The following is a 55024-nucleotide window of genomic DNA, read 5'->3' on the forward strand; positions in this document are numbered from 1 at the left end:
CGAGCCAGCCCTGCGTTGCTCCTCGGTTACGGTGCCTGCACCGCGCCCTCGTCGCGCCTTGGTCTGGCCCGAAATCCACTCGGCCATTCTACCAGCCAATTCTGCAGCTTGGTATTAGGCATACCGCGGGGCGCGCTTTGGGGTAGTAGGAGGAGTGAGGGCGTGGAGAAAGTGGCTCAATCGGCGTACGATCCTTTGGACGAGGGATCGGGTGGGGCTGCGCCCGGGGGAGTTTGTGCTGACCTTCGATGATGGGCCGAATGCTTCGGCTGAGGTGACGTCCCGACTCTTGGCGGTTTTAGGTGATCGCAAGATCCGAGGAGCATTTTGCTTGATCGGGAGTGAGGTCCGGAAGGAACCAGATTTGGCTGCGGCCATTTTCAATGCGGGGCATCTGGTGGTGAATCACAGCCAGACGCATGCTTCGCTGTTGGGCAAGTCGCTGGAGGAGGCGATTCAGGAGATTGAGGACTGCGAGTCCAGCTTGCGAGCCGCTTTGGGGGAGGGCTTTCGCTCGGGGTGGTTTCGTCCGCCGGGGGGAATGCTCTCCCAGGTGACTTCAGAGGTGCTAGCTAGGACGGGGCATGGCTTGTGTCCGTTGACCTACTTTGGCAATGATACCTGGTCAGGTCCAGCCAACTGGCACCCTGTGCTGCGGCGTCATTTACGCAATGCGAGGGCCGAAAGGGCGGGCATGTATGTGCTCCATGAGCGACGACATCGTTTGTGGCCGGAGAGAGCCGGGGTGGAGGAGCGATCTCGGAGCGGCGCGAACCGCCGCTGGGTGCCGGAGGCGGCGGCGGGGTTGATCGACTCGCTTCTGGAAGAGGGTTTTTCGTTTCCCGATCCCGAGGAAGTGCTCGGGCGGAATTCCGGGTGCGGGGAAGGCGAGAATGAGTGAGCTTGGTGGGATGTGGCGGGATCTTTTACTGCTGGGTGGGGCCGGAGGCTTGGGCGCGATGGCGCGTTTCGGCGTGAATTTGGGGGTGCAGCGCTGGCTGGGATCGAGCTGGGTCTGGGCCACGATGCTGGTGAATTTGCTAGGCTGCTTTCTCTTTGGGTTTTTGGCGGTTTGGCTGAGCGCCAAGGTGGGGGGCTCGCCGCGGGCCAAGTTAATCATTCTGACGGGATTTTTGGGGGCCTTCACGACTTTTTCAACCTATGCCTTTGAGGTGGTAGAGCAGCTCCAAGGGGGGCAGTGGGGAGGGGCACTCGGGAACATCGCAGCTCAGACCCTGGTCGGGATCGGCGCGGTTTTTTCTGGAATTTGGCTGGCGCGAACCTGCTCCTGAGTTCCTTTGCCTGATGAGATCTTTTCCGAGCTGGCTGCTGGTGGCTTTGGCTTTGGCCTCGTGTGGAAGGCAGGAACTGCCCGAATCCGAGGTTTCGATTGAGAAGCGGGTGGTCGTCTCCAATTACCCGCTAGCTTGGATGACAGGACAGATTGATTCTGACGGAATTGAAGTCTATTTTCCCGAAATTGTAGGAGATCCTGCTTTTTGGCAGCCGAGCCGTGGGCAAATCGCTGTGATGCAGGCGGCCGACTTGATTCTGCTGAATGGAGCGGGCTACGAGGGCTGGCGCTTGACGACTTCTTTGCCAGAGTCGCGGGTGGTGGAGTCTCTGGCGGGCTTGGAGGAGCGCTTTCTCGAGAGCCCGGGGAAGGTGGAGCACCGGCATGGCCCGGAAGGAGTCCATTCTCATGGAGGGCTGGCGACGACGACTTGGCTCGATTTTTCTTTGGCGGGTGAGCAGGCGGTGAGGCTGCGGGATGCCTTGGTCGAGCGGGGCTTGGTGGAGGCCACGAGCGCGGCGGAGAATTTGGCTGCCCTTCGGGCTCAGCTGGATGGACTGGATGCCCGCATGAAGGCGGTGGGGAAGGCGCTCGCAGGGGCGCCGCTGGTGGCTTCCCATCCGGTCTATCCTTTTCTGGCGGAACGGTATGAGCTGAACATGGATGCGGTTCACTGGGAACCCGGTGGATTTCCCGATGCGACGCAGTGGGCGGAGCTGGAGGCCCTTTTGGAATGGCATCCTGCCGAGGTCATGCTTTGGGAAGGGCCGCCCTCGGAGGAGGTCAGGAGGGAACTGGAGGAGAGAGGGATCGAGTCGCTCGTTTTCGATCCCTGCGGCAACCGACCCGCTGCGGGAGATTTTCTCTCGGTCATGACGGAGAATGTGGAGCGCTTGGAGGGGTTTCTCGCTGGGCGTTATACCAAGCTGCAGAATTAGCTGGTAGAATGGCCGAGTGGATTTCGGGCCAGACCAAGGCGCGACGAGGGCGCGGTGCAGGCACCGTAACCGAGGAGCAACGCAGGGCTGGCTCGAAAGACACCGGCTCTCCCTTACCCGCGCTTCAGCGCCTCTTCCCCACAACACCTCCCCTCCATTCTTCCAGTGAATTCTGGAGGTTGGTATTAGGGGCCCGATTGTTCTCTGAAAGGGGAGGCCGCCTAGCTGGGGGCGTGCTCTCGGCGGAGGCGGTCGAGGAGCCCGTGGACGAACTTGGGGCTTTCTGGGGCGCCGAAGCGCTTGGCGATTTCAATGGCCTCGTTGATGACCACGGCGGGCGGGGCCTCCTGGGAGCGGTGCAGCAGTTCGTAGAGACCGAGTCGGATGAGATTGCGGTCGACCACGCCGGTGCGCTCCAGCCGGTAGTTTTCGAGCGAGCTTTCGATCTTTTCGTCCAAGGAGGGCTGGTGCTGGAGGACGCCGGCGATGAGTTCTTCGGCCAAGGTGCGGGTGAGTCCTTTGCCCGTGCGCAGTTCCCAAAATTGGGGAAGAGCTTCTTCGGGCGGGGCGGCGCGGTCGGGATAGCGGCCGTTGGCGGTGGCGATGTCCCGCGAGACGAGGAATTGGAGCGCGGCCTCCCGGCCGTCCCGGCGATTACCCATTGGTTTTGGCGGGGTAGGTCGCGGCCAACTTGTCCATGACGTCCGCCATTTCCAGGGCGGCGCGCGCGGCTTCGGTGCCGCGGTTCATGTTGTCTCCCATGCAGCGGGCGTAGGCTTGCTTTTCATCGAGGCAGAGGAGCACGGCATCGATGACGGGGATGAGGTGGGTGGTGGCAGTCCGCTGGAGAGCATCGGTCACGGTTTGAGCGATGAGGTCGGCGTGCTTGGTTTTCCCTTCGAGAATCAGCCCCAAGGCGATGATGACCCCCGGCGAGTCGGCGCGCCGTGCCACGAACTCGACCGCTACCGGAATTTCATAAGCGCCTGGCACTTGATGCAGCTCCACTTTGGCCTCGGGCAAGTAGCCGAGGATTTCCTGGATCGTGGCCTGCACGAGGGCGTTGGTGTAGCTCTCGTTGTAGCGACTTGCGATGATGGTGAAGTGCTGTCCCCGGGTCGTGCGGCGTGGGCGGGGAGGGAGGTGGGACATGACTTGAGGGTGCTCGGTTTCGGGATTCCTTTCTCGGCGGGACGGGAAGGTGGAGAGGAATGGCCGGAGTTCAACCGACAAGCGAGAGGGGCAGGCCGCTTAGAGGAGGTGGCCCATTTTGGACTTCTTGGTCTCGAGGTATTTCTCGTTGTGGGCATTCGAGTCGAGCTGGATGGGCACTTGCTCCACCACCTCGAGATCGTGCCCTCCCAGGCCGACGATCTTTTTGGGATTGTTCGTTATGAGTCGAATCTGACGCACGCCCAGGTCATGGAGGATTTGTGCCCCGGTGCCGTAGTCCCTCAGGTCCATGGGGAAACCGAGTTTCTCGTTCGCCTCGACGGTGTCGAGACCTTGTTCCTGAAGCTTGTAGGCCTTGATTTTGTTGGCGAGTCCGATGCCGCGGCCTTCCTGGCGCATGTAGAGAATGATGCCGCGGCCTTCTTGCTCGATTTGCGACATAGCGGTTTGGAGTTGTCCCCCGCAGTCACAGCGTTGACTCTGGAAGACGTCTCCCGTCAAACACTCACTGTGGACGCGCACGAGGGTGGGGCTGTCTGCCGAGATTTTCCCTTTCACGAGCGCGAGGTGATCGTGGCCATCGAGCAAGCTGCGGTAGAGGTGGAGCCGGAAGTCTCCGTGATCGGTCGGAAGATGAATTTGCTCAACCGCTTCGACGAGGCGCTCCCGATTGCGGCGGTACTCGATGAGATCGGAGATGGTGATCATTTTCAGCCCGTGGATCCGGGCGAACTCGGTCAGCTCTGGGAGCCGCGCCATGGTGCCGTCATCGTTGAGAATTTCGCAGATGACTCCGCAGGGGCGCAGGCCTGCCAGGCGGGCCAGATCGACGGCTGCTTCGGTGTGCCCCGCCCGGCGGAGGACTCCCCCGTGACGAGCCCGAAGAGGGTTGATGTGGCCAGGCTGAACAAGGTCATCAGGTCCCGATCGAGGGTCCGCCAGGACGGCGATGGTGCGGGCTCGGTCGGCCGCGGAGATCCCGGTCGTGATGCCGCTGGCGGCGTCCACGGTGACGGTGAAGTCGGTTTTGTAGGCCTCTCGGTTGCGAGGGACCATGCCCCGAAGGTTGAGATCGGCCGCTTGCTCTTCGGTCATGGGTACGCAGACCAGGCCGCGGCCGTAGCGGACCATGAAGTTGACGGATTCGGCGGTCACTTTTTCGGCGGCGAAGACGAGGTCGCCTTCGTTTTCCCGCTCGGCGTCGTCTGTCACAATCAAGAGTTTGCCGGCGGCGATATCGGCCAAGGCATCCTCGATGGAAGTGAAGGGCATGGGAAGCAGGTAGCGGAGATTTTCAGGTTTCGAAAGTCAGAAGCCTTCAGGGCCGCTCGGCCAGGATGGCGGATGCCTGGTAGAGTTCCCGATTGGAGGCGTTGTATTCGGTTTTTCGCTGCAAGGTCAGGTGGTATAGGTCTACGATTTTCCAATCGAGGAAGGTCCATTGGCCGTCCTTTCCATCATGCCCGATTCCGATGAGGAGATGGTGGGCGTGGTGGTGGAGTTTGCCGGTGGTGTGGGAAGGTTGGTAGTAGAAGGTCCGAAAGCTGCTTTCTTCGGAACCCAGGGCGTAGAGTTTGGGATCGATGTAAGCCACTTGGCCCGATGGCTGGTGGATCAATTTCAGGTCGGGGTAGCCGCTCCGCTGTGTTTTCCCGGCGGCGTTGGCGGGAAAAACACAGCTGTAGTCTTCTAACTCATCAAGCCGTCTTTGGAGAAAGTCTTCAAAGTAGCGGCTGGCTTCATTGATTCGGGAGAGGCTTCGCAGGGGCGAGTCCTCCTGGCTGAAAAGAGAAGCGGCCTCTTCTACCAGCTGGGAAACGGTGGCAAGTATCTCACGGTCGGCCGCTCGGCTGGGTTGGAGGGGTCGGACTTCTTTTCCGGCAGACTCTTGAATGAGGGTGGGGAAGGGGAGTCGCGAGGGATCACGAAACTGAATGGAGGGGTGGGGCCGGTCGACGGGGCTTGGTTCCGCCCTGGATTCCCGTCCCAACCAGTAGCCCACCCCGAGGCCGAGCAGCAGGGAAGCGAAAAGTGAAAGAGCCCAAGGGAGGACGCGCATGCCCCAACCAAGATGGCCTCTAGACTTTGAGCAAGCGTTTCACCAGATCGGTTACGGTCACGATGCCGACGGGCACTTGGCGGGCGTTCACGACGATGCCGATTTCGTTGCCACGTCGTCGCAGCAGCAGCAGGGCGCTTTCGGCACTCTGATCCTGGCGCACGGTGACACGCTTGCGCAGAAAATCCCGCCCCGTGCGGTCGTGACTCCGCGCGCGCACGATTTCGTGCATGCTGACGGTGCCGGCGGGCTGGCCGGTGTGGTCGAGCACCGGAAAATAGCGGTGTCTGGTGCGACGAGCAATCGGGAGGAGCGAGGGAATCGGCATTTCCAAGGGGATGCTGGTGACTTTCCCGAGTGGGATGAGAAAGTCGTTCACTTTGAGCTCGGCGAACTCGAGGGCATTTTCGATCAACTCGAGCTCGGAAGAAGCGCCTTCGGTGTATTCGCGCGCCACTGCCAGAAGCCTCTCTTTCCGATGGTAGCTCGGTGGGGGAGGCGGGAGCGAGGGCTGTTTTCCTCGAAAGAGTTGTCCCAGGAAGTGGCTGACCTGAAGAAGGTGACGGAAAGCGGTCAGGAGTCGATGCGGGCGTTGGCGAGCAAAGGCTTTCCCGAAAAGTTCCACCCCCACGACATAGCCCAGGAGAATCAGGAGCAAGAGAAGGAAGGCGACCAAGGGACGCTCTTGTCCCCAATTTTCAAAGGCCGCCCAAAGCGCGAGCGCGAGGAAGATGGCTTTGAGCGGCCCCGCCACCAGCAGGGCAGACGAACGAGTTTCCAGCAGGCGCGCCAGGCGAGCGGCGTGCGGTTCGCCCTTTTTGGCATGATACCGGAAGCGGACGGGGCTGGCAGCCAGGAGGGCGGTTTCCATCAAGGCGAGGGCCCAGGCTCCCGCGAGAGCCACCAAAAAGAGGATTTCTGTCATGGGCGGCTGAGGACCGAGGGCGAGAGCTGTTCTACCAGGACTTCCACCACCCGGTCTGCGGTGGCTTTGCGCACGGTCAGGCGGAGCCCAGCCTCTTCGATGGACTGGCCCCGTTCAGGAAAGTGGCCGAGGTGGCTGGTCATCCACCCGCCGAGGCTGCGGGCTTCTGTCAGGGGTAGCTCGATCTCTGTCATGCGACGGAGGGCATCGATGGAAGCTGTTCCTTTGGCCAAGAGCCGACCGGGAGCGATTTCCTGAAGGTCCGGATCATAGTCCTCAGGCAGTTCGAGAAATTCGGAGAGAATGCCGGAGGTCAAGTCGGTCTGGGTCACGACGCCTTCAAAGCCTCCATGTTCATCCAACACGATGACCAGGGAGCGAGGCAAGGGGAGGTATTGGCACAGGAGAGGCAGGGCGCCAAGGGTTTCGGGGACGAAGACGGGAGGCATGGTGTGCTTCGCGAAATCATAGGGGGGCTTCAGTAGGAAGTTATGGACGTCAAGCACGCCCACGATTTGGTCACGTGTGTCGTGATGCACCGGGATGTAGTTGTAGGGCCGGTGTCGCACGAGTTCCCTGACCTCCTCGCTCGTCAGGTCATCGGCCAGGGTGAAGACTTCCACGCGAGGAGCCATGAAGTCGCGGGCGGTCCGTTGATTGAGTTTGAGAACTTCCAAGATGAGGTCGGTCTCTCCTTCCCGTAAGGTTCCCTGGTCTTCTTCTCGTTCGAGGTAGGCTTCGAATTCCTTCTGCTCCATGGCGACTTTTTCTTGGAGTCGTCCCAGCACCGGGAGGCGGATGGCCCATTGGCGAAGCGATTCCAAGCGCTTGCCCAGGGGTGCCAGCCTGCGGGCAATTCCCTGTGAGAAGGCGGGCCCACGGGCGAGAGCACGCTCTTGGTGGCGGTGGCCCAGGATTCGCGGGAGGGTGTCGATGAGGAGGAAGAACACTGCCAGAGAAGCGGCCCCTAGGAGCGGGAAGCGTCCGCTCGTCCCCAACAGCAAAAAGAGGGCAAAGGCCATCAAGGCGATTCCAAGAAAGGCCACCCGCTGCCAGTGGGCATGACGATGAAGGGAGATCAATGCTTGGCGGTCTTCGTCGGGCATTCCCTGGCTTTCAGAAAGTCGACTGACGGCAGCCGAGGCCAGACCAACGCAAGCCGCTGCCAACAATCCGGCGACCAGCGCGAGGAGGAGAAAGAGCCACTTCGAGAGAATCAGCATGAGGAAGCGGCCAAGTTGGCTGCCATGGGGAGGGAGGTCAGCATGGGATGGACCAAGGGAGTTGCAAGATCGAGCAAGTGACAATTCTGCATGTCTCCGACCGATTTCTCGCTTGGATCGGCCTGAAACCCATTTTAAGCATCTGGATGACCCGCTGGATTCCGGCCCCTGTCATGGCCTATCTCCGCTTCACCTTAGGGAATCTTTTTGTCTGGGCGGGGGTGCTCAAGGTCAAGGATCCTCAAGGCTTTCATGAGTCGGTCTTGGCCTTCGAGTTGATTGTCAATCCTTTGGCGGCTTGGGTGGCCATTCTGCTCCCGTGGTTGGAGATCGTTTTGGGGCTGGCCTTGATTTTCAAACTGGTCTACCGCGCGGCAGCCCTTTGCTTGGGTGGGTTGAACTTGGCCTTCATTGTAGCCCTTTCGCTGGCTTGGGGGCAGGGCAAGACGCTGGACTGTGGCTGCTTTGGATCGCAAGGGCCCACGAATCTGCCTCTTCAAATCGCACTCGACACGCTCTTCCTCCTCGTTTGTGCCCTTCTCTTTCTGGATGAACGACCTCGCTCGTCTTCCCTCACACCGTCCAGTGCTCGTGGTCTTGGCGGGGTTCTGTCTTCTTGAATCCGAGAAGCCGTGATCCCCTTCAGGGGAGGCTTGTGGGGCCTGTGCCTAGGCGCTCGACCTCTCTTCCGCATCTCTTTTCCGGGGCGGCTTCACTCCTTGGGGATATCGGAAGGGATTTCTCGGTTGGTGGGTTGGATGTAGACAACCAAGGGGCGATGATCGCTGCCCTGAAGCGAGGTCGGGTTGCGCCCGATGTGGGAGGTTTCGAAGTCGATCTCCGGATAGAGCGCTCGATTGCTGAAGGCATAGTCGAGGCGTGAGTAGACATCGGCCCACTTCCAATGATGGGTCCAGCGCTCTCCTCGGTCGTCGGCGAGAGGGATGGCCCAGAGGTAATTGGCCGAACCAAATCCCCCATGAGTGGTGCGAATGGGTTCTTCATTGCTGTAGGCATTGAAGTCGCCCGCCACCAGGAGATTGGTCTCGGGAGCCTCAGCCAAGATGGCGTCCACATGCTGGCGTACGAGGCGGGCTTCGTTCAATCGCATCAGCTCTTGGTCGGCTTCCTTGACCTCGCGCTTGGATTTGAGGTGCACTCCTAGGACGCGAAGCAGGTAGTCCGATTGCAGGCGAAGGGTGACGTCGAGAATCCCGCGGCTGAAGGGCAATTCCAAGTTGTCAATCTGGTAGGTGAGATCGCCTTGGGAATCGTGGTCGATGATTGGAAACTCGCTCAAAATCGCCAAGCGACGGTAGCGATCGGCCGAGGTATGAAAGTGGCTGTGGGGAAGTTCGACTCCGGCCTCGGCCAATCTGGTTTGAAGATCTTTGAGATCCTCAGCCGTCCCGATTTCCGAGATCGAGAGGATTTGTGGTTTGATTTCGCTGAGCAGCTGGATGAGCGGCTGGATTTCCTGCTCTGGTTTGGGAGCGTTTTTCGTGTAGACGCCCTCCACCCTTCGATTCATCTCGAGGTAGTTCCAAACATTAAACGAGACGAAGGTGACCGGATCACGGTCAGGGAGGGCAGAAGTCTGACCTTTGGCTGTCAGAGAGAGCGCCAGAAGGAGCGCTCCCAAGAGAGAAGTTCGGTTCATAAGAAGCGCGGGAAGAACGGAAGGAGCGATGAGAAAGGTTCCTTTACCCTTTTTCTTCGACCGTTTTCTTCGGGCTGTCCGCGGACGAGGTTTCGCCTTTTTTGATCTCATCTTCGAAGTCCTCGCGGGCCTTCTTGAACTCTCCCATGCTTTTCCCAATTCCACGGGCTAGCTCAGGGAGCTTCTTGGCCCCGAAGAGAAGAAGCAAAATCAGGAAAATGAGGATCATTTCCTGGGGGCCAACATTGACGAAAGCAAAGTGGTTCATAGCTACCGTAAACGTAAGGCCGACCGCCTGCTTTGCAAAGAATACCTACCAGCAAAGACCGGCCTCGGGCAGGGTGCCGTCATCCCGTAAATAAAGATAGCCTTCGACGCCCGGAGGCGCGGGGGGCCGGAGGGCAATTTGGCCGCGACGATAGTAGCCCTCAGGCAGGCCTTCGTAGCGATCGAGATGCTGCAAAAGGTGGTGGGAGACTTGATACAATTCCCCAGCGATGGCCTTGCCTCCCTGCTCGGCCTCCACCAGTCCAGGGTAGGCTCCCTGCTGGCAGACCAGCAGGCGATATTTGGGCTCGGTGGTGGCTTCCCCCAAGAACGTGGCGTCTTTCATCTCGTGGGCCGCTGAATGGCCGCGTTTGAGGGTGCCGTAGACAAAGAGAATCATTGGCGGTTTTCGATTGGCGATTTATGGACCGAGGATGCGGATCGATATTGTCAGCCTTTTTCCCGAGATCAGTCGGGCACCGCTGCAAGAGAGCATGATGAAGCGGGCCCAGGAGGCGGGCCAGGTGGAAATTCACTGTCACGATCTACGAGAGTGGGCAAGCGACAAGCACCGCAAGACCGACGATGAGCCTTTCGGGGGCGGTCAGGGCATGGTGCTGAAGCCAGAGCCGCTCTTCGCCTGCGTGCGGGCGCTTGAAAGTGAGCAAGCACACGTCGTGCTCATGACTCCCCAGGGACCTCGCTTTGACCAGAAGCGAGCGATCGCGTTGGCGAAAGAACAGACCCATCTCCTTCTCCTTTGTGGTCACTATGAAGGGGTGGATCACCGGGTGGTCGAGGCCCTCGTCGATGAAGAATTGTCCATCGGTGACTACGTTCTGACGAACGGCGCGCTCGCGGCCGCGGTGGTGACGGATGCGGTGGTGCGGCTCTTGCCGGGTGTGCTCGGCGATGAACGTTCCGCGTGGGAAGAAAGCTTTTCCGAGGGGATCCTGGAAAGCCCCCAATACACCCGCCCGGCTGACTATGAGGGCAGAAAAATTCCCGAAGTGCTTTTGAGTGGGCATCACGAGAAGATTGCCGCTTGGCGAAGGGAGCAAGCCTTGCAGCGGACGCGGGAAAACCGGCCCGATTTGTTAGGAGAGCAAGAATGAGGGCTTGGTTGACAACGTTGCTCGTGCTGGCTGCTGGGTCCTTAGGGGCGGAGGAGCGCTTGGAATTGCCCGGATGGGTGGACCCGATCGTGATCGAGCTTCCGGAGAATTATGATCCCGCGAAGAAATGGCCGCTTTTGTATTCCTGGCACGGCCCGGTGGGAGGTCCGCAGAATAAGGTGGTGAAGGAGGCCAGCCGCCATCGGGATTGGATCTTGGTGGCCTTGGCCTACACGAAGAAGGAGCTTCTGGGGGTCCATGATGTCAGCGAAATCCAGCAGGAAATCGCCGTCTGGCAGGAGAATCGGCCAGAAATTGAGAAGCGTTTTTCCGTGGATCCGGGAAGGATTTTTGTAAGCGGTTACTACACGGGCAGTTGGGTCGCGGCCATGGCCATGAGTGAGGTCCCGGAATTGGCAGGTTGCCTCATGATTGGGGCTGGGTTCTTGGATCGACATGCTTTGCCCAAGGCGTCCCTGGTGCGGGGAAAGCCGATTTACATAGGAGTGGGCTCGACCTATGAGAACCACCTGCCGTCTTTCCGAGCCAAGGAGCGGTTCCAAGCGGCTGGCGCCCAGGTCATTTGGGATCCTTGGGATTTTCATTACAAGGAGGTGCCTCGTCGAGAAGAAGAAATCGCGGAGAAGCCGGCCATGCGGCAATGGATGCGCTTGGTTTCGGGCGAGGAGGATCCGGAAGCGCTGCGGGAAGAAGCGGCCAACTGGGGGAGAACCCGTTTAGAGGAGATCAGCGCCCTGGAGGACGTGGCCGAGCGGATTCGCCGCTTGAAACGGTTCCGAGAGCAGCCCTTTGCCCGACTCTTCGGAGCGCCGCTTGAGCGATCCATCGAGGGTCGATTGCGTGCTTTGGGCAACTCGGACCGAGGGGCGCGGGAGCTGAGAGCGTGGGACGAATACGAAAGGCTCTTGCAGGCCGAATTGCGCGATCGGAGTCGAGCCGCTTCGGAAGACTATCTGGCCCGCTACACTCGACTCACGCAAGAGATGACAGGCTCTCCCGTGGCCATTTTTGCGGAGGCGGAGCGCAAACGCATTGGCGCTACGCTGGGTCGCTAACGGGTGCCGCCGCCGACAGGCCCGGGCCGGGAGTGTTTCCGGATTGGGAACTGATCCAGTTCCAAGTAGCTCCGCAAAAGGGCTTCCACTCCGACCACGCCGCCGAGGGAACGCCCATGCTCCATGCCCAAAATGAAGTCGCCCCCGCGCTGGTAGAGGTGGGCGAGGACGTTTTGCAGATGGACTTCGCCCAGGCCGGGTTCGAGTCGATCGGGAACGCTGGCCAGTTGCAGGTAACCAAGATGGTCCCAGGCCTGGTCGAGCGTTCGGATCAGACCGCCACCGGCCAGTTGTTGATGGTAGACGTCGAAAAGGATCTGGCAGGAGGGGTGGTCGAGGTCTTGGCAGAGCTCGAGCGCTTGCGAGACTTGGCTGAGAAAGAGCCCCGGCTGGCTTTGGGAATCGACCGGCTCGAGCAACAAGAGCAAGCCTTCCGGCTCGACGAGAGCGAGGCATTTTCTCAGCAGTTCCAAAGTGAGGGCTTTTTGCTTTTCGAGCGGGAGCGTCGGATGGGCCCGACCGGGCACGATGGCGAGGTGGCGAGATCGGATTCGTTTGGCGGTGGCGATGGCCTTCTCGACCCGGGCCAGGACCTGTTGGCGGGCCTCGGGGTCAGGACCGGCAAAGGTCACTTGATCGAAGGTCCGCTCCGCAGCGACGAGCCCGGCCTGCATTTCAAAGGTGGCGAGAGCACGCCCGATGCGCTTTTGCAGCTCAAGGGGTCGAGTATCCAGGGCGAGATCCTCCCAGAAGCGAAATCCGCGGTCGGAGGCGTAGCGGATTTGATCGACCAAGTCGGGACCGACGACGGGCTCGAAGAGGCCGGGGCAGGGGGCATAGTTGAGTCGAAATTCATGGCGGACGTTCAAGGGGGAACCCCCCCTATCGCTCGCGGAGAGGGGGCGCGCGCAGGCGAGACTGGCCGTGGTCAGGGCTAGTTTTCCCAGAAAAGCTCTCCGATTCACGAGGTCCATGCCTCCATTGTAGCGAAAGAAGAAGGCCGAGGCAATGCTTGCCAAGTCTGCCGTCTGGCGTCGATGGAACGGCCGCTCTGGCTCGCGCTTGCGCTTTGGAGCGAAGGTGGTTTCAGTCTGGCCATGGCAAAAGGAGATGACGGGACGCAACTGGGGATGTTTTTTCTCTTTGCGGTGGGCGTGCTCACGCTTTCGGGGATTGGAAGCTCCCTCCGTTCGCAGAACGAGGGGACGGTTTCGCCCGGGGCGGTCCCCGAAGCAGAAGAGGCCTTGCCTGACAGGCGGCAGCTCCAAGAGCTGGATGAGTTCCTCAAGGCATGGCGCAGGCAGAGTGAAGCCCTTCCGGTGGCTCCCCTTCCGGTGAAAGACGCACCGGAGCGGGCCGCTCTCTTCCCAAGCGCCTTTGATCAGCTTCCCAAGCCGAGGAGTGAAGCGCCTCTCACGACCGACCCCGGGACGGGTCAATTCTTAAGCGATTCGGAGATCGATGCCGAGTGAGATCGCCAAGGGCTTGATCGAGGCGGCTCGTTCCTTGACGGAAGTCTTGGGAGGCCTCCGCTTCGGTCCTCCTGTGACGCATCTTTACAATCCCCTGAGGTATGCGGCAGCGGCTCATGCGGAGTATCTCACTCGATTTGGCGACTCGAAAAAGCGGGTCCTGTTTCTCGGTATGAATCCCGGGCCTTATGGCATGGCCCAGACAGGAGTGCCTTTTGGCGAGGTGGCCGCGGTCCGGGATTGGATGGGGATCGAATGCGCGGTGGCTCGTCCGGAAAACGAACACCCCAAGCGCCCCATCCAGGGCTTCGCCTGCGCTCGCTCCGAGGTCAGTGGCCGGAGGCTCTGGGGTTTTTTCGGTGAGCGCTTCCCTCGTCCAGAGGACTTTTTTCGGGATCACTTTGTGGCGAACTACTGCCCGCTGGTTTGGATGGAGGCGTCGGGGCGCAATCGCACCCCGGACAAGTTGCCAGTGAGCGAGAGAGAGCCGGTGGAAGCGGCCTGCGATGCGCATCTGCTGAAGGTAGTGGAATGGCTTGATCCCGAATGGGTCGTGGGAGTGGGAGGCTTTGCCGAGAAGCGTTTAGAGATGATTTCTGATCGCTCGGGACCGCGCCGGCGAGGCCGCATTCTTCATCCCTCCCCGGCCAGTCCGGCAGCCAACCGGGATTGGGCAGGAACCGCTCATCGGCAATTGAAAGAGCAGGGGATTTGGGGGTAGCTCTTCGATGCCCTTCCTGACCCTTTCTGAAAATCCAGACCCACGCCAGCCCTCCTTCCGACGAGGTGAGGGAAGCGTTTCTTCAGGCGGCCTCTTCCGGAATTTCGGAACTCTTGAAGAAACCGGAAGAATTCTTTATGGCAGGTTGGTCACCGCCTACCTCGATGGTTTTCGCGGGTTCCTCTCGCGACTGCGCTCTTCTTGAGCTGCGTGCGCTAGGGGTCGACAAACCAAAAGTGGAGGAGCGAGTCCGGCTTCTTTGCTACTTGGTCTCGGCTCGCCTGGCCATTCCCAAAGAGCGCACCTACGTTCTGGTGACCGATGTGCCCCGGGGCTACTGGGGCTGGAACGGAGGGGTCTTTGCCCAGGGCCTCCTAGGGCCTAGTTGGTGGCGAGCGCCTCCCCGCCTTCTTCCCCAGTCCGAATCCGAACGGCTTCCAAGACGTCTGAGACGAAGACCTTGCCGTCTCCGATCTTTCCGGTATTGGCTGATTCGGCGATGGTTTTGGTGACCTGCTCGAGCATGCTGTCCTCGATCACGATCTCCAATTTCACCTTGGGGAGGAAATCAACGGTGTATTCACTGCCCCGATAAATTTCAGTGTGACCTTTTTGCCGTCCAAACCCTTTCACCTCCGTCACTGTCATTCCCTGAACCCCGATCTCGGAGAGGGACTCTTTGACGTCCTCCAGTTTGAAAGGTTTGATGATCGCCTCGACTTTTTTCATGGGTGGTGAATTCTAACAGACTGAGTTTGAGATAGCTACGCGAGCCATTTCCCAAGCAGAGCAAAATCGATGCCAAGCAAAATCACCAAGCGGTCGCTTGGCTGCATCCGATGTCAGGGAAGCCCTTGGGGTCGCCCGTTTACTCGATCACGCTCAAGACGGTCTCCATGGGGAACCGGACTTTCGCTAGGCTGGCATACTTGTCCTCCTCCGAACGGTAGCCAATGGGACAGACGACCACCGCGGTCAGCCCCTTTTCCTCCAGGCCGAGAATTCGGTCATACTCGCTTGGCTGAAAGCCTTCCATCGGGCAAGCATCCACCCCCTCGGCCGCGCAGGCTACGAGAAAGGAACCGAGCGCAAGGTAGACCTGATTGCGAGCCCAGCCATGGAGAACTTCCGGCTCCATGCGGTCGAGAAACCCTTTCATCATGCCTTCGTAGCCAGCCAAGGATTCCCGACTGACGCCGCGAGTTTGCATGGTGTCTTCGAGAAAGGCATCGACGTCGGCTTCAGAAAAAGCGGTTGGCTGACAGAAAAGAATGACTTCGGAGGCATCCGTGACCTGTTTTTGCCCCCAAGAATGTTCCAAGAGCTGTGCTCGAATTTCCGCATTCTTCAAAACGAAGAAGTGCCATGGTTGCAGGCCGAAAGAAGAAGCGGAGAGCCGAAGCGCTTCGAGAAGGGTTTGGAGTTTTTCCTCCGAAAGCTGGCGGGTTGAATCGAATTGTTTGGTGGCGTAGCGCCAGTTGAGTTGATCAATCAAAGACATGGTGAGGAGTATCATCGGGTCGGGGGGTGCTGCAAGTGACGGGAATGAGGCAAAGAGAGGGCGCCTCTTGCGGGACTCTGGCTTCTGGCGGTCAGGGTGGGATGTTCCTCGCCTCCGGCGAGGGTGCGTGCGTCGTTGGGAACTCCTCCTCCGGAGTTCCCTTTTATGGGTTACTTGCTTCGCAAGAGGGCACTCGAACCCCGTTGGGCTTTGCCCAAGGGGCTCTCGGCCCACCCCGATAAGCCAGAAGCCAGAGCCCCTGCGGGACCCTGGCTTCTGGCGGTCAGGGTGGGATTCGAACCCACGGTACCTGTGAGGGTACGCATCTTTAGCAAAGATGTGCTTTCGACCACTCAGCCACCTGACCGTTGCTGCGGGCGAAATTGCTCCGGCTGTTGCCAGAGGAGGGAGGGTAGGGAGTTGGGCGTTTTTTGCAAGGCTCGGTTGCAGGAAAATGCACTGCTTGTTTGCTGCTCAATTTTTTGTAAAATGCTCAACGTGAAATCCTCCGCACCCTTCTTCGTCTGCTTCGCCGCAGCCCTTTTCTCGGGTTGCGCTCAAAACGAAGGACCGGTCACCGAGTCAAACATTCCCGGCATGGACTCTCCCGCAGTCGAGCCGGAGGCACCCCGTCCCGTCATTCGAGAGGTTCAGGTCGGTGTGGTGAGATCAGTCAATCGAAAGGGCTTTGTGGTCATCAAAACCGCAAACTCCCTCGCGCTCGACGGGAATGCCTCGCTCATTACCCGATTTGGCGAGGAACGACGCGGAAAAGTCCGCCTTTCCAGCCAACGAGACCGAGGCTTCGCCGTGGCAGACATCTTGGAGGGTGAGATCGAAGCCGGCGATCCCGTGTTTTCCCTCCAAATGTCTACAAGACAGTCCGCCGAAAGACCCAATTTCGATCAAAAAGCGGAGCTTTAGACAAACTTCCGACAGGACTTCTAAAATCTACTGTTCCAACGGCTTTGCCTTTTTACGGAGATTCCCACCAGTCTTGTCGTTAAAATAGGAATTTTCAAAAAAGTGCGAATCATCCTTGATTATTTGGATGTTTTTATTGTAGCCTCAGGCTGAAGGCCTTGCATGAGGGGCTTTTTTTGAAGATTTACAATTTTGCTTGCCTGATAATTGTATAATTATTATAATTTCTAAGTAGTGGAGTTCCCTTCACTTCCTTGACCCAACCGCCGCATGAACGCCATTCCGAAACTTACCGACGCCCGAGAGGGGCCAGACGTCGACAAATTGGCTGACTTAGTCATGCTGACGCAAAGAACGTGTTTGCTGGATCTGACCAAGGAGCTGAACAAAGGCAGTGTTTCTTTCCCGCAATTCTACCTTCTGGGCTATCTTTCCACGGAGGAGAGTATGACAATGAGTGAAATCGCCGGTAAGATGGGCCACTCGACCGCGGCGGCGACCGGCTTGGTCGATCGTTTGGAGAAGCTGGGGTATGTGGAGCGCATCCATGCCGCAGACGATCGGCGCAAAATTCTGGTGCAAATCACGGCCAAAGGAGAGGCGCTTCTGTTGACTTTGCGGGCTGCGCTTGCGAATTCCCTCTCTTCGATGATGGCCGATCTTGATGGCGACGACAAAAGCCTCCTGACCAGTGCCTTCCAGCGCTGATTCTTCCAGCCAAGCTCCGAGTGAGCAATTTGCCGCGCTGAGTGCTCTGGAGGGGGTGGCTCATTTGTTCACGCTGCGTGTTCCTGGACTCGATGTCGCGGTCAGGAAAGAGGAGGTGCTTCCACGACTGCAATCCTCCTTCACTCTCGCTGCCGAAGGTTTGGGCACGCCTTGGGAACAGGTGCTTTTGGCTGAGCAAGTGCATGGCTCCCATGTTCAAGTGGTCGATTCGCCCCGCCCCACCGTTCCCCAGTGTGACGGGCTGTTGACCCGAAATACCGCTCTCACATTGGGCATTTTGGTGGCGGACTGCGCGGCCGTTTTTTTGGTGGACCCCATCACTCGCGCCACGGGCTTGCTTCACTCTGGTCGCCAGGGGACCGAGCAAGAGATTGCATCAAAGGCGATTCGTCAAATGGCCACCAGCTTTGGCACCGATCCCTCTCACCTCGTGGTGCAAATCAGCCCTTGTATCCGGCCTCCGCATTACGAGATGGACTTTGCCAAACGCATCCAGGAGCAGTGTCTCCGGGAAGGGGTCAGCCCCTTGCGCGTCCATGGGCCGCCTGCTTGCACGGGCTCCCGAATGGATCGCTATTACTCCTATCGTCTCGAAAAAGGAAAGACGGGGAGGATGCTGGCGCTTTTGCGTGGAAGCGCTTGAAGTGGCAAGGCATCCCATCGTAGGGACAGGGGTGCCTGCTGTCGCCCTAATTCCCCGGATTGCCCGTGCTTACGCCAAGGTGAATTTGTCTCTCGAAATCAAGGGCCAGCGGAGTGACGGTTTCCACGAGCTTTCCACGGTCATGACCCGGGTGTCCTTGTATGACGAGCTGCTCTTCGAGCCCCGCAAGGAGGGTGGAATTGAATTTGTCTGCCGAGAGGAGGGGGTCCCTTCGAACGACGAAAATCTGGTGGTGCGGGCTGCCCGGGAATTGGAGAAGGTGACTGGGAAGTCGCTCTCGGTGCGGATCGTGCTGCGGAAACAAATCCCGACCGAAGGAGGCTTGGGCGGCGGGAGCAGCAATGCCGCCACCACCTTGAGAGAACTCAATGAAATCTTTCGGCTCAAGCTGAAGCCGCCTGCTCTTGAAAAGGTGGCCGCTCGTCTCGGTTCGGACGTGCCCTTTTTCCTGCGAGACTGCGTGTGCCAGGCGACAGGGCGAGGGGAGGAGCTGGCCGCGCGGGAAGATGATTGGGAGCTACCCGTTGTCCTGCTCAAACTGCCTTTCGGTGTTCCCACGCCTTGGGCCTACCAGGAGTGGAGCGGTGCCAAGCCTCTTCCCGGCATTTTGGCTGCCCCGCAAATTTGTCCCTGGGGGCCCATGGTGAATGACCTCGAGGTCCCGGTCTTTCAAAAATACCTTCCCCTGGCAGATATGAAAAGATGGCTTTTGGAGCAGCCGGAAGTGCATGCCGCTCTCTTATGTGGCTCGGGATCGACCATGCTGGCCATCCTAGGGGATCCCTATGGAGGCCAAGACCTGGCCAAGCGGGCTCAAGAGGAGTTTGGGAAGTCTCTCTGGACCTGGGTGGGCAGCACGCTGCCGAAATTGTAGCGCTTCGCTGCTAGGCATCCGATCGATTCCGGTTTCGAAAAAAAGAACAGGCCGGAGTGTCTTGCGAACACCCCGGCCTGCCTTGCATCAACCTCAACACATGAAAAAAGCGATTCGGGCTTTCGCCCACACTTGCTTTTCATTGAAGGCGTTCGCGGAACTGCCTTTTTGTTTAAGCTTTGCCAATTTTTCTTTCACCTTCTCGGCCTGAGAAGGTGAAAAGCCGAGCGGGGGCGCCCCGAGAGTTATGGGGGCGCCGGCAGGTGGATGGCTCCTGAAGCAAAACGAACGCGGCGGCTCTCCCAAGCAATCCGGCCGCTTGGTATGATACCAACCTCCAGAATACACTGGTAGAATGGAGGGAAGGAGGTACGGGGAAGAGGCGCTGAAGCGCGGGGAAGGGAGAGCCAGTGTCTTTCGAGCCAGCCCTGCGTTGCTCCTCGGTTACGGTGCCTGCACCGCGCCCTCGTCGCGCCTTGGTCTGGCCCGAAATCCACTCGGCCATTCTACCAGCTAATTCTGCAGCTTGGTATTAGAGTGTCCTGGCCAAGCTGGGAGAGGGGGCGGGAGTGAAGTGGACTTTCACGTCCAAGCGAGCCCGCTTGCCCTGCCGAATCGTCAATCGATTGGCATCTCTGTGACTCATGGTGGGGGCGTGGGGAACATGGTATTCGACCCGGCCGTAGGACTGATACCAGTGACCTCGTAAGCTGGTGAGGTAGAGGTAGCTTCCACTTTCAATCAATTTTGAAATCTGCTCCCCCCAGTCGGGAAGAGCCAGCCCCTCGCTCAGAGCATAGAGCTTGGCGCCCTTCCAAATGAGGAAGCCGGTCCCGCCGGCCATGGACGCGATCTTTTCCTCGTCCTTTTGCGGGATGCGGTCGTTCTCCAAAAGCTCGATGAGGTAGGTTTCATCGGTCTCGCCTGGGTGGACGAATGGCAAATCCACGACCCCGTTTCTCTGCCCAGAGTAGTCTTCTCCTACATTCAGAGGGAGGAGGATTTTTCTTTCCGGATAAAGGGTCGATTCCACTTTGAGGTAGAGTTCGGCCCGTCCGCGATACCATTCCTCCGAGTCATCCAAGATCTGGTAGCTGAGAACGGCCCGAGGGGCTCCCAGAGGACTGGCTTCCACTTCGACGACCTCGGTCGGGACGAAGGAGACGGCAGTGACTCCGACGCCGAGGGCCGAGGCGAGAGAGAGGGCAGAGAGTGAGAAGGGCGACATGGCGGACGATGCGATTTACTAAAAAGTATCCCCAGTTTCGCCAAGCGAGGCAAGCTGGAAGGCGGCTGGATGGAAAATCCCTCTCGGTTTGTAATCTCCTACCTAGGCCGTGGCTTTGGCTGCTTTGCTGGCCCGCTTGCGCTCGTTGGGATCGAGGATGCGCTTGCGAAGCCGAAGGAAGGTCGGGGTGGTTTCCACCAATTCATCCGGCTCGATGTATTCGATGGCTCGCTCCAAGCTGAATTTGAGTGGAGGGGCCATCTTGGTGGTATGGTCCTTGCCGGCTGAGCGCATGTTATCGAGCTTCTTGGCCTTGACCGGATTGACCGGCAAGTCGTCCGCGCGAGGATTTTCGCCGATGAGCATGCCGGTATAGACTTGCTCCTGGGGGCCTACGAAGAGAGTCCCTCGCTCCTCCAAGGCTTGGAGCGAGTAGGTGGTGGCTTCACCGGTCTCCATGCTCACGAGGGTGCCCGTCTTGCGATTGCTGATTTCGCCGGCGTGCGGGGCATACCCTTTGAAGAGGTGACTGAAGATGCCGTGCCCGGAAGTCAGATTCACGAGTTCAAATTCCAGCCCGATGATCCCCCGGGTGGGGATGGAAGCCGTAAGGAGCGTCCGTCCGGAGGCTTCCATGGTTTCCATGTTTTCGAGCTGGCCGCGGCGCTCGTTGAGCGTTTTCAGAATGGCGTTGGCATACTCGCTGGGCGCTTCCACATAGAGAGTTTCCCAAGGTTCAAGGAGTTGGCCTGCCTCGTCCCGTTGCAAAATGACGGTCGGCCGTGAGACGAGCAGCTCGTAGCCTTCCCTCCGCATGGTCTCCACGAGGACGGCAATTTGCATGGCACCCCGGGCCGAGACGTTGAAGACGCCGGCTTCCTCGGTGTCCTCCACGTGGATGGAGACGTTTGTTTTGACCTCGCGCAAGAGACGATCGCGAATGGCTCGGGAGGTGACGTGTTTCCCGTCCTTGCCCGCGAAGGGCCCGTCATTGATGGAGAATTGCATTTGGACGGACGGGGGATCGATATTGACCGGAGGCAAGGCCTCGGCCGCCTCGTCGGCTGCTAGGGTTTCGCCAATATCAATGTCCTCAAACCCTGCCAGGCCGACAATGTTGCCGGCGATCCCATCGGCGGTGTCTTGGGTGCCCAAGTTGGAGTATTCAAAGACCTTGGCCACTTTGGCCTGGACCCGCGTGCCGTCCTTCTTGATCCGCCAGAGAGGTCGGCCTTTGCTGATGGCTCCTGAAAGGATTTTTCCGATGGCGATCCGGCCGACGTAGTCGTCCCAGTCGATGTTCGAGACGAGCATGCTGAAAGGCTGCGTGGGATCGGATTGGGGAGCGGGGATCTCATCGAGAATGGTCTGGAGCAGCGGCGTGCAATCGCTGTGAGGGCCTTCCGGACTTTTGCTAAAGAATCCGTTTTTGGCGGAACCGTAGAGGGTGGGGGCATTGAACTGCTCATCGGTAGCCTCCAACTCCAGGAAAAGCTCCAAGACTTTTTCGTGAGAGCCCTGGGGATCGCAATTTGGACGGTCGATTTTGTTGACCACGATGATGGGATGGAGCCCCTCAGCCAAGGCTTTCCGCAAAACGAAGCGCGTTTGGGCCTGCGGTCCCCCGAAGGCGTCCACCACCAGGATGACCCCATCCACCATTTTCATAACGCGCTCGACTTCGCCCCCAAAGTCGGCGTGGCCCGGTGTGTCCACGATATTGATGATGTGGTCTCGCCAATGGACCGAGGTGTTTTTGGCCTTGATGGTGATGCCTTTTTCTTTCTCGAGGTCCATGGAGTCCATGGCCCTTTCCTGGGCGACTTGATTCTCGCGATAGACCCCACCGGCCTGAAGCAACTGGTCCACGAGGGTCGTCTTCCCATGATCGACGTGGGCGATGATGGCGACATTCCGAATTTTGTCTGATGACATAGACGAGCGAAAGGGTTGGGGCCGAAAGAGCGCGGAGTGTCGCTGTCTCCTTTCAAAAAGCAACCGAACAAAAGGCCTTCCTCAAGCGAGGGTCGGTGGCTTCGGCTTACCCGCCCCCAGCAGGAATGGTGATGACCGTTTCTTGGTCGGACCCTACGGAGTTGGCGCCTTCGTTGATGGCGATGGTGCGGACGGCGTCTTGGAGGATGAGGTCGACATACTCTTCTGGCTTGTCCCAGATGTCCTTGGGGACCCAGATGATATCGCCCGGCTGAAGGGCGAGGTCGGTTTCCTTCCCAGTCAGGATGGCTTTGAAATCCACGATCGCGACCTGGGGGTCCTTGATCGATCCCCGGAGAATGACGACCTTGGTGAGGGAGGCAGCCGCGAGAGGTCCCGCTCCATAGGCCATGGCTTCCACGAGGCTGAGACTGTCTCGGAAGCTGACCGCTTGGGGCTTTTGCACGGCTCCCAGCAACAGCACCCGACTGCTTTGGGCAGAGGGGAGGTAGATGAAGTCATTGTGGCGGAGAAAGACATTTTGCGAGGTGTCTCCCTCCCGCACCAGCTCTACGAAATCGATGGGGAGAATTTTCCCATCGCGAATGAGGACACTATTGCCCAAGTCGGCCAGTTCCTCGGTCCGGCCAGAGAAACGGGCCGCGAACAGCCCCCCTGCCATCGAGATGGCCTCCAGCAAGCTCGTCGGTTGGCGAAGAGGGTAGATGCCCGGAGCGTAGACCCGGCCAAGAATCCAATAGCGGCGACTTTTGACTTCCACCAAGGTGACGTTCACAATCGGCTTGGCGTAGTCCGCTGCGAGGACTTCTTGGAGTTTGAGGGTCAGCTCGGCCGTGGTCAGCCCTTCGGCACGGACGCCTCCTGCCAGATTGAAATACACCAATCCATCCGGCATGATGTAGGTGCGCGAGAGGGTGTCTTCGATCTCGGAGACTTCGATCTCGAGCACATCGCCTGGCCCCAGTAGATAGGCCTCACTGGGGGGGCGGAGCATTTCCGGCTGGACGCGACCTCGATCGATCTCAGCGTCTTCGAAGACGATGTCCCGGGGGTCGATCGGGCTGGCCCGTGGATCAAAGGTCGATTTGATGGGCAGGTGCGCGCAGGAGGTGACCAGCGCCAGCAGACCAACCGCCGGCAGAGAGCGAAGGGCGTCTTCTGAGATCCGGCGGCGCGACCTGGCTTTCATCGGGTCAGGTCCGCGCCCCCAATGATGGGGCTCGTGATGATGTCATCCACATTGATATTGATCCAACTGGTGGTGGCACTGGTGAGGAAGGAGCGAATGGCGATATCGGTGAGCCGCTCGACTCGCCGCCAAGGCCTTTCGGAAACATAGACGATGTCTTGGGGCTCGAGAGGGAAATCCGGCTGTTTGCCCTTAAGGATCTCTCCCACATCGACCACGATGGTCTCGGGCTTTTGCAGGCTACCTCGTACCACCAAAACGCGGTCGAGGTAGGCGTCGTCCGTGTAGCTACTTCGCCTGGTGAGCGCTGTCACGATGGTGGCTCCGGGAGTGAAGAATTGCAGGCCAGGCAGGGTGACCGCTCCGAAGACGTAGTAGGCGCTGCTGACCCCATCGGCGATGTAGATGTAGTCGTTGGGCTCGAGTTCGACGTTTTGGGTCATATCGCCCTCCAAAAAGAGCGCGCGGAAGTCGATGGGGAGCCGCTCTCCTTTGCGCGAAATGAAGGACCGGTCCATATCGGCGAGCTCCACGGTGTTTTCATCCAGTAGACCCACCTCGAAGCCATCTGACTCCGCAATCGCTTCCACGAGAGTGAGGGGGCGGTCCAGGGGGAAGACGCCTCGCGACATGACTTTGCCCAAGACGATGTAGCGTTTGCTTTGAATTTCGCCCGGGGTCAGGATGAGACGCGGGTATTTGAAGACGCCCTTCAGCTCCTCTTCTAAGGCGATCCGCGCTTCATCGATGGAGAGCCCCGCCACGAGCACATTCTGCGCTTGGAGGTAGGATACGGTGCCATCGGGGGCGATGCGGGTTCCTTTGCGGTCGAGTTCGGGGCGACCGTAAAAAGCGAAGTTCAGGGTATCGCCCGGGCCGAGTTCGTAGCGTTCTCGCCACGAGGCGGTTTGGCCAATATTGCCCTCGGTCACGGGAGGAGCGGGTGCTTCTTGAGCCCAGGAGGCCCCCATGGATCCCAAGGACCCCAGGGCAAAACAGGCGATCCGTTTCGCGGCGTTCATTCTTCCAGAAAGGGCTTAGGCAAGCGGCTGAAGCGCTCGGCGAGCGCGTTGGAAAATTTGTCCGTCATTTCGTTCAGCAGGCCGGAGCGGGATTCCACAATGGCGACCGCTCCATCGATGGGCGGGAGGATGGCTTTCAGGAGGCGACGCCGCTCACCCAGCGATTCGATGGCGCGCCCATTGGCGGAGATGAGGGCGAACCAGAAGCCAAGTTTCTTGGTGTATTCACGGACGGCCCCTTTCGGGACGCCCGCAGCGCGGACCAGGATGCGGGAGGATTTGGCCACGGTTTGTATGGAACGCATGAGGTCGGGCGCATCGGCTTCGTGGACTTCGATCCAAGCGGGCCCGGCTCCATTCCCGTCCGCCAACGAGAGGGGATTGGTGGTGGGGGTGAGATCAAAGACGGTCAGCGCTTGTCCGTCATGCTTCACTTCGGCGGTCAGACGCTCCCAGAAGAGTTCTTCGTGAGCCGGCTCACAAACGCCGGTCCAGACCAGGGTCAAGATCCCTTCCTGCTGCAAGCGAGCTAACCAAGCCAGCCAGAGCTCTTGAATGGGAGCTTGCCAGGGATCGGGTTCCGTCTCGCTTGCCTTTTTCCCACGGGCGATCCGGATGGAAGCGAGCAGTGGGGCTTCGGCCCCAGCGCAGCATTCAAAGGCGGTCCGGTGGCTGGGGCGGGTCAATTCCAAGGCCAAGGCGATGAAGAACCCCAGCCCCAGCCCGATGAACCCGCCCGCGGCGCCCAAGAGGACGGCGTTGCCTGATCGGGAGGAGGCCACCACATTGCTCGCGTCAGGATATTGGAAGATTTCCCAGTAGCCTTGGGGAATCGAGGCGAAGACCTCGGCTTCTCGCAAGCGGCTGTTAAAAATTCGTAAGCTCTCTTGCAGGCCGGAGCGGCGCTCCGTCATTTCGTTGTAGCGGTATTGTTGCTCGGAGAGCCCTTCGAGCTGTGCTTCGTAGGTGCCGAGTGTGTCTTGGTATTGACGGGCCAGACGATCGAGCTCCAGCTTTTCGTTCCGTCGCTCGATCAGATTGAGGAAGATTTGATTCCCCAAGGGCGTGCCGGTGTATTGCTGGAGGCTGCTTTCGTCGTCTCCGAGCGCGGAGCTTTGCAATTCTTTCTGCTTCTCTTCCAAAAAGGCAATCGAGGAGAGCTTTTCCTGAACGAGGGGATTTCCATCGGTGTAACGGGCCCGCAGCACGGAGAGTTCATCCTGGGCTTTTTTGATTTGCTCATCAATGGGGCCTTGGCGCTTCAGCTCGCTGATGTAGGCATTGATCTGGTCGGCTCGGGTCGCCCGCTGGGCATTGATGCGCTCCAACTCCAGCTCAAGCCTGGCTTGGTTGCCCAAAAGAGTGGTGAACTGGAGGTCGGCTCCCACGAAATTGGTCTCTTTGACGAAGTTGAGGATTCGGCGGTTTTGCTGCTCCAAATCGCCGGTCAGCTTGCCGATCTGTGTCCGCAGCAAGAGGGCGCTTTCTTGGGCATCTTCCTTTTGGCGTTCTTTGGAAAAAAAGATGATTTCCTCGGACCAGGCCTCCAGGAAAGCGAGGGCGGCCTCCGGACTGTCCGGTGAGTGGTAGGTGATGTAAAAAATGCCGCCCTCTGCCACCTCTGCTTCCACGCGAGATCGAACGGTGCCGAGAGAAGCATCGAGCCCCAACTTGGCGCTCGCCCGGGAAATCACCTTGTTGGCGGTCAAGGTGGCCAAAAGCGCCCGGTCATCCAGCGAAGGGGGCCGGTAGGATTCCCCAATTTGACTTGCCTTCACGATATTGGTGACCTCTAGCTGCCCCATCGGGAGCGAGACCGAAAAACGCGGTTCGTGGCTCAGAAGGCCGAAGCCGCCTCCGGCCACTCCCAAAAGAACCACGAAGAGAAGGAGCCAATACCAGCGCGCCAGAATTCCCCGGAGAACGCGGAGCGGATCGAGGGGGAGGGGAAAGGAAAATCCCGCTTCTTGAGGGGACCCTGCGCGGCTGCTGTTTCGCTGTCCGGTGCTTCTTTCCGACGTCATCCGCTTTTAGGGAAATAAATGGGAAGTTCTTCCCATGGCTTCGGATTCAGAGTAAACTTCTCTCTCATGGACGCGCAAGCCCTTAACGCATGGATCGGCCAGCGCGCCAAGGACCGGACGTCTCCCACCCGTCTCCGAGAAAAAAATTCGCTCGCGGTTCCGGTCGGCTCGACGGCTGCGGTCTTTTTGGCTCTCTTGCTTTTGCTGGGAATGACGTTTTTCAAGGAGATGCCGATCTTCTGGCGGAACGCCGGAGGCTACCCCATTTGGTTGCGGGAGGTCATTGGGCTGATTTATTATCCCTGGCTCCTTTTCTCTCTCGCTTGTTTGGGCGGCTGGAACGTCTACCTTTTTTGCTGGATGGTCTCGCGCCCGAGATGGCTGCCTCTCTGTGGCACGCTCATCGGTAGCGCTTGGCTGATTTTGACCATCTCGGTGGTTTGGCTGGGATGGAACAATCTCGAAAACGTCTTCGAGGGCCGCCATTACAATCACCATGGCAATCCCACCTTGGTGGAATGATGGGCTGGCCTTTCGCCCATTCGCTCGGGCTTACCACTGGAGGCGCATCTCTCCGTGCGCGACTTCGATCGATTTCAGGCGCAGAAGAAAATGGTCCTCGGGGACATCTTTCAAAGCCTCGGTCAGAAAGGGCACAAAGTAGTATTGCGACATTTGCCCGGGGTATTGCTCCGGGATCTCTTTGCCGGGAACCTCGATGGAAGCCACCGAAAGATCGAGGTTCTCCGACTTGAGGGCCGGTACCAGGCTGAGAACGCCATTGAGGTAGCGGCGTTCTCCTAGAAAGAGGGAATTGAGTGGCAGCGCAGTCCGAACGAGGAGCTGGCCTTCCTGCATGGCTTCGATCCGCATCTGACCTCGGAAGTCCTTCAGCGCTGGCAATCGATTGAAGAGATGATTGGCCTCCGGCACGGTCAAAAGGAGTTCTCCAGTGGCCTTTTCCACAGCCAGTAGCTTTTCATTCAGGAGCCCCTCCTGCTCGGCAGTCAGAGGCGTGCTTTGGAGATTTTCTCCTGAGGACTCCGTGAATTGGGCAATCTGCCCGTTGAATTGAAAGGCGTGATACAATTGATAAATCAAGCAGCCAACGATCACGGCGCTGACGGAAAGGAGAAAGATACAGCCGCGGCTGACTTTGTCGGCCACCTTGTTGCTATCGATTTCCGGGAGGGGTTCTACCATGACGGGCACACTTCCAGCAGGAAGCCTTTGAGATATTCTGACTCGGGCAGCGTGGGCAGAACGGGATGATCCAGCCTTTGGCCAAAGGTCTCCAAGAGGCGCAGCGAACGCTTGGCGTCCACCGAGGCTTCTCGGATGTTCTGGAGAAAGTCCGAGCGACTCACATGGTGAGAGCAGGAGAAGGTCGCTAGGAGGCCTCCCGGCTTGAGAATGCGAAGCGCCCGGAGGTGGATTTCTTTGTAGCCGCGGAGCGCGTCTTTGAGGGCCTTGCGACTGCGGCTGAAGGTCGGTGGATCGAGGATGATGTAGTCAAACTGATCCTCTTCAAACTGTCGCAAGCGGTCGAAGACATTGGCCACTTCAAAATCGATTTCCAAAAGGTTGGCCATGGAATTGGCTCGCCCAGCCGCCACGGCACTCTCACTGCTATCGATGGCGAAGACAGAGGACGCCCCTGCCTTTTTTGCCTGAAGGCCGAAGCCTCCTTGATTGCAAAAGGCATCGAGAACTCTTCGACCCCGGGCGTGGCCGGCTGCTTTGAGGTGATTCTCGACTTGGTCCAGGTAGAAACCGGTTTTTTGGCCATCTGCTAGATCCAAGGTGTAATGAATTCCTGCGATCTCGCAGTGAAAGGGCGGGGGAGTTTCTCCGTGGAGCATCCCAGTCAGGCGTTCCAGGCCTTCGGCTTCGCGGATGGTGGAGTCATTCCGTTCCACGATCGACTCGGGTTGAAAAAGCTCCACGAGCGCCTCTTTCAAGAGGCCCTTTCGCTGGTCCATGGCGAGCGTCAAGGTCTGGAGCACTAAGTGAGGTCCGAATTGATCAATGATGACGCCCGGCAAACCATCGCTTTCGCTCCAGACGAGTCGGCGGGCCTCGGCCGGTATCCCAAGTCGCTCGCGAGTTTCGGCTGCCAATCCGAGGCGACGGAGAAAGAAATCGCCGTCGAGATCCTGCTTTCGGCGCGAGAAGCGACGCGCCACAATCTGCGATTGAGGATTGTAGATGGCGCTCCCGATGCGTCGATCTTTGAAGTCCTTGAGGGCGATGACCTCGCCTGGCTGAGGATTTCCAAAGGCCTTTTTCACCTCGTAGGCAAAGACCCACTCATGCCCGTGAAATATCCGCGCGCGTGGTTGGACGACGATGCCTGCCATAGTCCTAGACCTTTTCCGCTTCAGGGAGAACAAGACTCCTGCGCGCACTCCGCGGCCGCCGAAACCGGATTGGCTGAGGGCTCAGGATACTCGAAGACCTCGCCCTCGTAGTTGCGGATGAGGGTGCGGCTGGCCTCTCGTTCCAAGACATAATCGGGATTGACCGGCACTTTCCCGCCGCCCCCGGGCGCATCGATGACGAACTGGGGAATGGCGTAGCCAGTGGTGTGACCACGCAGGCCCTCAATGATCTCGATTCCCTTCGAGACGCTCGTGCGGAGGTGAGAAGAACCCTTGATGAGATCACACTGGTAAAGGTAATAGGGCCGCACGCGACACATCAAAAGCTTATGCACGAGCGCGCGCATGGTTTCGACATCATCATTCACTCCCTGCAAGAGCACGCTTTGATTGCCCATGGGGATGCCATGGTTGGCCAAGCGCTCCAGGGCCTCTTTCACCTCCACCGTTAGCTCCCGCGGGTGATTGGCATGCACGCTGATGAAGAGCGGGTGAAACTGTTGGAGGATGCGGCAGAGCTTGGGGGTGATGCGCTGGGGGAGGAAAAGCGGCACGCGCGAGCCAATCCTGAGAAACTCGATGTGCGGGATCGCGCGGAGGCGGCTCAGGATTTGCTCCAATTTGCTATCGGAGAAAAGCAGCGGATCGCCACCGGAAAGAAGCACGTCCCTGACCTCGGTGTGCTGTTCGAGGTAGCGAAAGGCTGCTTGGTGATCCGCCTCCAACTTCTGCTCGCCCACGCCACTCACCACTCGGCTGCGGGTGCAGTAGCGGCAGTAGGAGGCACATTGGTCGGTCACCAAAAAAAGCACCCGGTCGGGATAGCGGTGGACCAAGCCGGGGACCGGCATGTGACTGTCTTCGCCGCAGGGATCTGCCAGCTCCGTGGGATCGAAGAGCGATTCCTCGCGCCGGGGGAGGATTTGCCGGCGAATCGGGCAGTCTGGATCGTGCGGGTCGATGAGATTGAAGAAGTGCGGGGTAATGGACATGGCCAATTTCGTCCCGCTCAGGATGACCCCGGCCCGCTCTTCATCGGAGAGCTGCAAGCGACTCTCCAGACCTTCGAGGGAATTGACCCGGTGCTGAAGCTGCCAGCGATGATTGGACCACTCCTCGGCGGGGGTGCCTCGCCAATGGCCCGGCGCATGAGACCGGAACTTTTTCAAATCCTCAAAACGAGAAGCGAATTGCATAAAACGTGTCAGCTAGAAAGAAACTGAAAGAGGAGGAGACCGTCAAGGGGTGGCTTATTCAAGGCAATTTTACGCCCCGTGACAGAGAGGGGAGCAAGCCCAATTCCGTGACCTTAGGTTTCTATTGATTTTTAGGGAGTTAGGACTTATTCTCCCGGTCGGAGGAGTCATTCATGCTGCCGAAAATTCTTAGAGAAATCTCTCGCCCGCACTGGGTGGACATCCTCTATGAAATCAAGCGCACCGGCGGGATGTCTGTGGGGGAAATCGCGGAGCGGCTCTCCATGAGCTACATGGGGGTGAAGCAGCACTGTGTGGCCATGGAAAAGCTGGGCTACCTGGTCACTTGGCGCAGCCCCCAGAGTGTGGGACGCCCTCAGAAGCTCTATCGGTTAACCGAACGCATCCAGCCTCTGTTCCCGGAAGCGAGCGGAGACTTCGCCCTCGATCTCCTGCAGGCGCTAGATGAAACCCATGGGGAGAAATCAGCCGAAAAACTCCTTTTTTCCTTTTTTCGAATGAAGGCCGAGGCCTACCGGAAAAAGCTCAAAGGGAAGTCCGTCCTGGAAAAAGCGAGTTCTTTCGCCAGCCAACGGGAAAAGGAAGGTTACCTTTCCCTCTGTCACTTCGAGAACGAAGAAGGGCTCACCATCACCGAGTTCCACAATCCCCACTGGCGAATTGCCAAGGCTTTTCCGGCCTTTCATCGCATGGAGGAAACCATGTTTGAGAACGTCTTGGGAGAAAAAGTGGAGCGGGAAGAAGTCCAGAATGGGCCTCAAAAGCATGCCCGCTTCCACGTGGCAACGCTCCATTGAAAGCGGCTCAGGTTGCTTCCATAAAGCTGGGCAAGGCGGGCACGCAGAAGGCAGACCAGGACTCCAAACGCTCCGAACGACCCTCAAGTTCTGAGAGGCTCAGGAACTCCAAGTCGGTAATGGGCGCTTCATTGGGCTCCACTTGCGGAGAGTCTGCCAGCAGATCAAAGAGGTGGACCACGCCGAGGTGCACTTGGCCTACGGAATTCGAATCGTCGTTCAAAAGCGCGACCACTCGCTGCTGGATCTCCCCTTGAAAACGGATTTCCTCCTTCACCTCCCGAGCCACTCCGTGAAGGTAAGTGGCTGGTCCCAAGTGCTCTTCCTGGTAGTCATCGGTATTGATATGGCCCCCAATCCCGAGAGATCCTTTGGCGGCCAGACGCTTCTCTCCGCCCGCTTGGCCGCGGACGTAGTGGAGGAATCTGCCTCGGTGATGAAAGAGCGCATAAGGGATGATCTGCTTGTAGTTCGGATCTTCTTCGGCCGCAGCCCGCTCTAGGAAAAAATTGTTCTTGGGATCGAGGAAGCTGGGAAGATACTTTTCCGGGTCGGTGTGAATGCCCTGAAAGGAACCCAGAGCCTCGAAGAGAGAGCGGGGGACAACGAGGACTTTTTCTTGGGAGGGAGCGTCGGTCATAGGGAGGGAGACTCAGTCGAGGTGGCGAGAGACAGCAGCGGAGGGTGACAGAACGAGGGAAATTTCGCCCTTGGCGGGATGCTCTTGAAACCAACCCGCCAGCTCCAGCGCTGATCCTCGGTGATAGGTTTCAAATCGTTTGCTCAGTTCCCGCGCTACGCAAACCTCGGCTTCGGGGTCAAGCTCCGCCAGTTGAGCCAAGGTCTTAGCGATGCGGTAAGGCGATTCATAAAACACGCTCGTTTCTCCCAGCGCCAAAGCCTTGGCAAGCGCCTTGCCGCGTCGCCCGGCTTTTTGAGGCAGAAATCCAAAGTAATGGAAGGCGTCCGAAGGCAAGCCACTGCCAGCAATCGCCGTGACCGCTGCGCAAGCACCCGGGAGAACCGTGACGGGGAGGTTTTCCTCCAGACAGAGACGGACGAATCGATACCCTGGATCGGAAAGGCAGGGCATACCGGCGTCCGTCACCACGGCAATCTGTTGGCCCATTTTGGCTCGCTCGATCAACTCTTTTGACCGACTTAACTCATTCCTAGCGTGTAGACTAAGAAGGGTTTTTCTGGGAATTTCGTAGCACTGAAAAAGCCGGAGTGAGTGGCGGGTGTCTTCGCAGGCAACGACGTCCGCCTCCTTGAGCGTGGCCACCCCACGATAGGTCATGTCCCCGAGGTGGCCAATGGGGGTGGGGACCAAGGCAACGCGGCCGCTTGCCTTTTCAGTGCTCACCTCAATAGCCTTCTGTGATGGCGGCTGTTAGCTGCAGGGCGAGGTCCCGTGCGGCATCCGGGAAAACAGGGCGCTCTGAGATCTCGAATTCTTCCAAGGGGAAGAACTCGCTTGCCCCCTGAAGCTGACCCGCCAGGAGAAGTTCTTTGGTGGCATCGTTTCGCCGCACGAGATAGCTGAATTGCACGCGCACTCCCAGCTCGCGACTGCGAATGGTGTTGCTGGGGACGGAACGCTGCTGCCGACGTTCGATCCGGGTGATGGTTCCTTGAAGCACCGCGTCTGCAGACTCGAGACTGCCGATTTGGTATGTCCCGTCGACTTGCAGTTCTCCAATGACCGCATTGGTGAAAAGCACGTCGATTCTTGGTTCTTGGGTATCGTTGTGGAAAGTCGGAACAGCGATCGAGGTGATCTCCACCATCTCTTGCGGCGGGACCCCTCCTAGCTGATACCCTGCGCAACCGGCCACCGAAGCGACCGTCGAAAACACAAAGAGCAGACGAGCGAAGCGGGACATCACGAAAATCTACTCGCTAGCTGGGGGAAGAATGGGGTTGTTCATGGGAGTTTCCCCCTCCTCAGCCGCTTCGTCTTCTGCCAGGGGCTCGAGGTCGAGCTCCTCCTCCGTTACTCGCATGCGAGGCTTTGGAGCGGTCGTCCGGGTGGGCGAAGAAGGGCCCACGTAGTCATCCCGATCCTTCAAACGCTGGGCCACTTGGGTGGAAGCGACTCGGCGCGGCTCAGGCGCGGCACTCACTCCCGGCTCCTCGGCCTCAAGAGCCTCCAAGGCCATCTTGGCAGCTTGGTAAGAGGTCGTCTCGGGGTTTTTCAGGACCTCCTTGTAATAGATGGCGGCGGCTCGGAGCTGCCCTTTCTTGCGGTAAAAATCCCCAATTTGTAGGTTCTTCCTGGCTTGCGCCTGATCCAGTTCCCCCAGCTGTTTGCGGGCCTCCGCCACGCGCTCGTCGTCCGGGAAGTTGATGAGGAAGTCCTCATAGCTTTCTCGGGCCAAGTCCAGATTGGCCGGGTTGCGCGCCCCTTCTTTCTTGGTGGTATCCATCAGACTATTGCCCATCTTGAGTTGCGCCACCCGGGCTTCTTCCGAATTCGGGTAGCGATCCACCACCATCTGGTAAGCCGCCAAGCTCTCGCGAAATTCCTTCCGCTCTTCCAGGATTTCCGCCTTGGCCATCAGAGCTTGAGGAGCGATTTCACTCTGGGGGGCATTGCGCACAATTTGGTCGAACCACTCGACTGCCTTCGAGGGCTGAATGCCGCCAAACCCCAGAAATCCCGGCTGGGCCTCGCCCTGAAAAGCCTCTTGAGCGATCCGGAATTGCCCTTCGATGGCTTCGTTGAACTTGGTGCTCCCGCGATAGGTGTCGAGGAAGTTTTGGTAGCCCTTGAAAGCCTTGTTCCAATCGCCTTCTTTCTCCCGCAGCTGGGCCGCGCGAAACTGGGCCAACCCCGCAGTCTTGGTGAGAGGGAAGTCTTTCACCAAATCCTCATAGCGATCGATGGCCTTGCCAGTCTTGCCCCGGGTTTCGGCCTCGCTGGCCTCCCGCAACTCGGCCACCGCCTCTGCCTCGTTGGCCTCGAGCTCCTCTCGGGTGACCGACTGCTGAAGGTCATCGCCGAAAAGGCTGTTGAAAAAATCCGCACGGGCCGAGGAGCCGAGCGCGATGGATGCAAACAAAGGGAGGAATCTTCTCATGGAGCAATTCGGGTCAGGTGAGAGAGGGTCGAAACTAGAGCGAGGACGGTGGGGAGAAAAGTGAGAATTCGCAGAAGAGCCTTCAAAAATAGACCTTGGACGGGTCGTAGGCTTTCTCTGGGATCGCCTGATTCAGGGGGTAGGCCTCGGCCTCCTCGGCTTCCTCGGCCAGGGGCGCGGAGCGGTAAAAACAGGATCGGTAGCCTACGTGACAACAGCCCGGCCCCACTTGCTCGACTTCCAAAAGCAGGCAATCCTGATCGCAATCCACACGGAGGTCCTTGATTTTTTGCACATGGCCGCTCGTCTTGCCCTTGTGCCAAAGTTCTTGGCGGCTCCGGCTGAAATAAACGGCTTCTCCCAGTTGCAGCGTTAGTCGGAGAGACTCCTCGTTCATGTAGGCGACCATGAGGACTTCCTTAGTGGTGGCATCCTGGGCGACCGCCACGATCAAGCCTCGCTCATCGAACTTGGGAGCCAATAACAGACACTCCTCGACCGCATGGCGGTCATCGCGGTCGCCAAAAGGGGCAATCGTCGATTCCTGAGAGCTCTGTTCAGTGGACATGGGGAAACATCGTGAGGTCGTCTCTTTTGTAAAACCCGAATCGAGAGCAATCCAAACCTGCCGCCTCGAAAGCCAGCCCACTCAAGACCCCTTTCAATAACATGAGCCAATATTTGTAATGTATAACGATTAGTTCCGCTGGTGAGTCCGTGTGAATCAACCCGGCTCTCCAGTGCAGATTCCGGGCAGAATTTCCCTACCTCGAGTCATTCTTCCCCGATTGAGATCATGACGTGCTCGAAGGCGTTTTCCTCGCTCTCCCAAATCCCGAAACTCACTACCCCGAATCGCCCCATCACTTCGCCTGGATTGGCCCACAGCGTCTGACCTAGCCTCTTCTGGTAGCGCTGGTGGTCATGGCCGCTGAAGACCGCGTCGAGTGGGCCACTTTGGGCCAGCCGCAGCGCGACCTCTGGGTAGTGATAGAGCGCCGCCTTTCGACTGCCCACTTCCAGCTCGGCGTAGTGCCCGTGGAGTGAGACGTGCTCGTATCCGGTGGCGATTTGGCAGAGGAGAAATTCGTCTCCGTCGTTATTGCCGAAAATCGCCTCAATGGGCCCATCAAACCCTTCCGCCAGGGCTTTGAGCGAGAAAGGCGCGCAGAAATCACCCAAAAAAAACAGTCTTTGGCAGTTCAACTTTCTGACCTGCACCAGCACACTGGCTAGGTGATCGAGTCGATCATGGACGTCGCTGAGAATGGCGATTTTCATGGGAGAGAATCCCGAGGGATCCCTCTTTTCGCAAACGCCGATTCGTTCCGGCTTTTGAGTTAGCGCACCTCAATGAGGGCCTTCAAATGGGTGCTCAGTAAAAAGACTTCCATGCGATCGTTCTCGCGGCCCAAGACTTTGGCCATCGCCCGTCGATAGCCCTTCATTTGGCCAGCATAGCGTTCGCGCAGCTGGGCGACACTTTCCAGAGCGTCCGTCTTGAAGTCGACGATGGTGACCTGGTCAGGCTCGATAATGAGTCGATCGATGACACCGCTGACCCACTGACCGTCCAGCACCACATCAAATGCTTGCTCGCAACGCAGTTCCGCCTGGGCGTGGTAGGCTGCGCGATCAAAAAGCGAACCGATTTCAGGAACCTTCAAGCAATCATGAACCAGTTGGCCCTCCGGGCCTGAGCGCTCCGGGCGAAGCTCGTCCATCCAGCCAATTCGTTCGAAGATTGCATGCACGCGACTGCCAAATTCCCGACCGCTCTTCCTCCCGAACGCGGGTGGCGATTTCTCTTTAGCCTGCGAAGGAGTGCGGCGTTTGCGACGTTCCTTCGGCCGTTCTAGAGGCCTGAGGGGCTTCTCCCTCTGCTCCCCAGCTGGAGCAATGCCGTGTTCAGCCAACCAGTCGCCTTGCCGCTTCTCCCAAAGCAGCTCCGATCCAGGCCCTTCCTTGCCTTCCCTCACCAGGGCTGCCCGCAACCAATCGCCGAAACGGCGGTTTTGCTGACTGGTTCTTTCGCTATCGAGGAGCACATGGAGCGAGTGCTTGGCCCGAGTCAAAGCTACGTAGAGAAGGCAGAAGTTTTCGTAGCACTGATCGGCCTTCCACTGCTCGCTCCACTCCGAGAGAACCGGTTGGTTTTCGTAAATAATCGAGCTGGGCGGCAAGAGAAGCTGGTCGATCTCTCCCAGCTTTCCTTTCTTTTCCAAAATCTTGAGGTGATTTCCATGATCGAAGGCATCGCAATCGTCCAAATCGGGGAGCACCACCACATCCCATCCGAGCCCCTTGGCTTTGTGGAAGGTCATGACTTGGACCTGGCCGGACGCCCCCCCTTCTCTTTGTTTCAAATTCTCTAGAAAGAGGACCAATTCCCTCCAGGAGCCACCCTGATTGGCTTCTTCCCAAGCACGCGCGCCTAACAAGAACGCCTCCAAGCGCTGCCGCGTGAACTCGCTTCTCCCGGCCTGAAGCAAAGGCACCATGGCCTTTTCCAAGACCGCCACCAGACCCTCTTTCTGAGCGCACGTTTGCCAGGTCACCCAAGCTGCCGCCCGCTCCCCCAGCCAGCGTCCAAGAGGCGAGAGCTGCAAGTGCGCCCAAGCGAAGTCGTCCTCCGGGCAATGCAGCCAGCGGGCGAGATCCAGCAGGACGGCCCCGCCGGGATGGTCCTCAGCGATTGAGCGATCCCCCACCGCTTCCGCGGGCACCCCTTGCTTGCGAAGGAAATCGGCTGTCTCCAGAACCCGCTGGCCACTCCGCAGCAAGACCGCGCAAGTGGCCCCCTTCTCCCAGGCTCGTTCCTCTAAAAGAACCTCCAAAGTGCCCGCCAAGCGAGCCTTCTTCCAATCAGCTTCTTGGCCTCGTTCAATCAACAAGACCCTCGACCAACCGGGCTTCTCCTTGGCCGCCACCTGCCGATTGAACCTCCATCGCGCGAGCGACTCCTCCGGAAAGAGCGCGCCCGCCGGACTCGCTCTCAAGTCACAAACCGCATTGACCAAGTCCAGGATCACTTGGCTGGAACGCCAGGACTCGTCCATGGGCTTCGAGTGAAGCGCCTCTCCGTAATAGCTTCGCAGGTCCTGCATGAGGCGGGTCTCGCCTCCCCGCCAACCATAGATCCCCTGCTTGGTATCCCCTACTACAAAGAGGGAGCGAGTTCCCTCGGCATCTTGGGCCACCTCATCGACGAGTCCGTGAATGCCAATCCATTCCTTGCGACTGGTGTCCTGGAATTCATCTAGAAGCCAATGATCAAAGCGCGCATCCAAACGGAAATTCAACTGCTCCCGGAGCGCCTCACTCACGCCATCACTCAGGACGAGCTTCACGTCCGAAAAGCCCAAGCGCCCTCGACGGCGCACTCCAACTTCATAGGCGCTTTCAAACTTCTTGAGCAGCCCATAGACTCCCTGAGTGCGGCGCACTAGATTCCGCACCTCTTCCCGCAGCCAAGAACCGGCCAGCCCGGCCAGTTTGGCGGCAAGGGGTCCCTCGATTTCGAATCTCTGCGTTTTGGACTCATGGATGGCGAAGCCCTGATCCGAAAGAGCAGGCAAGAGCCGCAGCAAATGGCCGACGCCGGAGGGTGGGTTTTTCTTGGCGGGGACTCCGGGACGTTTTTCCTCCAGCCATTCAACCCCCTTGAGGAAGGTGTTTTGCACGGTCTTCCCCCCTTTTTGTATCGAGGCGGATTCCAATAGGTCGCGAATTTCTGGGGCGAGCTCCCAATATCGGGCCTCTCCAGCAGGGAGGCCTGTCGGCCAAATTTTCTCGGGGTTCCCCCAAGCGGCCTCATTTCGCTGCAAGAGATACCGCTCATGATGTTCCTCTGTGAAGGTGGTCAGGGTGCGATAGAGACGATTCTCCTCCTGGCCCATGGTGGCGCCACGAAAGGCCTCCAGAAAGGCATCGCTTTCCCGATGAGACGCCGACTGGTTGAGGATCCTAGCCAAAACGTCGATCCGGACCTCCTCCAGCGCGGCCTCTTCCAGGAGTTCAAAGCCTGCCACCCCTAGCTCGTAGGCAAAATTCCTTACGATACGGGCAAAGAAGCTGTCGAGCGTGCCCAGCGAAAGCCGGTCCAAATTCCTCGTTACGGCGTCCAGCAGCTGTTGACAGCGCCTTTGATCGAGAGCCTCCGGAAAGTCCCCCAAGCCCTCGACCACATCGGGGAGAGTTTTCTTGAGGTCCGTGGCCAGAGCCTCGGCCAGCTCGCGATCCCCAGCGGCCCCGGCCAAGCGTGAGAGAATCCGATCGGCAAACTCCCCCGCGGCCAGCCGGGTGAAAGTCAGTGCTAGGATCCGCTCAGGCGGGATGCCAAGGGCCAACAGGGTGAGAAATCGATTGGCCAGTTGGTAGGTCTTACCACTTCCCGCCGAGGCTTCGATCAAAAGATGACGAAACCTCATGCCACTCCCGCTCCCCCCTCCCGACCAAAGGCTTCGCTCAAGGAAGTTCCGCCCGCCGCCAGGGAGGCAAACTCATCAAACTTGGCCTCCTCGCCCGTCCACTCCGTCTCCGGAAGGAACTGCCCCGCGTCGATTCGGCGAACCGCCTCTTCCGCCCAGGCCAAGGCCTCGCTCTGGAGCGCTTCCTCCTCTTCCCAAGACTCAAAGTCGACCTCGCTCATGGCTCTCGGCAAATGGATGTAGCCAACCTGCGGGACCCTTCCCCCCGTCCACGTCTGCGCCGCGGCCCAGGCATAGAGTGGCAACTGGAGGTCGACCCAGCCACGGTCTTGTTTCTGTCGGCCCTTCTTGGGAACCAAGGGCCCGAGCGCGTCCCGATTCTCGGGCCACGCCTGCAAGTGTTGCTCCCCAGGAGACGTTCGCTTTCCGCTCGTCTTGTAGTCCCAAATCTGAAATTCCCCATCCCGCTCATCCACCCGATCGATCGTGAGATGAAACCTCCGCCCGCCTAATTCCAGCGCCGTCTCTCCGCGGAATTGGTATTCGGTCTCGACCACGCGCCAGCCCTCGGCTCGGTGCACAGCCTGCTCTTCAGCAAACTTCCGCAAGCGTTCTCGCAGCGACTCCGCTTGCACCGCCACCGCCAACGAAGGCTCCGGTCCAAAGAAACGAGCCAACTCTTGATCCAATTCCTGCGACAGAAATTCAGCGATCTCCTCGGCGTCGCTAGAACCTCTGCTCTCTCCCCTCCCAAATTGCTCCAAAACGCGATGCGCCAGGCTTCCGAAGTCGAGCGCATTCATTTCCCTTTTCTCGGGATCGGTCCGCTCCATCCCCAGGGCATGCTTGAGGTAGAATCGAAAAGGACATCGGAGGTAATCGCGCAACAGGCTCGGGCTGAGCGCCTTTTGCGCCGGGAACGCCAAGCCTCCTTCCGGTAGTTGCAGATTCCAATCCCTCTGCCAAACGACCGCCGACTTGCCGGGACTGGCCACTTCGCCAAAGCCCTTCCGCACCCGTGCTGCCAACTCCTCCCCCTTGGTTTGCAGGAGCAATCTAGAGGGAGGGCAAGGGTCGCCCGAGAGGGGAAACTTCGTCGTGAGCACGCGGACCCAACCGGCCGGCCGCGCGCGCACGAGCGACTCCCAGAGAAAGGCATCGCGGGCCTGACGCCCTTGCCTGGAGCGAAGTCCCAAGTCCTCTCGAAGCTGATTCGGTAGGAAAGGATCGTCTTGAATTCGTTCCGGGACCGCCCCCTCGTGCAAACCCACCAAAAGAAGATGGTCGGCCTGCTCGTAGGACAGCTCGAGCCAACCTTGCAGGTCCATGACCCCTCGTTCCTCCTCCTGAAAAACGCGCTGCGAGCCCAGCTCTTTCGCAAGCAGGGTCAGGCAATCGCCGAAAGACCACTCCGTGCGCCTTCGCCAATCCTGCCAGCTCTCACAGGCCCCCGCCACCACCTGCGCCGCCTCCTCCGATAAGCCGGAGAGCACCTCCTCCAGCAAAGACCAAACCTTCTCTTCCCCGCCCCGCCTTCTCAGCTCCTCATGCAAGCGCGTCACCGCTTGCAAGGCCTCCCGAAGCGGCCCCTTGGCCCCTCTTCGCAGATCCACTAAGGACATCGCGACGGTGCGTTCTTTCTCCCGATAAAAGGCGCCCAAGAGCTGGAAGGCCTTCTCGTCTGCCGGCCAACGAAGCCAGGTCTCCACGGCCGAAAGTGAGGGCTCCGGCCCGGCCAACTCCCTCAAGGCATCCAGCCAACGAAGAAAGCCCTCCAGAGGCGCGCGACTCCCCTCAGGACGAAAAGGAGACCAACCGCTCTCTTGAAAAGCGCGCTCGATGGCTGGCGTCAGACGGGAGTCGCACATCCCGACCGCAGCCTTCCACGAAGGCACCTCCGCAAACGCGCGGACCGCTGCCCGACTGGCCTCCTCCGCATCGCGCAGGACCTCCCAGCGCTCTTCCCATTTTGGAAAGGGCAGAATCCGCTCCTTCCAAAATTCCTGCCTGGGACCTCCCCAGTCATCAAAGCCCTCCGCCACCTCCTGAGAAGCGTGAATCAAAACCTCCATCCTCGTCCCCTCATCTGCCAATCGCCGCCAAGCCCTCCGAGCCAGCGGCGAAGGATCCGGCACCCCGGCCAGGACCACCTGCCTGAAGCCTCTCGGCAGTTCGATCGTTTCGATGGCACGCTCCTTGGCCCGGGCCGGGGGCTCCAAGCCCCACCTTCCCAGCAAGTGAAAGACCTCGCTCGCGAGCCGCTCCAAAGCGATCCAGCGACCCCTCTCCGGGGTCCGCGACCGCACCGCCTCCCAGCTCAGATTGGCTTCGGCCAACTCATCGACCACTTTCGCGAATTCCTGGCCCAAGCTGAGCTCCCACGAGAGAGAGCGTTCCTCGGGGAGTCTCGGGAAAAGTGGTCGGAGAGACTCGTCCGGGGCCGATCGGAGAACCTCCGCCCAAGCGGCCTTGACCGCCAGCGGCGGGGCCGCCGAATCGCTTTGGAAAAACCAGCTCGGCGTCACCACCTGCGGCGAAAGCAAGCCCGAGCCCTCCTCGTCCGCCCGCTCGGCCAAGGCCTCCCGAAGTCGCCGACCACTCTGGGCCGTCGGCACCACCACCAGCATCTTCGGCAAGTCCGCTCTCCGTTGCCAAAGCCACTCCACGACCTTCCCTAAAAGCGGTCCCTCCCACCCTAAAAAATGACGAGTGGAAAAGGGAAGCGGCACCCGCAATCGAAAATCGAAAATCGAAAATCAGCAATCTAGAACTTCAAGATCATGAGCCACGAGCGTGAATCTCGTCGCGACTCAGCAAGGCTTCAGTAGAAAATCCGGGTTGAGTTCCACGCAATCGTCGAATGGCGGACGCGATTTGTGAGGGCGCCTCACTCTCGGAATCTGGATCTTCTTGCAGGGCTTCAAAAAACTGTCGAACCAAACCGGTCACCGAAGTATTCGCCTGCGCAGCCAGCACCCTGGTTTTCCGGTAAAGATCTTCCTCAATCGATACGGTAATATTTTTCACTGTATCGCAGTATCACGGCCGATTTGTCAGCCAAGCTAGGAGTGCATCAGCGTCTCAATCTCCTCCGCCTCGATGGGGATGTCCGCCATAAGATCGGTAAAGCCGTCTGCCTCGATCACGATATTGTTCTCTAAGCGGACTCCGAGCGACTCCTCTGGAAGATAGATCCCTGGCTCGACCGTGAAGACCATCCCCTTCTTCACCACGATATCGGCCGGCCCCACATCATGCACGTCCAGGCCCAAGAGATGGGAAGTGCCATGCATGAAGAACTTCTTCACAGCGGGCTTGTCGGCGGGTGCCTGCTCGACCTCCTCCTTGGTCAAAAGGCCCAAGCCGACTAGCTCGGAAGCCATCACCTTCTCCACCTCTTTCTGGTATTCCCGTAAAACCACTCCCGGTCGCAGAATCTGGCAAGCCTCACGGAAAACCCGCAAGACCGCGTCATACACGGCCCGCTGTCGCTCACTGAATCGCCCGCTCACTGGAATCGTGCGCGTGAGATCGGCATTGTAATATCCGTAGCAGGCAGCCGCATCCATCAGGACCAACTCCCCTTCCTGGCAAACTTGATTGTTTTCCAAGTAATGGAGGATACAAGCGCGCTTTCCCGAACCCACAATGGGGGAATAGGCAAAGCCCTCCGCCCCTCGGCGCAGATACTCATGCAGCATCTCGGCCTCAATCTCATATTCCATCATCCCAGGTCGGAGACAACGCAGCACCCGCAGAAATCCGTCGCGCGTGATCTCGCTGGCCTTCTGCAAGACGCGCCGTTCCTCGGGCGACTTGACCGCCCGCAGTGGATAAACCAGAGGAGCCAAACGGCGGAGGGGATGGAGCGGATAGCGTCTTTTGAATTCGTGAATGAATCGGAGCGCAAGCGTTTCTACCTCCTCTCCTGCCCGGGCGTGCTCGTTGCTATTGAGATAGACCGACTCGCATTCCATCAGGAGCGGCCGCACCACGCTCCAGAACTGGTGACTCCAATAAACCGTCTTGATCCCGGTCCGCTGCCTCGCCTGCTCCTTCGTCAGCTTCTCCCCCTCCCAGAGGGCGATATGTTCATTCGTCTCCCGAAGAAACAGCACCTCCCGCATTTCCTCGCGCGCCGCCCCTGGGAAGAGCACCAGGGTTGTCTCCTCTTGATCAACCCCGGTCAGGTAGAAGAGATCGGAGTTTTGGCGAAAGCCTAAGATCCCATCCGCATTGCTTGGCTGCGGATCATTGGAATTCACCACGGCCAGCGATCCCTGGGCCATGGCACCGACCAGGCGACCGCGATTGCCAACAAAAAGCTCGGGATCCAACGGAGGGCACTTCATCCGCCCATCCCTAGGGTGAAAGAGTCGCCTGAGCAAATGCTCGTCACCTCGCCAGAAACTCGTCCTAATTTTGAACGATGGGGGCGCCGGGAGGTCGAAGTCACCAGAACGCCATGGCCTCTCTCCCACGCCTCTTTTCCTCCGTATCCAGCTATGCCGGTCTTCTTAGCCGCGGCCAAGCGGAACAGTTGGCAGCATCGCTTGCTTCGGAAGGCCCGATCCGAGGGCTCCGTTGTCTGCTTATACCAGGCCACAGAAATAGCTGGTAGAAGGGCCGCGTGAATTTCGGGCCAGACCAAGGCACGACGAGGGCGCAGTGCAAGCACTGCAACCGAGGAGAAACGCCGGGCTGGCTTGAAAGGCACCGGCTCTACCCCCCTTGCGCTTCAGCGCCTTTTTCCACAACCATAACCTTCCATTCTGCCAGCTAATTCTGTGGGTTGGTATTACGATCGCCATTTGCTTCGGCCTCTACGGATTCACGGTCGGCCTCTGGCGTTCTCCTTGGATGGCAGTCTATGTGGCCGTGAAATTCCCGGCCCTCATCGTCTTGGTTCTTCTTTGTAATGGGCTGCTCAATGCCTTGCTGGCGACCGTTCTGGGAAGCGGCCTCTCCTTCCGACAGACCGGCAAGTGTCTTTTAATCGCCTTTTCCACCACGGGAATCATCCTAGCCTCGCTGTCTCCCATCGCCCTCGTCCAAGCCCTCAACTGCCCACCACCTGAGCAAGTGGGTGGCCCCCTGGGACACTCTCTCCTTCTGCTCACTCACACCGGGCTGATCGCCTTTGCGGGGGTCGTGGCTCATGCCAAACAGCTTCGCTTGCTAACGGAGCTTTGCCCGTCTCCGAAAATCGCCAAGCAAACCTTCTTTGCCTGGATCGGCGGGAGCCTCTTCGTGGGAGCGCAGCTTTCATGGATCTTGAGACCTTGGTTTGGCTCCACGCAGTTGGAAGTGGCCTTTCTTCGGCCTGACCCGCTGCGGGGCGATTTCTACAACGCCGTTTGGCGATCAGCGACTCATCTTTTCGCCCGCTCCGGCCTGCCCGGCACCCTCCTCGGGTGGATCCTCACCCTCAGCCTACTCCTCTTGCTAGGCTCCCTTCTCCGAACCAAACAAAAACCAATATGAACGAAAGCACATCGGCTCCCCTCCCTCCATCTCCTCAGCCACCAAAGAAGCCCCAAGCGCCCCAAGTCAGCTTCGAAGCCTTGCCCCAAGGGCTCGGCTTCCTTCAGACCTTCGAAGCTCTGCTCAAGCGCCCCGGCAGCACCGTCCGCGCGCTAGAGGAGGAAGGTCCGCAACGCTTCCTCGGAAAGCATAGCGCGGCCGCCCTGAGCTGCTTGCTTCCCTTCGGTCTCGTCCTCGGTGCCTTTAGCGGAGGCACGCAATTTTGGGCGGCTCCTCTGAAAATAGTGGTGGGACTCAGCTTGAGCGCCTTGATTTGCCTGCCCAGCTTTTACATCTTTCTGTGTTTGGCGGGAGTCGAAGTGCGCTTTTCCACCGTGGCGGGGCTTCTGGTGGCCTGCATTACCCTCACCGCTCTGCTCTTGGTGGGATTCGCACCCCTTCTTTGGATCTTCTCCACCTCGACCGACTCCCTGCCCTTCATAGGATTCCTCATCATCCTGGTTTGGATCGTGAGTCTCCTCATCGCCTTCAAAATTCCCAAGCTCCTCCTGCAATGGCTCCAGTCCCCTCCCGCACCGCACCTCTCCCTGTGGAAAGTCCTCTTTGTCTTCGTCACCCTACAAATGTCCACCACCCTACGCCCGCTTGTGGGGCGGTCAGAGGTGTTCTTAACCAACGAAAAAAAGTTCTTCCTCGTTCACTGGCTGGAAGAGTCATCTCGACCTGCCAAATGAACTGGAAGCGTTCCTGCTCCTCCAAAACTCAGCGGAAACCCTCTGCCAATTCCCCTGCCATCTCCGCCAAGCCAATCACATCGATATTTTCCCCCTTGGGATAACGTTCCTTTCCCCCATAGACCAAAAAAGTTTGATCGGGTTGGATGTCCTCAATGGCTTGCCTAAGGCCGCGTTCCATTTTCGGGGCAGTGCTGCGTTTGATTTCCATCGCCCAAAGCCGATTTCCCGGAAGTTCCAATACCAAATCCAACTCCACCCCAGTGGCCGTCCGATAAAAGCTGGCCTGGGTTCGCTCCGGCGCTACCCGCAAGAGATTCTCTATCACATACCCCTCCCAACTCATCCCCACAATAGGATGCCCCAGCAGCTGATGATGACTGTCGATGCCCAGCAAGCCATGGAGAAGGCCACTGTCACGGAGATAGACTTTGGGCGATTTGACCAAGCGCTTCCTGAGACTGGCATGGTAAGGGGGCAAACGCCTGACCAGCAGGAGATCCACCATCAAGTCCAAATACCCGGCCACCGTCTTGCCTGTCATCTCCAGATTGCGTGCCATCTGGGCGGCGTTGTAGAGGCTCCCCTGTTGATGAGCGAGCATACTCCAAAAGCGCCGCAAGGTGGTGGCCGGAATGCGCGGCCCCAGCATGGGAATGTCACGTTCCAGATAGGTGGTGATGAACTGCTCCCTCCATCGAAGGCTGGCCTGGTCATCGACCGCCAACACGCTGTCGGGAAAGCCCCCTCGCCACCAAAGAGCCTCTTTTGAGGGAGCTTCCAGGATGTCCAGCGGAGACAACTCCAAGTAGGCGATCCGCCCGGCCAGCGTCTCGCTTGATTGTTGCAGCAAGTCAATCGAAGCGGAGCCCAAAAGAACAAAATGCCCCGCTTTCTGCCCCGCCAGACGACGCTCATCGATCAAGCCTCGCAAGACCTGAAAAAGCCCCGGCCTTCTCTGCACTTCGTCCAAAATCACGAGTCGATCCTGAAACTGCTCCAAGTAGCCTCTGGCATCCGCTAGCTTCTCGAAATCCTGCGGATTCTCCAGATCGAGGTATTCCGGCGGCAAGTCGCCCGAGACCCCCTCGGCATACTTGCGCACCAAGGTCGTCTTCCCGACCTGACGGGGCCCAAGCACACAGACTGCCGGAAATTGGCGCAAATAGTCCGGAAGAAAGGCAGCCATGCGACGCTCAATCATCATTGTAATCCTATACCATAACTATAGATTTACAAACAAATGAGCTTAGCCTCCCAAGCAAGATTTCCCAGCCAGCTGCGCGTGAACCGCCAGCATGGCCGCATGAATTCGGGGCAGGCCTGGGAAAAACGAGAGCGTTCTAACAGCGCCCATGCAAGGCCTCCCCGCGCAGCCCAGTGCCCCTGAACTCATTCCAGATCTGCTAAAGCTGCTCGGCAAAGCGCTCCCCATCCCTTGGACAGCCAATCAGGGGACGGCTGGCGTTGCTCGCCTTTCTCTCCTTGACCGCTTCCCCCCTCCTAGCCGTCCCCACGCCTTCGAGAGACGCAAAATCTGTGTCTTGACAGCCAGGCCATGGAGAGGATTCTAGGTCTCAGGGGTGCCCATTTCCGGGCTGAGATCTTCCTCGGGGAGAAACCCTTTGAACCTGCTCCGGGTCATGCCGGCGAAGGGAGTGATGGCGGGCCACTGCATTGCTTCGTTTGTCCGGTCACGCCCAGGCAGCTCATCTTGTTCTGCCACCCTTATTCGAATCACTATGATTTCCTCCGACCATTCCGAATCCACCCCGGAAAATTCCAAGCGACGCAGCGACTACACTGGGAATTTCATCGAAGAAATCGACAACCGAGAGGAGCTGGAGGCCATTGAAAAAGACCCCACGAACTTTCCGAACTCCACCCGGATCTACGCCCAGGGAGAGCTCCACCGCTCGGTCGAAGTCCCCATGCGTGAGATCCGTCTCTCCGACACCGAGCACCCCAATGGCCTCGTCGAAAAAAACGCCCCCATCCGCGTTTATGATTGCTCGGGACCTTGGGGCGACCCGGACTTCGCTGGCGACGTCACCCAAGGCCTCCCCGGCCTGCGCCGCCAATGGATTCTCGAACGCCAGGATGTGGAGGAATACCAAGGCCGCTCCATCAAGCCGGAGGACAATGGCTACATCAGCGAGGCCCATGCCGAGCGATACAACGAAAGCAAGCGAGCCAAAAACAAACTCAAGGAATACCCCGGCCTCAAGCGACGCCCCCTGCGCGCCAACAGTGAGCGGCCGGTGACCCAGAAGTGGTATGCCGAACAGGGCCTCATCACACCGGAGATGGAGTTCGTCGCCATTCGCGAAAACATGGGGCGCAAACAGGAGTTTGAAACGATCTGCGATCAGTATCCCGATCCGGCCGCAGCCCCCGCGGAAGTGCGCGCTCGCATGGAGCAAATTTGCTCCACCCCAGAAGGCTACAACATGCCGAGACCCTCTCAGATCAATCCCCACGCCCAGGTCCCGCGCAACGTCATGCAGCACCAGCACCCCGGCCAAGGCTGGGGTGCCCAGGTCCCCCCAGTCATCTCACCGGAGTTTGTGCGGGACGAAGTGGCCCGCGGACGTGCCATCATCCCCGCCAACATCAATCACCCGGAAAACGAACCCATGATCATTGGGCGGAACTTTCTGGTCAAGATCAATGCCAACATCGGCAATAGCGCCGTGGCCTCCACCATCGATGACGAGGTCGAAAAACTCCGCTGGGCCACCAAGTGGGGAGCGGACACCGTAATGGATCTATCCACGGGCAAGAATATCCACGCCACCCGCGAATGGATCTTGCGCAATAGCCCTGTCCCCATCGGCACGGTGCCCATTTACCAAGCGCTGGAAAAGGTCAACGGTCGCATCGAGGACCTCACTTGGGAACTCTTCCGGGATACGCTCATTGAGCAAGCCGAACAGGGCGTGGACTACTTCACCATTCACGCTGGGGTGCTCTTGCGCTTTGTCCCCCACACCGCCAAGCGCATGACGGGCATCGTGAGCCGCGGCGGTTCCATTCTGGCCAAGTGGTGCATCCATCACAAAAAAGAAAACTTCCTCTACACCCACTGGGACGAAATCTGTGACATCTGCGCGGCCTATGACGTCAGCTTTTCGATCGGAGATGGACTTCGTCCAGGCTCCATCGCCGATGCCAATGACTACGCCCAGTTGGCAGAACTCGAGGTCCAGGGAGAACTCACCAAACGAGCCTGGGCCAAGGGCTGCCAAGTCATGAACGAAGGCCCCGGCCACGTTCCTCTGCACCTCATTCAGGAGAACATGCAGAAGCAGATCGAGTGGTGCCACGAAGCTCCCTTTTACACCCTCGGACCCCTCACTACCGACATCGCCCCCGGCTACGATCACATCACCAGTGGCATCGGTGCGGCCAACATCGGTTGGTATGGCTGTGCCATGCTATGCTATGTGACACCGAAAGAACACCTGGGTTTGCCTAATCGCGATGACGTCCGGGAAGGAGTTATCACCTACAAAGTGGCTGCCCACGCGGCCGACCTCGCCAAAGGTCACCCCGCAGCCCAAGAGCGGGACAATGCCATCAGCAAGGCGCGTTTTGAGTTTCGTTGGCGCGATCAGTTTGCGCTGGGACTCGATCCTGCGCGAGCCATCGATTACCACGACGAAACCCTCCCCGCCGAGGGCGCCAAAACCGCTCACTTTTGCAGCATGTGCGGCCCCACCTTTTGCTCCATGAAAATCACGGGAGATGTCCGAAAATACGCCGAGGAAAACGGCTACTTGGACGGCTCCCAGAACGAGCGGAAAAAGAAAAAAGAACCTTCAGTCGTGAGCTAAAGGAAGCCCTCCAGGAAGCTTCTTCGCCTTATACCAAGCTGCAGAATTGGCTGGTAGAATGGCCGAGTGGATTTCGGGCCAGACCAAGGCGCGACGAGGGCGCGGTGCAAGCACCGTAACCGAGGAGCAACGCAGGGCTGGCTCGAAAGACTCCGGCCCTTCCTTCCCCGCGCTTCAGCGCCTCTTCCCCACAACACCTTCCCTCCATTCTACCAGTGAATTCTGGAGCTTGGTATTAGACATGCCCTCCATGCCAGGCGAGCTTGATCCGCAAGGTCTCGAAAAAGCTGTAGTCCGTCGGAAAAACCAGGGGGACGGAGTGCTTCGAACGAGAAATCTCAATTCTCCCCCCTTTCGGGACCACCTCGGAGATTTGTCCATCGATGGTCACCACGGCCTGGATGGGGTAAGCAGGGTTGGCCATCATGGGTTCCACCGTGACCCGGCTCTCCGCCGCCACCACCACCGATCGGTTGGTCAAGGTGTGCGGACAGATTGGCGATAGCACGAGGGAATGCGCCCCCGGATGCACTACCGGGCCCGTGGCTGACATGGAGTAGGCGGTCGACCCAGTCGGAGTGGCTACAATGAGCCCGTCGGCATTGTAAACGCTCATGAGACTGTCATCCACCGAGGTCTTCAGCCGCACCATGCGAGCGATGTTATCCGATTTGATCGTGACTTCATTCAAAACGTGATAAGACCTCTTTTGTTGTTCACCGACAAACACTTCCACATTGAGCGCCATGCGGTCGGTGACTTGGTAGTGGCCCTCCAAAATCTCGTCGATCACGCCTTCCAGATCTTGCGTCGTGGCATAGGTCAAAAAGCCGAGGTGACCCACGTTGAGGCCCAGAATGGGGCAGGGACAGACGGGTTGCCCGATTGATCGGACCGCCTCGAGGATGGTCCCATCCCCGCCTAGGACAAGAAGGAGATCGATCTCGCAGCCCATCGACTGGAGGGAGGCAAAGGAGCTCTCGCGCCCGAGGATCTTGGCGGCGTCCGGGCTCAAAAAGGCCTCCACTCCCCGCTCGCTCAGCAGCCCCAAGAGATCGCGCAAAGCCTTTTCGGCTTCCGGCTTGTGGGAATTCGCGTCGATGCCTATGCGTTTCGCAGCCATGCCAGAAATTCGCGGTTTCCGTCCGTTCCTTTGATAGGCGATTCTATCACGCGAGACCAGCGTTTTCCTTGTTCCTCCTCCACGAAACGGCGGATTTTGGCAACCGCTTTGTGGTGCAAGTTGGCATCACGCACCACCCCCCCTTTTCCGATTTCCTCCCGCCGCAGCTCAAACTGTGGCTTCACCAAAGCGATGACCTCCCCTTCCGGCTCCAAGACGCCAAAGGCCGCCGGGAGAATCTTAGTCAGCGAGATGAAAGAAACGTCCACCACGATCAAACTCACCCGTTCCCCCAGGTGGGACTCGTCCAGCTGGCGGGCATTGAATCGTTCCTGCTCGTGGACACGGGGATCGTTTCGCAGTTTCCACACCAGCTGGTTCGTCCCGACGTCAATGGCATGCACCCGCTCCGCCCCGTGTTGCAGCAAGCAATCGGTGAAGCCCCCGGTGGAAGCTCCGATGTCGAGACAAACCCGTCCCGTTGGATCAATCCCAAATCCCCGGAGCGCGCCTTCCAGCTTGAAGCCGCCTCGACCGACATACTTGGGCCGCTCTCGCAGCTCGATCTCCACTTCCGGGGCGAAGGTCCGGCTGGGCTTGTCGCAAACGTGCCCGGCCACCTTGACCGCTCCGGCCAGGATCAGGCGCTTGGCCTTTTCCCTCGACTCCGCTTCCCCCTGCTCCACCAGAAGCTGATCGAGGCGAATCCGCTGTGCCATCTTTAGGCGCTCGTTTCGGCCGAATTGAGAGCGTCAATCAGCTGACGAAGCCGCCCGTAGTCGCTGCCCTTCGCCAGCCCCACCAAGCGCGGCAACTCGGCAATCTCCGGCTCGTTTTTCTCCGCCCGCAGGGCCCGAGTCTGTTGCCAAGTGCCCTGGTCTAGGAGATCGGCAAAACCCTCATTGATGGCCGCCAGGGCCGCCGGGCTGAGCGCGGATCGCATTCGGAAAACCAGCCGATGCCCCACATAACGATAGGAATGAAAATTCCGGTAGAAGCCGGTCACCTCCGTCACCGCCGCCTCCAAATCATCCGTCAAACTGAAGAGATCGAAGTCCCTCTCTGAAATCAGCTCTCGACGGAAAAGATGCTCTTTGAGGAACCGAATGAGCGTCTTCCAATAAGTGCCTCCCGGTTCATCCAAGAGCACGATCGGCTTGATCGAAGTCTTCCCCGTCTGCATTAGCGTGAGCGTCTCGAACATCTCGTCCATCGTGCCGAAGCCCCCCGGGAGAAGGACATAGGCATCGGACTCCTTCATGAAGGAAAGCTTGCGGGTGAAGAAGTAGTTGAACTCGATCAGCTTGGGATCGCCCGCGATGGTCTCGTTGGCCTGCTGTTCGAAAGGAAGAGAGATGTTCAGGCCAAAGCCATTTTCCCGTCCCCCGCCCGCCTGGGCCGCGCCCATGATGCCATTTCCGGCCCCGGTAATGACCATGAAGTCTTCTTCCGCCAAACGTCGTCCGAGCTGGAGCGCGGTTTGGTAGGCGGCCCGGTCTGCCGGCGTCCGGGCCGAGCCAAAGACCGTCACCTTCCGCCGACCGGCATACTCGCTGAAAATCTTGTTGGCGGCGCGCATCTCTTTGAGGGCCCGGTTCATCAATTTGAGATTGGCTTGGGAAGGATTGTCGCGACCTGTCAGGAGAGCCGTGATGAGCAGCTCTACCACCAAATCATTGCACCGATCAGCACAGGCCCACGTCTGAACCAACTCTCGCAGCTGCGCATCCAGCTCTTTCTGGCCAGTGGAGGATCGATAGGTCTCCGGCAAGTCGAAAATTTGGCCACTCGTGAAGTCCTTTTCTGGAATGGGTTGGGTCAGGGGACTCTTCTTCATGCAGGGACGGGCTGGCGGAAGGAAGCATCGTTCTCCCCCCTCCCAGCGCAAGGAAAATGCCCCTCTTGCCTTGCGGACAAACCGTCCTATTCTCCCTCCCCTTTTTCAAAGCATGCGCCCGACCGACGACCTCCGCATCGATCAGATTGATCCTCTGCTCTCGCCCGAACTCCTCATGAGGGAGCTTCCTCTGACCGAGGCGGTCGCTGAGCTGGTGGCGCAGGCGAGGGAGCAAGCCGAGGCCATTCTCCAAGGCCGAGACGATCGCCTCCTGGTGGTGGTGGGTCCGTGCTCGATTCATGACCCGGCCGCCGCCCTCGAATATGGCAAGCGCCTGGCCCAGCAGGCCCGGGCCTTTGAGTCGCAGCTCAAAATCATCATGCGGGTCTACTTCGAGAAACCCCGCACCACCGTCGGCTGGAAGGGCTTGATCAATGACCCGCAGCTCGACAACACCTTCGACATCAACCGGGGCCTCCACGCCGCTCGCCAGCTCTTGCTCGAGTTGGGCCAAGTCGGCATCGCGGCCGGCCATGAGTTCCTCGACACCATCTCCCCCCAATACGTGGCCGACCTCATCGCCTGGGGCGCGATCGGGGCCCGCACCACCGAAAGCCAGGTCCACCGCGAACTCGCGAGCGGCCTCTCTTGCCCCGTGGGATTCAAAAATGGGACCGGAGGGAGCCTGAAAATTGCCATCGACGCCATCGAATCCGCCGGCCACCCTCACCACTTTCTCTCCGTCACCAAACAAGGCCGCTCCGCCATCGTCAGTACCAAAGGGAACCACGCCTGCCACGTCATCTTGCGCGGCGGGAGCAAAGGGCCAAACTACCAGGCAGAGCCCGTTGCCGAAGCCGTCCAGCGCTTGCTCGATGCTGGCCTCCCCCCGCATCTCATGGTGGACTGCTCGCATGGAAACAGTGAGAAAGATTACACTCGGCAGCCTGCGGTTGCTGGAGACATTGCCAAGCAAATCGCCACCGGGAGTCGCTCCATCGCCGCCGTCATGATCGAAAGCCACCTTCTCGAAGGCAAACAAAGTCTTCGCAAGACACCGCTCACTTTCGGCCAGAGCGTGACCGATGCTTGCATCGGCTGGGACACCACGGTCGAAGTATTGGATCACCTCTCTCAAGCCGTGCAAACCCGGCGCGAACTCCCCCTCCCCTAACCCGACTCACAACTCATGGATTTAGAAGAAGCCTTCGGAAACGCCAAACGCCAGATGCCGCAAATGCCCTCCTGGTTCAAAGGCAATGCCCTCGTCGCGGCCCTGGTGGCCATCTTTGTTCTGGTGACTGGTTTCACCAGCGTCTACACAGTGCCTCAAGACTCCGTCGCGGTGGTCCAGCGCTTCGGTCAGTATATCAACACCACGCAACCCGGCCTCAACTTCAAGCTCCCCTGGGGAATCGACAAGGCCACGCTCGTGGAAAGTGAGCGCCAAAAGAAGATGGAATTCGGCTTCGCCACCCCTGGCGCCACCAACGAGTTCCAGAAAAGCTCTCGGCAAGAGCAGATCGAAGCCCGCTCCATGATCACGGGCGACCGGAACGCGGCCACGGTCGATTGGGTCGTGCAGTATCGCATCAGCGATCCCGTGGCCTACGTCTTCCAAGTCCGCAATCCCGATGCCACCCTGCGGGATGCCTCGGAGTCGGTAATGCGGGCGGTGGTCGGAGATCGCACCGTGGAAGAAGTCCTGACCGTCGGACGCCAATCCATCGAAGCTGAAGCCGTCGAAAACTTGCGCGCCCTCTCCGAGCGCTATGACCTCGGCCTGCGGATCGACCAAATTCAGCTGAAAGACGTCAAGCCCCCCCGCCCGGTCGAACCCTCCTTCAACGAAGTCAACCAAGCCCAGCAAACCAAGGAAACCGTCATCAACGAAGCCCGCGGCCAATACAACCGGGCCGTCCCGCGCACCCGGGGCGAGGCCGACAAAACGATCGCCCAGGCCGAAGGGGAAGCCATCCGCCGGATCAACGAAGCGGAAGGGGACGCCGCCGCCTTCAACGCCGTCTTCAGCGAATACTCGAAAGCCCCCGACGTCACCCGCCAGCGCCTCTACCTGGAAACCATGTCCAAGGTGCTCCCCAGCTTTCAAAAACGCATTCTCATGGATGCCGCTGGAGGCGGAATCCTGCCCTTCTTAAACCTGGATCAATCTGCCAACCCCGTGACTGGCGCCCGCTAATCGGACCCATCGGAACCCACCCTCTTCTGCCATGAAACAACTCTCTCTCGCCCTCTTCCTCGGCATCGCCATCGTCCTGCTCGTCATCATCGGGTCCGCCATCTACACCGTCGACGAAACCGAACAGGTCATCATCACGGAGTTTGGACGCAAGGTGGGCGACCCCGTGACCGAAGCCGGCCTCAAGTTCAAAACGCCCTTCATCCAACACGTCAACCGGATCGAAAAGCGCGTCCTCGAGTGGGATGGCAACGCCACCGAAATGCCCACCCGGGACAAACTCTTCATCATCGCGGACATGTTCGGTCGTTGGAAAATCACGGACGCGAGCGTCTTCTTTGAAAAACTCCGCGATGAACGCAGCGCCATCTCGCGGCTCGATGACATCCTCGGGGGGGAAACCCGCACCGCGGTCGCCAACCATGACCTCATCGAAATCATCCGCAGCACCAAGGAACGCGAGCCCGTCCAGGGCGGCGAAATCGTGGACATCTTGGGCGAAAGCGCCCAACTCGAAGACATCGAACAAGGCCGCCCCGCCATTGAACAAATCATCTTCGACTCAGCCAAGCCCAAGCTGGCAGAATTCGGCATCGAACTCCTCGACATCCGCTTCAAGCGGATCAATTACAACCCCACCGTGGAAAAAGACATCTTCCAACGAATGATCTCGGAGCGGAAACAAATCGCCGAACGCTTCCGCTCGGAAGGCCAAGGGGAAGCCGCCCGCATCCTGGGAAGCATGGAAAAAGACGTCAACGAAATCAAATCAGAGGCCTACAAAAAGGTCCAGAGCATCCGAGGGGAGGCGGACGCCAAGGCCACCGCCATCTACGCCAACGCCTACAACCAAAGCCCGCAAGCAGCCGAGTTTTATCGCTTCATCAAGAGTTTGGAGACCTACCAAACCTCTCTCGGCGGCGAGACGACCGTCATCCTCAACACGGACTCCCCCCTCCTGCAATATCTCCAATCCTTCGAAGGCAACGGGAACTGAGCGGAGATCAAAAGAACGCCCTCGCGAAAGAGCCTTGAAAGTTGGCTCAGTTTTCCCATAACTTCGCTGGAGAGGGCCGAACGAGAAAGCCGATGTAGCTCAGGGGTAGAGCAGGTCATTCGTAATGATCAGGTCGCCGGTTCAAATCCGGCCATCGGCTCCATTTGAGGAAGAGATCACCTCCTCGCTCCCGGCCCTCACTTTCTGCTCGAAAGTCTTGACGACGGCGGGAGACTTGCTCACTGCTTCGGAACGACTTTTCCCTCCCGCCCCATGGCCCAGCCCGCAAAGTCCCTCGTCAAATATGTCCAACGCCAGCTGAATGCCTCGGGCTTTCGCTCGGGTCGGGTGGACGGGATTTGTGGTTGGCGGACTCGGGGGGCGCTTCGCAAGGCCTTGGCCGATGTCAGCAACGTCGACCCGAAGTGGCCTCAGGAGCGACTGCTTTCGGCCTACATCCAATATCTCGCGACCCATCGCGGCATCGACGCCGGCCCCATCGATGGCTGGTGGGGCCCACAGACTGAATTCGGTTACGAGAACCTTCTCCACCTCGAAGAGCATGGCATTCCGGTGCCGAACTGGCGAGATCAGGAAGACGATTATGTCCCCGCCCAGAACCACTGGCCGGAGGAGCGACCAGAGAGCGAGCTGCGAAAATACTACGGGGAGCCCGGCAGCAATCTCGCGACCATTGAGCTCCCCTACGTCCACCGTATCGCTTGGTCCTCGAGCCAGACTCTCAGCAAATTCAGCTGCCACGAGAAAGTCGCCGAGAGCATGAAGCGCGTCCTCACTCGGGTCCTCGATTACTATGGTGCCCAGCAGATTCGTGACCTCCGGCTCGACTACTGGGGAGGCTGTTTCAACA

General features: G+C 59.0%; 54 protein-coding genes, 2 tRNA genes and 1 riboswitch (1 of these 57 cut by a window edge). Of the genes, 22 read left to right on the forward strand and 34 right to left on the reverse strand.

The window, feature by feature from the left end; genetic code table 11:
* Positions 1-154: 154 nt before the first annotated feature.
* Genes AAF555_00005 through AAF555_00015 form a run of 3 tightly spaced genes read left to right on the forward strand, consistent with a single transcriptional unit; the run spans position 155 to position 2232 of the window.
* Positions 155-901: a polysaccharide deacetylase family protein gene (locus AAF555_00005; protein MEM6909940.1), complete on the forward strand. Its 747-nt coding sequence runs from the start codon at positions 155-157 to the stop codon at positions 899-901.
* Entirely contained in the window at positions 894-1292 is a 399-nt protein-coding gene (locus AAF555_00010) for a CrcB family protein (protein MEM6909941.1), read from the forward strand. Before AAF555_00005 ends, AAF555_00010 begins: the two co-directional genes overlap by 8 nt.
* 13 nt (positions 1293-1305) lie before the next feature.
* The gene (locus tag AAF555_00015; protein MEM6909942.1) at positions 1306-2232 is read left to right on the forward strand and encodes a metal ABC transporter substrate-binding protein; all 927 of its coding nucleotides are present in this window, start codon (positions 1306-1308) and stop codon (positions 2230-2232) included.
* Between the two features lie 221 nt (positions 2233-2453).
* Here AAF555_00015 and nusB read toward each other — a convergent pair whose 3' ends face one another.
* The 6 genes from nusB to AAF555_00045 form a co-directional block, all read right to left on the reverse strand.
* Positions 2454-2894 (reverse strand): transcription antitermination factor NusB, encoded by a 441-nt coding sequence (gene nusB, locus AAF555_00020; protein MEM6909943.1) that lies wholly within the window; start codon positions 2892-2894, stop codon positions 2454-2456.
* Positions 2887-3384 (reverse strand): 6,7-dimethyl-8-ribityllumazine synthase, encoded by a 498-nt coding sequence (gene ribH, locus AAF555_00025; protein MEM6909944.1) that lies wholly within the window; start codon positions 3382-3384, stop codon positions 2887-2889. Before ribH ends, nusB begins: the two co-directional genes overlap by 8 nt.
* 99 nt (positions 3385-3483) lie before the next feature.
* Entirely contained in the window at positions 3484-4677 is a 1194-nt protein-coding gene (locus AAF555_00030; GenBank protein MEM6909945.1) for a bifunctional 3,4-dihydroxy-2-butanone-4-phosphate synthase/GTP cyclohydrolase II, read from the reverse strand.
* A 46-nt stretch (positions 4678-4723) separates the two neighbouring features.
* Positions 4724-5464, reverse strand: a complete 741-nt coding sequence (locus AAF555_00035; GenBank protein ID MEM6909946.1) for a hypothetical protein — start codon at positions 5462-5464, stop codon at positions 4724-4726.
* 19 nt (positions 5465-5483) lie between these two features.
* A complete protein-coding gene (locus AAF555_00040; protein ID MEM6909947.1) occupies positions 5484-6389 on the reverse strand; it encodes a CBS domain-containing protein in 906 nt (301 codons plus the stop codon).
* Positions 6386-7612: a transporter associated domain-containing protein gene (locus tag AAF555_00045; protein MEM6909948.1), complete on the reverse strand. Its 1227-nt coding sequence runs from the start codon at positions 7610-7612 to the stop codon at positions 6386-6388. Before AAF555_00045 ends, AAF555_00040 begins: the two co-directional genes overlap by 4 nt.
* 47 nt (positions 7613-7659) lie before the next feature.
* On the opposite strand from AAF555_00045, the gene AAF555_00050 reads away from it, so the two are divergent.
* Positions 7660-8232 carry a MauE/DoxX family redox-associated membrane protein gene (locus AAF555_00050; GenBank protein MEM6909949.1) on the forward strand — a complete coding sequence of 191 codons (573 nt, stop codon included), beginning with the start codon at positions 7660-7662 and terminating at the stop codon, positions 8230-8232.
* 92 nt (positions 8233-8324) lie between these two features.
* On the opposite strand, the gene AAF555_00055 is transcribed toward AAF555_00050, so the two are convergent.
* The 3 genes from AAF555_00055 to AAF555_00065 are packed head-to-tail and all read right to left on the reverse strand — an operon-like array spanning position 8325 to position 9939.
* On the reverse strand, positions 8325-9272 hold the full coding sequence (locus tag AAF555_00055; protein ID MEM6909950.1) for an endonuclease/exonuclease/phosphatase family protein: 948 nt from the start codon (positions 9270-9272) through the stop codon (positions 8325-8327).
* A 43-nt stretch (positions 9273-9315) separates the two neighbouring features.
* A complete protein-coding gene (locus tag AAF555_00060) occupies positions 9316-9540 on the reverse strand; it encodes a twin-arginine translocase TatA/TatE family subunit (GenBank protein MEM6909951.1) in 225 nt (74 codons plus the stop codon).
* A gap of 45 nt (positions 9541-9585) precedes the next feature.
* Positions 9586-9939 (reverse strand): gamma-glutamylcyclotransferase family protein, encoded by a 354-nt coding sequence (locus AAF555_00065; GenBank protein MEM6909952.1) that lies wholly within the window; start codon positions 9937-9939, stop codon positions 9586-9588.
* A 34-nt stretch (positions 9940-9973) separates the two neighbouring features.
* On the opposite strand from AAF555_00065, the gene trmD reads away from it, so the two are divergent.
* Together trmD and AAF555_00075 are read left to right on the forward strand one after the other, a co-directional pair.
* Positions 9974-10654 (forward strand): tRNA (guanosine(37)-N1)-methyltransferase TrmD, encoded by a 681-nt coding sequence (gene trmD / locus AAF555_00070; GenBank protein MEM6909953.1) that lies wholly within the window; start codon positions 9974-9976, stop codon positions 10652-10654.
* Positions 10655-10662: 8 nt separating this feature from the next.
* The gene (locus tag AAF555_00075) at positions 10663-11730 is read left to right on the forward strand and encodes a hypothetical protein (GenBank protein MEM6909954.1); all 1068 of its coding nucleotides are present in this window, start codon (positions 10663-10665) and stop codon (positions 11728-11730) included.
* Here the strand turns inward: AAF555_00075 and AAF555_00080 are convergent.
* Positions 11727-12749 (reverse strand): TIM barrel protein, encoded by a 1023-nt coding sequence (locus tag AAF555_00080; protein MEM6909955.1) that lies wholly within the window; start codon positions 12747-12749, stop codon positions 11727-11729. The two genes, AAF555_00075 and AAF555_00080, sit on opposite strands and share 4 nt — an antisense overlap.
* Before the next feature lie 78 nt (positions 12750-12827).
* Here AAF555_00080 and AAF555_00085 point away from each other — a divergent pair, with 78 nt between their 5' ends.
* The gene (locus tag AAF555_00085) at positions 12828-13202 is read left to right on the forward strand and encodes a hypothetical protein (protein MEM6909956.1); all 375 of its coding nucleotides are present in this window, start codon (positions 12828-12830) and stop codon (positions 13200-13202) included.
* Positions 13192-13923, forward strand: a complete 732-nt coding sequence (locus AAF555_00090) for a uracil-DNA glycosylase family protein (protein ID MEM6909957.1) — start codon at positions 13192-13194, stop codon at positions 13921-13923. Before AAF555_00085 ends, AAF555_00090 begins: the two co-directional genes overlap by 11 nt.
* A 381-nt stretch (positions 13924-14304) precedes the next feature.
* Here the strand turns inward: AAF555_00090 and AAF555_00095 are convergent, their stop codons facing one another.
* The 3 genes from AAF555_00095 to AAF555_00105 all read right to left on the reverse strand — a co-directional run bounded on the left by AAF555_00095 (position 14305) and on the right by AAF555_00105 (position 15791).
* On the reverse strand, positions 14305-14652 hold the full coding sequence (locus AAF555_00095; protein ID MEM6909958.1) for a P-II family nitrogen regulator: 348 nt from the start codon (positions 14650-14652) through the stop codon (positions 14305-14307).
* Positions 14653-14791: 139 nt separating this feature from the next.
* Entirely contained in the window at positions 14792-15424 is a 633-nt protein-coding gene (locus AAF555_00100) for a nitroreductase family protein (GenBank protein ID MEM6909959.1), read from the reverse strand.
* Between the two features lie 277 nt (positions 15425-15701).
* Positions 15702-15791 (reverse strand) — tRNA-Ser (locus tag AAF555_00105).
* A gap of 131 nt (positions 15792-15922) precedes the next feature.
* Here AAF555_00105 and AAF555_00110 point away from each other — a divergent pair.
* The 4 genes from AAF555_00110 to ispE all read left to right on the forward strand — a co-directional run bounded on the left by AAF555_00110 (position 15923) and on the right by ispE (position 18615).
* Complete coding sequence (locus AAF555_00110) at positions 15923-16348, forward strand: hypothetical protein (protein ID MEM6909960.1); 426 nt, start codon at positions 15923-15925, stop codon at positions 16346-16348.
* A 270-nt stretch (positions 16349-16618) separates the two neighbouring features.
* The gene (locus tag AAF555_00115; protein MEM6909961.1) at positions 16619-17056 is read left to right on the forward strand and encodes a MarR family transcriptional regulator; all 438 of its coding nucleotides are present in this window, start codon (positions 16619-16621) and stop codon (positions 17054-17056) included.
* A gap of 55 nt (positions 17057-17111) precedes the next feature.
* Positions 17112-17720 (forward strand): polyphenol oxidase family protein, encoded by a 609-nt coding sequence (locus AAF555_00120; GenBank protein ID MEM6909962.1) that lies wholly within the window; start codon positions 17112-17114, stop codon positions 17718-17720.
* Between the two features lie 31 nt (positions 17721-17751).
* On the forward strand, positions 17752-18615 hold the full coding sequence (gene ispE, locus AAF555_00125; GenBank protein ID MEM6909963.1) for a 4-(cytidine 5'-diphospho)-2-C-methyl-D-erythritol kinase: 864 nt from the start codon (positions 17752-17754) through the stop codon (positions 18613-18615).
* A 532-nt stretch (positions 18616-19147) separates the two neighbouring features.
* On the opposite strand, the gene AAF555_00130 is transcribed toward ispE, so the two are convergent.
* From AAF555_00130 to AAF555_00150, 5 genes are all read right to left on the reverse strand, one after another.
* Positions 19148-19843 carry a hypothetical protein gene (locus AAF555_00130; GenBank protein ID MEM6909964.1) on the reverse strand — a complete coding sequence of 232 codons (696 nt, stop codon included), beginning with the start codon at positions 19841-19843 and terminating at the stop codon, positions 19148-19150.
* A 102-nt stretch (positions 19844-19945) separates the two neighbouring features.
* Positions 19946-21778: a translational GTPase TypA gene (gene typA / locus AAF555_00135; protein ID MEM6909965.1), complete on the reverse strand. Its 1833-nt coding sequence runs from the start codon at positions 21776-21778 to the stop codon at positions 19946-19948.
* 106 nt (positions 21779-21884) lie between these two features.
* Positions 21885-22988 carry a polysaccharide biosynthesis/export family protein gene (locus AAF555_00140; GenBank protein MEM6909966.1) on the reverse strand — a complete coding sequence of 368 codons (1104 nt, stop codon included), beginning with the start codon at positions 22986-22988 and terminating at the stop codon, positions 21885-21887.
* Positions 22985-24010, reverse strand: a complete 1026-nt coding sequence (locus AAF555_00145) for a polysaccharide biosynthesis/export family protein (GenBank protein MEM6909967.1) — start codon at positions 24008-24010, stop codon at positions 22985-22987. The genes AAF555_00140 and AAF555_00145 overlap by 4 nt, the downstream gene beginning before the upstream one ends.
* On the reverse strand, positions 24007-26034 hold the full coding sequence (locus tag AAF555_00150) for a hypothetical protein (protein MEM6909968.1): 2028 nt from the start codon (positions 26032-26034) through the stop codon (positions 24007-24009). Before AAF555_00150 ends, AAF555_00145 begins: the two co-directional genes overlap by 4 nt.
* Positions 26035-26100: 66 nt before the next feature.
* On the opposite strand from AAF555_00150, the gene AAF555_00155 reads away from it, so the two are divergent.
* The gene (locus AAF555_00155) at positions 26101-26556 is read left to right on the forward strand and encodes a hypothetical protein (protein MEM6909969.1); all 456 of its coding nucleotides are present in this window, start codon (positions 26101-26103) and stop codon (positions 26554-26556) included.
* A 30-nt stretch (positions 26557-26586) separates the two neighbouring features.
* Here AAF555_00155 and AAF555_00160 read toward each other — a convergent pair whose 3' ends face one another.
* The 3 genes from AAF555_00160 to AAF555_00170 are packed head-to-tail and all read right to left on the reverse strand — an operon-like array spanning position 26587 to position 29611.
* The gene (locus AAF555_00160; protein MEM6909970.1) at positions 26587-27237 is read right to left on the reverse strand and encodes a hypothetical protein; all 651 of its coding nucleotides are present in this window, start codon (positions 27235-27237) and stop codon (positions 26587-26589) included.
* On the reverse strand, positions 27231-28394 hold the full coding sequence (locus AAF555_00165; protein MEM6909971.1) for a class I SAM-dependent rRNA methyltransferase: 1164 nt from the start codon (positions 28392-28394) through the stop codon (positions 27231-27233). The genes AAF555_00160 and AAF555_00165 overlap by 7 nt, the downstream gene beginning before the upstream one ends.
* Before the next feature lie 20 nt (positions 28395-28414).
* Positions 28415-29611 carry a KamA family radical SAM protein gene (locus AAF555_00170; GenBank protein ID MEM6909972.1) on the reverse strand — a complete coding sequence of 399 codons (1197 nt, stop codon included), beginning with the start codon at positions 29609-29611 and terminating at the stop codon, positions 28415-28417.
* 173 nt (positions 29612-29784) lie between these two features.
* Between AAF555_00170 and AAF555_00175 the strand changes: the two genes are divergently transcribed.
* Positions 29785-30429 carry a winged helix-turn-helix transcriptional regulator gene (locus AAF555_00175; GenBank protein MEM6909973.1) on the forward strand — a complete coding sequence of 215 codons (645 nt, stop codon included), beginning with the start codon at positions 29785-29787 and terminating at the stop codon, positions 30427-30429.
* A 7-nt stretch (positions 30430-30436) separates the two neighbouring features.
* On the opposite strand, the gene AAF555_00180 is transcribed toward AAF555_00175, so the two are convergent.
* The 9 genes from AAF555_00180 to AAF555_00220 all read right to left on the reverse strand — a co-directional run bounded on the left by AAF555_00180 (position 30437) and on the right by AAF555_00220 (position 42294).
* The gene (locus AAF555_00180; protein MEM6909974.1) at positions 30437-31069 is read right to left on the reverse strand and encodes a hypothetical protein; all 633 of its coding nucleotides are present in this window, start codon (positions 31067-31069) and stop codon (positions 30437-30439) included.
* A gap of 12 nt (positions 31070-31081) precedes the next feature.
* On the reverse strand, positions 31082-31795 hold the full coding sequence (gene rsmI / locus AAF555_00185) for a 16S rRNA (cytidine(1402)-2'-O)-methyltransferase (GenBank protein ID MEM6909975.1): 714 nt from the start codon (positions 31793-31795) through the stop codon (positions 31082-31084).
* A 1-nt stretch (position 31796) separates the two neighbouring features.
* Entirely contained in the window at positions 31797-32315 is a 519-nt protein-coding gene (locus AAF555_00190) for an LptE family protein (protein ID MEM6909976.1), read from the reverse strand.
* A gap of 9 nt (positions 32316-32324) precedes the next feature.
* Positions 32325-33512: an outer membrane protein assembly factor BamD gene (gene bamD, locus AAF555_00195; protein MEM6909977.1), complete on the reverse strand. Its 1188-nt coding sequence runs from the start codon at positions 33510-33512 to the stop codon at positions 32325-32327.
* An 82-nt stretch (positions 33513-33594) separates the two neighbouring features.
* On the reverse strand, positions 33595-34080 hold the full coding sequence (gene hisI, locus AAF555_00200) for a phosphoribosyl-AMP cyclohydrolase (protein MEM6909978.1): 486 nt from the start codon (positions 34078-34080) through the stop codon (positions 33595-33597).
* A gap of 206 nt (positions 34081-34286) precedes the next feature.
* Positions 34287-34793 (reverse strand): metallophosphoesterase family protein, encoded by a 507-nt coding sequence (locus AAF555_00205; GenBank protein ID MEM6909979.1) that lies wholly within the window; start codon positions 34791-34793, stop codon positions 34287-34289.
* A gap of 59 nt (positions 34794-34852) precedes the next feature.
* Positions 34853-37942 carry a UvrD-helicase domain-containing protein gene (locus AAF555_00210; protein MEM6909980.1) on the reverse strand — a complete coding sequence of 1030 codons (3090 nt, stop codon included), beginning with the start codon at positions 37940-37942 and terminating at the stop codon, positions 34853-34855.
* Positions 37939-40608 carry a PD-(D/E)XK nuclease family protein gene (locus AAF555_00215; protein MEM6909981.1) on the reverse strand — a complete coding sequence of 890 codons (2670 nt, stop codon included), beginning with the start codon at positions 40606-40608 and terminating at the stop codon, positions 37939-37941. The genes AAF555_00210 and AAF555_00215 overlap by 4 nt, the downstream gene beginning before the upstream one ends.
* A gap of 396 nt (positions 40609-41004) precedes the next feature.
* Entirely contained in the window at positions 41005-42294 is a 1290-nt protein-coding gene (locus AAF555_00220) for an aminopeptidase P N-terminal domain-containing protein (GenBank protein MEM6909982.1), read from the reverse strand.
* 508 nt (positions 42295-42802) lie between these two features.
* On the opposite strand from AAF555_00220, the gene AAF555_00225 reads away from it, so the two are divergent.
* Entirely contained in the window at positions 42803-43426 is a 624-nt protein-coding gene (locus AAF555_00225) for a hypothetical protein (GenBank protein MEM6909983.1), read from the forward strand.
* The gene (locus AAF555_00230; protein ID MEM6909984.1) at positions 43423-44160 is read left to right on the forward strand and encodes a hypothetical protein; all 738 of its coding nucleotides are present in this window, start codon (positions 43423-43425) and stop codon (positions 44158-44160) included. The genes AAF555_00225 and AAF555_00230 overlap by 4 nt, the downstream gene beginning before the upstream one ends.
* A gap of 28 nt (positions 44161-44188) precedes the next feature.
* Here the strand turns inward: AAF555_00230 and AAF555_00235 are convergent, their stop codons facing one another.
* On the reverse strand, positions 44189-45364 hold the full coding sequence (locus tag AAF555_00235; protein MEM6909985.1) for an ATP-binding protein: 1176 nt from the start codon (positions 45362-45364) through the stop codon (positions 44189-44191).
* A 365-nt stretch (positions 45365-45729) separates the two neighbouring features.
* Positions 45730-45835, forward strand: a riboswitch (TPP riboswitch).
* 67 nt (positions 45836-45902) lie between these two features.
* Here AAF555_00235 and thiC point away from each other — a divergent pair.
* Positions 45903-47996, forward strand: a complete 2094-nt coding sequence (gene thiC / locus AAF555_00240; GenBank protein MEM6909986.1) for a phosphomethylpyrimidine synthase ThiC — start codon at positions 45903-45905, stop codon at positions 47994-47996.
* A gap of 235 nt (positions 47997-48231) precedes the next feature.
* Here the strand turns inward: thiC and AAF555_00245 are convergent, their stop codons facing one another.
* From AAF555_00245 to AAF555_00255, 3 genes are read right to left on the reverse strand one after another with little or no spacing between them, the layout of a single operon-like run.
* Complete coding sequence (locus AAF555_00245; GenBank protein MEM6909987.1) at positions 48232-49119, reverse strand: NAD(+)/NADH kinase; 888 nt, start codon at positions 49117-49119, stop codon at positions 48232-48234.
* On the reverse strand, positions 49101-49838 hold the full coding sequence (locus AAF555_00250; protein ID MEM6909988.1) for a TlyA family RNA methyltransferase: 738 nt from the start codon (positions 49836-49838) through the stop codon (positions 49101-49103). The genes AAF555_00245 and AAF555_00250 overlap by 19 nt, the downstream gene beginning before the upstream one ends.
* A 2-nt stretch (positions 49839-49840) precedes the next feature.
* Positions 49841-50956, reverse strand: coding sequence for a TIGR00730 family Rossman fold protein (locus AAF555_00255; protein MEM6909989.1), 1116 nt, complete (start codon positions 50954-50956; stop codon positions 49841-49843).
* Between the two features lie 112 nt (positions 50957-51068).
* On the opposite strand from AAF555_00255, the gene AAF555_00260 reads away from it, so the two are divergent.
* The 5 genes from AAF555_00260 to AAF555_00280 form a co-directional block, all read left to right on the forward strand.
* Positions 51069-52130, forward strand: coding sequence for a 3-deoxy-7-phosphoheptulonate synthase (locus tag AAF555_00260; protein ID MEM6909990.1), 1062 nt, complete (start codon positions 51069-51071; stop codon positions 52128-52130).
* A gap of 15 nt (positions 52131-52145) precedes the next feature.
* Positions 52146-53156 carry an FtsH protease activity modulator HflK gene (gene hflK / locus AAF555_00265; protein ID MEM6909991.1) on the forward strand — a complete coding sequence of 337 codons (1011 nt, stop codon included), beginning with the start codon at positions 52146-52148 and terminating at the stop codon, positions 53154-53156.
* A gap of 31 nt (positions 53157-53187) precedes the next feature.
* The gene (gene hflC / locus AAF555_00270; GenBank protein ID MEM6909992.1) at positions 53188-54153 is read left to right on the forward strand and encodes a protease modulator HflC; all 966 of its coding nucleotides are present in this window, start codon (positions 53188-53190) and stop codon (positions 54151-54153) included.
* Between the two features lie 88 nt (positions 54154-54241).
* Positions 54242-54316: transfer RNA gene (locus tag AAF555_00275), tRNA-Thr, on the forward strand.
* Positions 54317-54426: 110 nt separating this feature from the next.
* On the forward strand, positions 54427-55024 hold the 5' portion of the coding sequence (locus tag AAF555_00280) for a M15 family metallopeptidase (protein MEM6909993.1). The gene runs 221 nt beyond the window's last position; the window shows 598 of its 819 coding nt (coding positions 1-598); the start codon lies at positions 54427-54429; its stop codon lies off the right edge, out of view.

Source organism: Verrucomicrobiota bacterium (genome assembly GCA_039027815.1).
GTDB lineage: Bacteria > Verrucomicrobiota > Verrucomicrobiia > Verrucomicrobiales > JBCCJK01 > JBCCJK01.

What these genes read in the sequence shown, in the direction of transcription:
- AAF555_00010 (MEM6909941.1), top strand. Translation starts at nt 894, where the DNA reads ATGAGTGAGCTTGGTGGGATGTGGCGGGATCTTTTACTGCTGGGTGGG.
- AAF555_00015 (MEM6909942.1), top strand. Translation starts at nt 1,306, where the DNA reads ATGAGATCTTTTCCGAGCTGGCTGCTGGTGGCTTTGGCTTTGGCCTCG.
- nusB (MEM6909943.1), bottom strand. Translation starts at nt 2,894, where the DNA reads ATGGGTAATCGCCGGGACGGCCGGGAGGCCGCGCTCCAATTCCTCGTC.
- ribH (MEM6909944.1), bottom strand. Translation starts at nt 3,384, where the DNA reads ATGTCCCACCTCCCTCCCCGCCCACGCCGCACGACCCGGGGACAGCAC.
- AAF555_00030 (MEM6909945.1), bottom strand. Translation starts at nt 4,677, where the DNA reads ATGCCCTTCACTTCCATCGAGGATGCCTTGGCCGATATCGCCGCCGGC.
- AAF555_00035 (MEM6909946.1), bottom strand. Translation starts at nt 5,464, where the DNA reads ATGCGCGTCCTCCCTTGGGCTCTTTCACTTTTCGCTTCCCTGCTGCTC.
- AAF555_00040 (MEM6909947.1), bottom strand. Translation starts at nt 6,389, where the DNA reads ATGACAGAAATCCTCTTTTTGGTGGCTCTCGCGGGAGCCTGGGCCCTC.
- AAF555_00045 (MEM6909948.1), bottom strand. Translation starts at nt 7,612, where the DNA reads ATGCTGATTCTCTCGAAGTGGCTCTTTCTCCTCCTCGCGCTGGTCGCC.
- AAF555_00050 (MEM6909949.1), top strand. Translation starts at nt 7,660, where the DNA reads ATGGACCAAGGGAGTTGCAAGATCGAGCAAGTGACAATTCTGCATGTC.
- AAF555_00055 (MEM6909950.1), bottom strand. Translation starts at nt 9,272, where the DNA reads ATGAACCGAACTTCTCTCTTGGGAGCGCTCCTTCTGGCGCTCTCTCTG.
- AAF555_00060 (MEM6909951.1), bottom strand. Translation starts at nt 9,540, where the DNA reads ATGAACCACTTTGCTTTCGTCAATGTTGGCCCCCAGGAAATGATCCTC.
- AAF555_00065 (MEM6909952.1), bottom strand. Translation starts at nt 9,939, where the DNA reads ATGATTCTCTTTGTCTACGGCACCCTCAAACGCGGCCATTCAGCGGCC.
- trmD (MEM6909953.1), top strand. Translation starts at nt 9,974, where the DNA reads ATGCGGATCGATATTGTCAGCCTTTTTCCCGAGATCAGTCGGGCACCG.
- AAF555_00085 (MEM6909956.1), top strand. Translation starts at nt 12,828, where the DNA reads ATGGCAAAAGGAGATGACGGGACGCAACTGGGGATGTTTTTTCTCTTT.
- AAF555_00090 (MEM6909957.1), top strand. Translation starts at nt 13,192, where the DNA reads ATGCCGAGTGAGATCGCCAAGGGCTTGATCGAGGCGGCTCGTTCCTTG.
- AAF555_00095 (MEM6909958.1), bottom strand. Translation starts at nt 14,652, where the DNA reads ATGAAAAAAGTCGAGGCGATCATCAAACCTTTCAAACTGGAGGACGTC.
- AAF555_00100 (MEM6909959.1), bottom strand. Translation starts at nt 15,424, where the DNA reads ATGTCTTTGATTGATCAACTCAACTGGCGCTACGCCACCAAACAATTC.
- AAF555_00115 (MEM6909961.1), top strand. Translation starts at nt 16,619, where the DNA reads ATGAACGCCATTCCGAAACTTACCGACGCCCGAGAGGGGCCAGACGTC.
- AAF555_00130 (MEM6909964.1), bottom strand. Translation starts at nt 19,843, where the DNA reads ATGTCGCCCTTCTCACTCTCTGCCCTCTCTCTCGCCTCGGCCCTCGGC.
- typA (MEM6909965.1), bottom strand. Translation starts at nt 21,778, where the DNA reads ATGTCATCAGACAAAATTCGGAATGTCGCCATCATCGCCCACGTCGAT.
- AAF555_00140 (MEM6909966.1), bottom strand. Translation starts at nt 22,988, where the DNA reads ATGAAAGCCAGGTCGCGCCGCCGGATCTCAGAAGACGCCCTTCGCTCT.
- AAF555_00145 (MEM6909967.1), bottom strand. Translation starts at nt 24,010, where the DNA reads ATGAACGCCGCGAAACGGATCGCCTGTTTTGCCCTGGGGTCCTTGGGA.
- AAF555_00150 (MEM6909968.1), bottom strand. Translation starts at nt 26,034, where the DNA reads ATGACGTCGGAAAGAAGCACCGGACAGCGAAACAGCAGCCGCGCAGGG.
- AAF555_00155 (MEM6909969.1), top strand. Translation starts at nt 26,101, where the DNA reads ATGGACGCGCAAGCCCTTAACGCATGGATCGGCCAGCGCGCCAAGGAC.
- AAF555_00160 (MEM6909970.1), bottom strand. Translation starts at nt 27,237, where the DNA reads ATGGTAGAACCCCTCCCGGAAATCGATAGCAACAAGGTGGCCGACAAA.
- AAF555_00165 (MEM6909971.1), bottom strand. Translation starts at nt 28,394, where the DNA reads ATGGCAGGCATCGTCGTCCAACCACGCGCGCGGATATTTCACGGGCAT.
- AAF555_00170 (MEM6909972.1), bottom strand. Translation starts at nt 29,611, where the DNA reads ATGCAATTCGCTTCTCGTTTTGAGGATTTGAAAAAGTTCCGGTCTCAT.
- AAF555_00175 (MEM6909973.1), top strand. Translation starts at nt 29,785, where the DNA reads ATGCTGCCGAAAATTCTTAGAGAAATCTCTCGCCCGCACTGGGTGGAC.
- AAF555_00180 (MEM6909974.1), bottom strand. Translation starts at nt 31,069, where the DNA reads ATGACCGACGCTCCCTCCCAAGAAAAAGTCCTCGTTGTCCCCCGCTCT.
- AAF555_00190 (MEM6909976.1), bottom strand. Translation starts at nt 32,315, where the DNA reads ATGTCCCGCTTCGCTCGTCTGCTCTTTGTGTTTTCGACGGTCGCTTCG.
- bamD (MEM6909977.1), bottom strand. Translation starts at nt 33,512, where the DNA reads ATGAGAAGATTCCTCCCTTTGTTTGCATCCATCGCGCTCGGCTCCTCG.
- hisI (MEM6909978.1), bottom strand. Translation starts at nt 34,080, where the DNA reads ATGTCCACTGAACAGAGCTCTCAGGAATCGACGATTGCCCCTTTTGGC.
- AAF555_00205 (MEM6909979.1), bottom strand. Translation starts at nt 34,793, where the DNA reads ATGAAAATCGCCATTCTCAGCGACGTCCATGATCGACTCGATCACCTA.
- AAF555_00210 (MEM6909980.1), bottom strand. Translation starts at nt 37,942, where the DNA reads ATGAGGTTTCGTCATCTTTTGATCGAAGCCTCGGCGGGAAGTGGTAAG.
- AAF555_00220 (MEM6909982.1), bottom strand. Translation starts at nt 42,294, where the DNA reads ATGAAGTGCCCTCCGTTGGATCCCGAGCTTTTTGTTGGCAATCGCGGT.
- AAF555_00225 (MEM6909983.1), top strand. Translation starts at nt 42,803, where the DNA reads ATGGCAGTCTATGTGGCCGTGAAATTCCCGGCCCTCATCGTCTTGGTT.
- AAF555_00230 (MEM6909984.1), top strand. Translation starts at nt 43,423, where the DNA reads ATGAACGAAAGCACATCGGCTCCCCTCCCTCCATCTCCTCAGCCACCA.
- AAF555_00235 (MEM6909985.1), bottom strand. Translation starts at nt 45,364, where the DNA reads ATGATTGAGCGTCGCATGGCTGCCTTTCTTCCGGACTATTTGCGCCAA.
- thiC (MEM6909986.1), top strand. Translation starts at nt 45,903, where the DNA reads ATGATTTCCTCCGACCATTCCGAATCCACCCCGGAAAATTCCAAGCGA.
- AAF555_00245 (MEM6909987.1), bottom strand. Translation starts at nt 49,119, where the DNA reads ATGGCTGCGAAACGCATAGGCATCGACGCGAATTCCCACAAGCCGGAA.
- AAF555_00250 (MEM6909988.1), bottom strand. Translation starts at nt 49,838, where the DNA reads ATGGCACAGCGGATTCGCCTCGATCAGCTTCTGGTGGAGCAGGGGGAA.
- AAF555_00255 (MEM6909989.1), bottom strand. Translation starts at nt 50,956, where the DNA reads ATGAAGAAGAGTCCCCTGACCCAACCCATTCCAGAAAAGGACTTCACG.
- AAF555_00260 (MEM6909990.1), top strand. Translation starts at nt 51,069, where the DNA reads ATGCGCCCGACCGACGACCTCCGCATCGATCAGATTGATCCTCTGCTC.
- hflK (MEM6909991.1), top strand. Translation starts at nt 52,146, where the DNA reads ATGGATTTAGAAGAAGCCTTCGGAAACGCCAAACGCCAGATGCCGCAA.
- hflC (MEM6909992.1), top strand. Translation starts at nt 53,188, where the DNA reads ATGAAACAACTCTCTCTCGCCCTCTTCCTCGGCATCGCCATCGTCCTG.